47 protein-coding genes are annotated in these 50,948 nt (G+C 61.6%); 29 read left to right on the top strand and 18 right to left on the bottom strand.

Annotation, left to right across the window (positions count from 1 at the left end):
* Nucleotides 1–287: hypothetical protein (locus tag VKV28_10065; GenBank protein ID HLH77138.1), on the bottom strand; the 287-nt coding region annotated here is incomplete at its 3' end.
* A gap of 167 nt (nt 288–454) precedes the next feature.
* On the opposite strand from VKV28_10065, the gene VKV28_10060 reads away from it, so the two are divergent.
* The 3 genes from VKV28_10060 to VKV28_10050 all read left to right on the top strand — a co-directional run bounded on the left by VKV28_10060 (nt 455) and on the right by VKV28_10050 (nt 2,060).
* The gene (locus VKV28_10060) at nt 455–700 is read left to right on the top strand and encodes a type II toxin-antitoxin system Phd/YefM family antitoxin (GenBank protein ID HLH77137.1); all 246 of its coding nucleotides are present in this window, start codon (nt 455–457) and stop codon (nt 698–700) included.
* Entirely contained in the window at nt 691–1,113 is a 423-nt protein-coding gene (locus tag VKV28_10055) for a type II toxin-antitoxin system VapC family toxin (GenBank protein ID HLH77136.1), read from the top strand. Before VKV28_10060 ends, VKV28_10055 begins: the two co-directional genes overlap by 10 nt.
* A 101-nt stretch (nt 1,114–1,214) precedes the next feature.
* Entirely contained in the window at nt 1,215–2,060 is an 846-nt protein-coding gene (locus VKV28_10050; GenBank protein ID HLH77135.1) for an FkbM family methyltransferase, read from the top strand.
* A gap of 12 nt (nt 2,061–2,072) precedes the next feature.
* On the opposite strand, the gene VKV28_10045 is transcribed toward VKV28_10050, so the two are convergent.
* Entirely contained in the window at nt 2,073–2,771 is a 699-nt protein-coding gene (locus tag VKV28_10045) for a class I SAM-dependent methyltransferase (GenBank protein HLH77134.1), read from the bottom strand.
* Nucleotides 2,772–3,613: 842 nt separating this feature from the next.
* Between VKV28_10045 and VKV28_10040 the strand changes: the two genes are divergently transcribed.
* The gene (locus VKV28_10040; GenBank protein HLH77133.1) at nt 3,614–5,239 is read left to right on the top strand and encodes a hypothetical protein; all 1,626 of its coding nucleotides are present in this window, start codon (nt 3,614–3,616) and stop codon (nt 5,237–5,239) included.
* 57 nt (nt 5,240–5,296) lie between these two features.
* Nucleotides 5,297–5,839, top strand: a complete 543-nt coding sequence (locus VKV28_10035) for a 3-hydroxyanthranilate 3,4-dioxygenase (protein ID HLH77132.1) — start codon at nt 5,297–5,299, stop codon at nt 5,837–5,839.
* 29 nt (nt 5,840–5,868) lie between these two features.
* Here VKV28_10035 and VKV28_10030 read toward each other — a convergent pair whose 3' ends face one another.
* A complete protein-coding gene (locus tag VKV28_10030) occupies nt 5,869–6,198 on the bottom strand; it encodes a hypothetical protein (GenBank protein HLH77131.1) in 330 nt (109 codons plus the stop codon).
* Between VKV28_10030 and VKV28_10025 the strand changes: the two genes are divergently transcribed.
* Together VKV28_10025 and VKV28_10020 are read left to right on the top strand one after the other, a co-directional pair.
* Nucleotides 6,170–6,952: a DUF3443 family protein gene (locus tag VKV28_10025; GenBank protein ID HLH77130.1), complete on the top strand. Its 783-nt coding sequence runs from the start codon at nt 6,170–6,172 to the stop codon at nt 6,950–6,952. The two genes, VKV28_10030 and VKV28_10025, sit on opposite strands and share 29 nt — an antisense overlap.
* A gap of 12 nt (nt 6,953–6,964) precedes the next feature.
* Nucleotides 6,965–7,450, top strand: coding sequence for a DUF2844 domain-containing protein (locus tag VKV28_10020; GenBank protein HLH77129.1), 486 nt, complete (start codon nt 6,965–6,967; stop codon nt 7,448–7,450).
* A 145-nt stretch (nt 7,451–7,595) separates the two neighbouring features.
* On the opposite strand, the gene VKV28_10015 is transcribed toward VKV28_10020, so the two are convergent.
* The 4 genes from VKV28_10015 to VKV28_10000 all read right to left on the bottom strand — a co-directional run bounded on the left by VKV28_10015 (nt 7,596) and on the right by VKV28_10000 (nt 13,501).
* Nucleotides 7,596–9,278, bottom strand: coding sequence for an amidohydrolase family protein (locus VKV28_10015; GenBank protein HLH77128.1), 1,683 nt, complete (start codon nt 9,276–9,278; stop codon nt 7,596–7,598).
* A gap of 16 nt (nt 9,279–9,294) precedes the next feature.
* On the bottom strand, nt 9,295–10,773 hold the full coding sequence (locus VKV28_10010; GenBank protein ID HLH77127.1) for an amidohydrolase family protein: 1,479 nt from the start codon (nt 10,771–10,773) through the stop codon (nt 9,295–9,297).
* Nucleotides 10,774–10,906: 133 nt separating this feature from the next.
* Nucleotides 10,907–11,761, bottom strand: a complete 855-nt coding sequence (locus VKV28_10005; protein HLH77126.1) for an alpha/beta hydrolase — start codon at nt 11,759–11,761, stop codon at nt 10,907–10,909.
* A gap of 15 nt (nt 11,762–11,776) precedes the next feature.
* A complete protein-coding gene (locus VKV28_10000) occupies nt 11,777–13,501 on the bottom strand; it encodes an LLM class flavin-dependent oxidoreductase (protein ID HLH77125.1) in 1,725 nt (574 codons plus the stop codon).
* A 261-nt stretch (nt 13,502–13,762) separates the two neighbouring features.
* Here VKV28_10000 and VKV28_09995 point away from each other — a divergent pair, with 261 nt between their 5' ends.
* The 6 genes from VKV28_09995 (at nt 13,763) to VKV28_09970 (ending at nt 17,403) form a co-directional block, all read left to right on the top strand.
* The gene (locus tag VKV28_09995; GenBank protein ID HLH77124.1) at nt 13,763–14,713 is read left to right on the top strand and encodes an amidohydrolase family protein; all 951 of its coding nucleotides are present in this window, start codon (nt 13,763–13,765) and stop codon (nt 14,711–14,713) included.
* An 89-nt stretch (nt 14,714–14,802) separates the two neighbouring features.
* Nucleotides 14,803–15,573 carry a hypothetical protein gene (locus tag VKV28_09990; GenBank protein HLH77123.1) on the top strand — a complete coding sequence of 257 codons (771 nt, stop codon included), beginning with the start codon at nt 14,803–14,805 and terminating at the stop codon, nt 15,571–15,573.
* Between the two features lie 14 nt (nt 15,574–15,587).
* Entirely contained in the window at nt 15,588–15,830 is a 243-nt protein-coding gene (locus tag VKV28_09985) for a hypothetical protein (protein ID HLH77122.1), read from the top strand.
* A 97-nt stretch (nt 15,831–15,927) separates the two neighbouring features.
* On the top strand, nt 15,928–16,530 hold the full coding sequence (locus tag VKV28_09980) for a nuclear transport factor 2 family protein (GenBank protein HLH77121.1): 603 nt from the start codon (nt 15,928–15,930) through the stop codon (nt 16,528–16,530).
* A 43-nt stretch (nt 16,531–16,573) separates the two neighbouring features.
* Nucleotides 16,574–17,182 carry a nuclear transport factor 2 family protein gene (locus VKV28_09975; GenBank protein HLH77120.1) on the top strand — a complete coding sequence of 203 codons (609 nt, stop codon included), beginning with the start codon at nt 16,574–16,576 and terminating at the stop codon, nt 17,180–17,182.
* Nucleotides 17,183–17,196: 14 nt separating this feature from the next.
* Nucleotides 17,197–17,403: a hypothetical protein gene (locus tag VKV28_09970; GenBank protein ID HLH77119.1), complete on the top strand. Its 207-nt coding sequence runs from the start codon at nt 17,197–17,199 to the stop codon at nt 17,401–17,403.
* Between the two features lie 444 nt (nt 17,404–17,847).
* Here VKV28_09970 and VKV28_09965 read toward each other — a convergent pair whose 3' ends face one another.
* Genes VKV28_09965 through nthB form a run of 3 tightly spaced genes read right to left on the bottom strand, consistent with a single transcriptional unit; the run spans nt 17,848 to nt 19,468 of the window.
* Entirely contained in the window at nt 17,848–18,141 is a 294-nt protein-coding gene (locus VKV28_09965) for a nitrile hydratase accessory protein (protein ID HLH77118.1), read from the bottom strand.
* Nucleotides 18,141–18,770 carry a nitrile hydratase subunit alpha gene (gene nthA / locus VKV28_09960; GenBank protein HLH77117.1) on the bottom strand — a complete coding sequence of 210 codons (630 nt, stop codon included), beginning with the start codon at nt 18,768–18,770 and terminating at the stop codon, nt 18,141–18,143. Before nthA ends, VKV28_09965 begins: the two co-directional genes overlap by 1 nt.
* On the bottom strand, nt 18,767–19,468 hold the full coding sequence (gene nthB / locus VKV28_09955) for a nitrile hydratase subunit beta (protein HLH77116.1): 702 nt from the start codon (nt 19,466–19,468) through the stop codon (nt 18,767–18,769). Before nthB ends, nthA begins: the two co-directional genes overlap by 4 nt.
* A 304-nt stretch (nt 19,469–19,772) precedes the next feature.
* Between nthB and VKV28_09950 the strand changes: the two genes are divergently transcribed.
* From VKV28_09950 to ppk1, 4 genes are all read left to right on the top strand, one after another.
* Nucleotides 19,773–21,089, top strand: a complete 1,317-nt coding sequence (locus VKV28_09950) for a Rieske 2Fe-2S domain-containing protein (GenBank protein ID HLH77115.1) — start codon at nt 19,773–19,775, stop codon at nt 21,087–21,089.
* Nucleotides 21,090–21,388: 299 nt separating this feature from the next.
* Entirely contained in the window at nt 21,389–23,122 is a 1,734-nt protein-coding gene (locus VKV28_09945) for a thiamine pyrophosphate-requiring protein (GenBank protein HLH77114.1), read from the top strand.
* 10 nt (nt 23,123–23,132) lie between these two features.
* The gene (locus VKV28_09940; protein ID HLH77113.1) at nt 23,133–24,158 is read left to right on the top strand and encodes an NAD(P)-dependent oxidoreductase; all 1,026 of its coding nucleotides are present in this window, start codon (nt 23,133–23,135) and stop codon (nt 24,156–24,158) included.
* Between the two features lie 120 nt (nt 24,159–24,278).
* Nucleotides 24,279–26,540, top strand: a complete 2,262-nt coding sequence (ppk1, locus tag VKV28_09935) for a polyphosphate kinase 1 (protein ID HLH77112.1) — start codon at nt 24,279–24,281, stop codon at nt 26,538–26,540.
* 629 nt (nt 26,541–27,169) lie between these two features.
* Here the strand turns inward: ppk1 and VKV28_09930 are convergent.
* Nucleotides 27,170–28,348 (bottom strand): efflux RND transporter periplasmic adaptor subunit, encoded by a 1,179-nt coding sequence (locus VKV28_09930; GenBank protein HLH77111.1) that lies wholly within the window; start codon nt 28,346–28,348, stop codon nt 27,170–27,172.
* Between the two features lie 7 nt (nt 28,349–28,355).
* Nucleotides 28,356–31,538: an efflux RND transporter permease subunit gene (locus tag VKV28_09925; protein HLH77110.1), complete on the bottom strand. Its 3,183-nt coding sequence runs from the start codon at nt 31,536–31,538 to the stop codon at nt 28,356–28,358.
* A gap of 627 nt (nt 31,539–32,165) precedes the next feature.
* Here VKV28_09925 and glgB point away from each other — a divergent pair.
* The 4 genes from glgB to VKV28_09905 all read left to right on the top strand — a co-directional run bounded on the left by glgB (nt 32,166) and on the right by VKV28_09905 (nt 36,692).
* Nucleotides 32,166–34,247 carry a 1,4-alpha-glucan branching protein GlgB gene (glgB, locus tag VKV28_09920; GenBank protein ID HLH77109.1) on the top strand — a complete coding sequence of 694 codons (2,082 nt, stop codon included), beginning with the start codon at nt 32,166–32,168 and terminating at the stop codon, nt 34,245–34,247.
* Between the two features lie 224 nt (nt 34,248–34,471).
* The gene (locus VKV28_09915; GenBank protein ID HLH77108.1) at nt 34,472–35,017 is read left to right on the top strand and encodes an ABC transporter substrate-binding protein; all 546 of its coding nucleotides are present in this window, start codon (nt 34,472–34,474) and stop codon (nt 35,015–35,017) included.
* A 14-nt stretch (nt 35,018–35,031) separates the two neighbouring features.
* Nucleotides 35,032–36,165 carry a DegT/DnrJ/EryC1/StrS family aminotransferase gene (locus VKV28_09910; GenBank protein HLH77107.1) on the top strand — a complete coding sequence of 378 codons (1,134 nt, stop codon included), beginning with the start codon at nt 35,032–35,034 and terminating at the stop codon, nt 36,163–36,165.
* A 281-nt stretch (nt 36,166–36,446) separates the two neighbouring features.
* Nucleotides 36,447–36,692, top strand: a complete 246-nt coding sequence (locus VKV28_09905) for a helix-turn-helix domain-containing protein (GenBank protein ID HLH77106.1) — start codon at nt 36,447–36,449, stop codon at nt 36,690–36,692.
* A 579-nt stretch (nt 36,693–37,271) separates the two neighbouring features.
* On the opposite strand, the gene VKV28_09900 is transcribed toward VKV28_09905, so the two are convergent.
* From VKV28_09900 to VKV28_09890, 3 genes are all read right to left on the bottom strand, one after another.
* A complete protein-coding gene (locus tag VKV28_09900) occupies nt 37,272–37,895 on the bottom strand; it encodes a hypothetical protein (GenBank protein HLH77105.1) in 624 nt (207 codons plus the stop codon).
* A 314-nt stretch (nt 37,896–38,209) separates the two neighbouring features.
* Nucleotides 38,210–38,752: a hypothetical protein gene (locus tag VKV28_09895; GenBank protein ID HLH77104.1), complete on the bottom strand. Its 543-nt coding sequence runs from the start codon at nt 38,750–38,752 to the stop codon at nt 38,210–38,212.
* A gap of 2 nt (nt 38,753–38,754) precedes the next feature.
* Nucleotides 38,755–39,270, bottom strand: a complete 516-nt coding sequence (locus tag VKV28_09890; protein ID HLH77103.1) for a hypothetical protein — start codon at nt 39,268–39,270, stop codon at nt 38,755–38,757.
* Nucleotides 39,271–39,482: 212 nt separating this feature from the next.
* Between VKV28_09890 and VKV28_09885 the strand changes: the two genes are divergently transcribed.
* Complete coding sequence (locus tag VKV28_09885; GenBank protein ID HLH77102.1) at nt 39,483–39,812, top strand: carboxymuconolactone decarboxylase family protein; 330 nt, start codon at nt 39,483–39,485, stop codon at nt 39,810–39,812.
* A gap of 32 nt (nt 39,813–39,844) precedes the next feature.
* Entirely contained in the window at nt 39,845–41,002 is a 1,158-nt protein-coding gene (gene ispG / locus VKV28_09880) for a (E)-4-hydroxy-3-methylbut-2-enyl-diphosphate synthase (protein ID HLH77101.1), read from the top strand.
* A gap of 71 nt (nt 41,003–41,073) precedes the next feature.
* Here the strand turns inward: ispG and VKV28_09875 are convergent, their stop codons facing one another.
* Complete coding sequence (locus tag VKV28_09875) at nt 41,074–41,619, bottom strand: hypothetical protein (GenBank protein ID HLH77100.1); 546 nt, start codon at nt 41,617–41,619, stop codon at nt 41,074–41,076.
* A 224-nt stretch (nt 41,620–41,843) separates the two neighbouring features.
* Here VKV28_09875 and VKV28_09870 point away from each other — a divergent pair, with 224 nt between their 5' ends.
* The 6 genes from VKV28_09870 to VKV28_09845 all read left to right on the top strand — a co-directional run bounded on the left by VKV28_09870 (nt 41,844) and on the right by VKV28_09845 (nt 48,580).
* Nucleotides 41,844–43,124, top strand: a complete 1,281-nt coding sequence (locus VKV28_09870; GenBank protein ID HLH77099.1) for a hypothetical protein — start codon at nt 41,844–41,846, stop codon at nt 43,122–43,124.
* 132 nt (nt 43,125–43,256) lie between these two features.
* Complete coding sequence (locus tag VKV28_09865; GenBank protein HLH77098.1) at nt 43,257–43,997, top strand: hypothetical protein; 741 nt, start codon at nt 43,257–43,259, stop codon at nt 43,995–43,997.
* Nucleotides 43,998–44,102: 105 nt separating this feature from the next.
* A complete protein-coding gene (locus tag VKV28_09860; protein ID HLH77097.1) occupies nt 44,103–45,464 on the top strand; it encodes an amino acid permease in 1,362 nt (453 codons plus the stop codon).
* A gap of 29 nt (nt 45,465–45,493) precedes the next feature.
* Nucleotides 45,494–46,234, top strand: a complete 741-nt coding sequence (locus VKV28_09855) for a methyltransferase domain-containing protein (protein ID HLH77096.1) — start codon at nt 45,494–45,496, stop codon at nt 46,232–46,234.
* 251 nt (nt 46,235–46,485) lie between these two features.
* Nucleotides 46,486–47,466: a hypothetical protein gene (locus VKV28_09850; protein ID HLH77095.1), complete on the top strand. Its 981-nt coding sequence runs from the start codon at nt 46,486–46,488 to the stop codon at nt 47,464–47,466.
* A 415-nt stretch (nt 47,467–47,881) separates the two neighbouring features.
* The gene (locus tag VKV28_09845; GenBank protein ID HLH77094.1) at nt 47,882–48,580 is read left to right on the top strand and encodes a hypothetical protein; all 699 of its coding nucleotides are present in this window, start codon (nt 47,882–47,884) and stop codon (nt 48,578–48,580) included.
* On the opposite strand, the gene VKV28_09840 is transcribed toward VKV28_09845, so the two are convergent.
* Nucleotides 48,558–49,853: an adenylosuccinate synthase gene (locus VKV28_09840; GenBank protein HLH77093.1), complete on the bottom strand. Its 1,296-nt coding sequence runs from the start codon at nt 49,851–49,853 to the stop codon at nt 48,558–48,560. The genes VKV28_09845 and VKV28_09840 overlap by 23 nt on opposite strands.
* 94 nt (nt 49,854–49,947) lie before the next feature.
* The coding region (locus VKV28_09835; GenBank protein HLH77092.1) for an NAD(P)-dependent oxidoreductase at nt 49,948–50,948 on the bottom strand (1,001 nt) is incomplete at its 5' end.

Genomic DNA, 50,948 nt, shown 5'->3' with positions numbered 1-50,948 from the left:
ATCATGGAGCGGCCCCCGCGATTGGAAAATTCGTAGTAAAGCCGGCGCCGGCCGCGCGCCAAATCGACCGGCTTGACGATATCCAAAGTGGCGGAGAATTCCACCAATCCCGCGCGATTTCGCGGCGCTAGGTCGAGATCGCAGATATAGGGCAAATTTGGTTCGGCGGGATCGATCGCGAAATAGACCTTGCCCAGCAACCGCTCGTAGGGGCCGGTGTCGCCAAAGGAGGCGCCGCCGGCAAATGGCGTACGCTGCTCGATCTCGAGTCGGATCTGATTACCCATGACGCCGTCCCTCTCTTGGCTGAAGTGCCGGGAAAATGTCGCCGCCATTGTCGCGCAGCCGGCCCGCTTTGCCAAGGATCGCGCACAGCCTGTGTCTATGCATTGGCGCTTGCGTGACGCATTAAGATTCTTGCGTCAAGATAACTAGTCTGACTAGACTTATGCTCATGAACTGGCAGGTACAGCAAGCAAAGGCGCGGTTCAGCGAACTGGTCGATCGGGCGCTCAAGGAAGGACCGCAAACGATTACTCGGCGGGGCAAAGCCGTGGCGGTCATCGTGCCGGCCGAGGAATACCGCCGTTTGCGCGGCGGGAAAAGTCTCAAAGCTTTGCTCGCGGCGGCGCCGCTTGCGGGCGTGGAGATCGTTCGGTCGCGCGACACGGGACGGGCCGTCGAGATCGAATGTATCTGATCGACACCAACGTCATTTCGGAGGTTGGGAAAGGCCAGCGATGCAACCCCCGGGTTGCCGCCTGGTACCAGCAGGTTGGCGATGAGGAATTGTTTTTGAGCGTGCTGGTTGTGGGCGAGATACGTCAGGGCATCGAGCGCCTGAGGCTACGCAGCGCTCGCCGGGCTGACAGACTGGAGCAATGGCTTGAAGAATTGCTGCACTCGTTTGCTGATCGCATACTGCCGGTGGACGAGGAAGTGGCGCAGAACTGGGGGCGGTTGAACGCTCGCGACAGTCTTCCGGTGGTTGATGCTTTGCTGGCCGCCACCGCTCAAACCCACGGGCTCGTTGTCGCGACTCGAAACCTCAAAGACATCGAACGAAGCGGCGTGCGGTGCATCAACCCCTTCGCAGCCGTCCCTTCCGCGTAAAGCAGACCGCAATCGGCCTGCCCGAGACCGCGAACCGCGCGGCCGTCGCGATCCAGCTTGCCCCCGGGAGCGCGCCTCGACTATACCGAAGGCTAACGTTTATGGGCTTTTCCGATTCAGGGCTGAGCGCGAGTGCCCAGCGTTTGGGACGCGCATTGGCCGGTGCAATCGGCCGGGACAGCTGGCCGATTCGAGTCCTGCGCCCCGCTTACGAAAGCGCGCTTAGTTTGGTCAGCGGCGGGCGGGGGATTGCCTGGGAAATCAACTCAGTCGGCTTTCGTATCGATCCGCGCCAGCGCCGCCGTCTCGCCCACGAGTACGACGCTCCCGTCGCGGATTTTCTGCGCCAAAGGGTAAAGCCGGGAGCCGTTTGCTTTGATGTCGGCGCCAATGTGGGAGTGTACGTTCTGCAGTTCGCCCATTGGACGGGACCATCGGGCAAGGTAGTCGCCTTCGAGCCCAATCCGGCCGCCGTCGAGGTCCTGTCCGCACACGTTCGCCTTAACGGATTTGAAGATCGAGTTGATTTCGAACCGATCGCGATCGGCGCGACTTCGGGCGTGGTCACGCTCTACCGGATTGGCGTGGATGGCATGAGCCGTCTTGGCGAGCCCAACCAGCGTCTGAAAGCCACTGAGCCAATCAAGGTTCCACAGATTACGATCGATGACTATTGCCGGCACAATGCGCTTGAACCAGACTGGATTTTGATTGATATCGAGGGCTTCGAGTTCGCTGCGTTGGGCGGAGCGGTTGAAACTTTAAATCGCACTCGCGGCCGCCTGGGACTGGTAGTCGAGATGCATCCATCCGTGTGGGCATCGGCCAAAACCACGCGCGCTCAGGCCGAGGAGTTCCTCGAACTAATGAGCTTGGACGCGGTCCCACTGGGCGGACAGAGCGATGCACTGGGCGAGCACGGCCTGGTTCATCTCAGGTGGCGTTAAACCCGAAGCCTTTCAGCAGGGCATGTTTGCCGGGCGTCGGATCGCACACACAGCGACCGATTTTGACAGCCGTCGCAGCAATCCGCATCGGATAAGCGCCTCAATTAGCCCGCCGAACTTTCCCCGCCAGCCAAAACCCACCGGATAAGAGCGCACGACCTCGAAGTGGCCCGTTAGTAGCAAGCGCAGACTCTTCGGCGAATATTCGCGCAGGTGTCCTTCCATCAGTCGAATGCTGAAGTCCCTGGTTCGGATCATTTCGACCAGGCGCGAAGCGTTCAATAGGTTCGGTACCGTGACCAGGAGCATGCCGCCCGGGCGGAGCACGCGGGCGATTTCGCGCACGGCAGCCTCGGGCTCCAAGAGGTGCTCCAAGGTTTCGGAACAGATCACGGTATCGAAGCAGCCGTCGCGGTAAGGCAGCGCGGTGGCGTCTCCCTGGGTCAGAGCGATACGCGGATGACGGGGCGCATGGGCTAGAAAGGTCGCCGCGAAGTCCATGGCGAACACCGATTTGCCACTATCGGCCAGCGCTACGTCGTAGGTTAGATTCGCCCCGCATCCGACATCCAGGATGCGTCCGAGACGCGCCGCGCGGTCGTGGGCCATTTTCAATACCGCATCGACGATCACCGGCTCGGAACAGCAAATCGTGGGCTCTTGACCCTGGCGCTCGTAATGCTCGCGCCAGTTACGCCTAGTGGCTGGCATAGCCGAATTAACTCTCTAAGATGGGGCTGAATTTTGCCCCATTTCCCCATGATCCTCCAAACCCTCCACTGTCAGAGGGCTGACCAAGCTAGATCCCAGCACAGGCGATAACAACAGTCGCCCTCGGTCCGCCTGCCGGTGCATTTATACACAGAGATGGGGATCGCAAGATTCCCCGCTGCGCCGAGCGACCCAACTTTGAGCGGCCGGTAGCTATGATATCTTATCGTGGCCGCAACCGACTATGATGCCGCCTTCTCTAACGCGAAATTCCCGCTGTAGCGCGCCGGTTAACCGCCTGAATCTGGCTGCAGCCGCAAGCACCTACCCGATGCGATCAACGTGGGGCCGGGTTGGCACGGTCGAGCCGGATCCGCATATTGTTCATAAGCTTGACGTGCGCCCCTGGTCGTGCGAGGACGATCGCTTTGTCGAGGTATCCGCGATCGACGTGATTGAGCATGTAGCGACCATGTTGACACCACGTTTGCCGCGACGGCGCCATGGTACACATTGCAGTAACATTTTTCCTGCGCGAACGCTTTTACCGATCCGACGCACCGACACGTTCTCGACTGGTCGACATTCGATTATTTCACTTCAGGTCACGAAATTGACTTGTATTCGCCCGCTCGCTTCAAGTTGTCTAAACGGCAGATCGTGTTCCCGCCAACTTTATTCAACAAGGTGGTCCGGCGACTCGCCAACCGCCGGTTGGAGGCCTACGGGGCTAGCTGGACGTGGATCTTTCCCGCCTGGTTTATCTCCTTCGAGCTCCAGGTGCTCAAATAACCCCTGCAACCGGCGCGCCTTGGCCGGCAGGTGACGACTTGGGAATTGCCTTGTCCAAACTCTGGAAAATCGAGCACCTGGGCCAGGACCGCAGGTTAATCTTCGCTGTGTTCCTGGCCGAGACGGCGGTGCTGGCGCTGATGCGGCTGCCGACCTCGCTCAACTTTTTTGGTTTCGCGCCTTTCGACACGGGAAGAAACCTGACCGCCGAATATCTTTATCGCCACGGCTATCGAGCAGGAATCGACTTCTCTTACTACTATGGACTGCTGGGGCTTCTCGCAGGCCATTTCTGGTTCGGTCTCGCCGGTTTAACGCCCTGGTCATATGAAGTCGCGAACTGGCTGATCAGTCTGTTCATTGTATGGGGATTGGTCCGCGTCGCGATTGCGCTACGCGCAGGTTTGCTGGGAGTGCTCCTGTTCGCGCTTACCATGCCCATCCTGGTGTTCACTCAGTATCTGAGTTTCTCCCATGCCTTGGAGGCGGCATTCATCGTTCACGCCCTAGCCGCCCAGGCTGCGGGGAACCGCCCGCAGGCTTTGATTTGGGCGACTTTGGCGGTGTTGGCCAAACCCGCGCTGGGGCTGTTTTATGGAGCGTTTTTGCTCGGCTTGGTGGTGCTGGTGCTCTATCAGCGCAATAAGCTGACCTGGCATGGGATTATTGAATGGATCGGCCCGTCCGTGGCCGTAGCGGTGGTGGCTTCGCTGATATTGGCGATCTATTTCGGCTTAGGATCCTTGCGGGCCACAATTCTGCCATTTACCGGCGCTCGGGCCTACGCGGTACAGGGTTTTGGCTTTTTTGGCAGTGGTGAGAGCTTTTGGTGGCCGCATTGGTTTTCCTTGGCCTACTATTTCGAAAGCATCGCGGGCTTTTATATATTCGCAACTATACTTCTTTTCGGCGCGGCGCTGTTCGTGTGTCTATTACGAATCGCTTCCAATCGCGAAATTCTCCTGACCTGCGCCTTGCTCCAGCTGATTTTCATAGTCGTGCTATGGGGTAATCAGTTTTCGTGGATCTATTATAGCTACCTGCCGATTATCGGTTTGGCTTCGGCCATCCGGCTTGGGCGGGTCTGGAGATGCGCGATTTTGGCCTGTGCGTTATTGATGCCTGGTGCGAAATTCGCGCGTGTACTGATTATCCATCTGGAGCCTATACGTGCGACCCACAATGGCGGCCGGCGGGCGGCTGTAAATCGAGATCTAGACGCGGTTTCACAGTCCTCGCTCTCGCTTTCGGGCTGGTTCGATTCACGTCGCGGGGCGGCAACCGCCGGGCTATGGGCAACCGCGCCGCAGCGGGACGAATGGCTAAAAGCGCTGGCTTTTGTGCGGGGGAAGCCCGCGGCGGTCCTGGAGCCCGATGGCTGCACGCCGCTGCTCTATCCGGCTCTGTTCATGCCGCCTGTGGCGCTGCATCTGATCGCTGGGCTCAGCGTACCTGGCGAAATCTCGCGCACGTTGGATCAGGTAGGCAGAGCCGACGTGCTTGTTTTTCCCGCCGGATTGGGCCCACTGCGTGATGTGCCGGAAGTCGGCGCGCTGGTCGACGCGGACTTCCAGCCGGTATTCCGTGGCACTTATGTTGTCGTGTACGCTCGCAAGCAAGCTCTGCCCCCGGCAGGAGAAGCCAAGTCCAGAGGCGCCGCTGCGGCACGCTCGTGATTTATAGGCGCGCGACAGGCGTTGTTGAGGCGTGCGGGCGGGAGCCGAGGTGATGTGATGGGTGCATGCACTCCGCCGTTTAATTTAAATCGCTGGATTGAAGAGCATCGCGACTTGCTGCGGCCGCCGGTGGGAAACGCTCAGTTGTTCGCCGAGACCGACTTTGTGGTCACGATCGTCGGAGGTCCCAATCAACGCACGGACTATCACGACGATCCGCTAGAGGAATTCTTCTATCAACTGCAGGGTGACATGGTGCTGCGGATTATCGAAGACGGCAGCCCGCGCGACTTGCCGATTCGAGCTGGTGAAATCTTTCTGCTGCCACCCCACGTGCGCCATTCGCCGCGGCGTCCCGTGCCGGGCAGCGCCGGACTGGTAATCGAGCGGCGTCGCCCCGCGGGTTTACTCGACGGGTTCGAATGGTACTGCCCTTCCTGCCACGCGCTGCTCCACCGCGTCGAGGTTCAGCTTCAGAACATCGTCGCTGATCTGCCGCCGCTGTTCGAAGGCTTCTATCAGAACCTCGCTCGGCGCACCTGCGCCCGCTGTGGCACCGTGCATCCGGGCCACGAGCGGGCTGAAACGAAAGCCGCGTGAGCGACCCGCCGCGCGACCAGTGCTTCAATCTAATTGGGTTCGAAGCCGACCGCGCCGCATTGCGCATCGTACATGTAGTTATAGACCGCGATCGGATCGCGGCCAGTGTTGATGAAAGTGGCGCCGGGCACGATCCATTGCGCGTACGACGGTGTTGGGCCCACGGGCGAGACGTTGCCCGGGCCTGGGTTGGGAACTTGCATCGTGTAGGACAGCTGCGAGGTTCCTCCCGCGTTGCCCACGATGACCGTCATCTGGGTGTTGGCCGGCACGTAGCTCTGGCCCGCGACGGGGGTAGCGGCGGCCGAGGGAATCGGATTGGAGGTGACGATGCCAATCCAGGTGATGGACGATACCAAAAGCTTCGTCCCGGCGCCTTCCAGCTGCGCCAACCTGACCAATACTCCCACCAGCTTTGGCGCCAACGGGCTGATCGGAATCGATGTCTCGCTGTTCGACGGCGGGCTCTACTACTCCTGCCAGAGCAGCGGCACCTGCGCCTCGATCACGCCGGGGCCGGGCCAACATGTGCCCTCGCCGATTTTCCAACTATCCAGCGACAGCAACGGATCGGTCGTGAACCTGCCCGCCTTGGCGACCCAGTCGCCGGTGACCGCCGACGCCGCAGTGGCGGCCTACGGCACCCTGACGCTGGGCATCGGCACTGAAAGCAACAATCAACCACCGCCGGGGTTGGCGGTGTGCGATACCGGACCGGGCGGCGACCTGAAGACGGTTTACAACGGCACTACGTTTACCAACAGCTACCTGGATACGGGTACCGACTATCTCTCCTTCTCCACCTATGCCGCCACCGGACTGCCCCAATGCGCGGCCCAAACCGGTTATTATTGCCCAGCTCAGACCACCACATTGTCGGCGGTGATTACCGGCAAGACCACGGGCAGCAGCTCGATCAACTTTCCGCTGGGCAATGCCGACGCCTTTTTGGCCAGCCAGTCACCTCAGCCCTATGCTTTGGACGCGATCGGCGATCCCGGTGGTGCTAACACGTTTGCCTGGAGTGGTCCCTACTTCTTCGGCCGTTCGGTGTATATCGCGCTCGATGGCTCGACCACCGTGCTCGGCCCCGGCCCCTACTTTGCGTTTTAGAGGGGCGATTTTATGCGAAGGAAAGTAACCGTGATATTCAAGGCGGATCGGATCTCATCGATAGTCGCGAGTGCTGCGTTTGCGGCTTTGCTCGGATGTGGGGCCAGCGTGGCGCGTGCCGGCCTGGGCGATACCATTTCGCCCGGCGCCACGGGGCTGACTGTCCGCGAGGCTCGGCCGGCCTATACCATGGTCGAGCAAACTGACCCCACTTCGGGTGCCACCGTAGATCAGTATGTTGCCACCGGCAGTGGCCAAGTCTTCGCGATCGCTTGGAGCGGTCCCCATCGGCCGAGCCTCAACGCGCTGTTCAGCTCCTACTTTGGGGCCTACACCGACGCGCTGGCCAAGTCTCGGATGCACAGCCTGCACGTGGTTCATATCGACACTGGCAGCGTGGTGGTGGACATGAGCGGTCACCCCGGAGACTTTCGCGGTTACGCGTGGGCGCCGCCACTGGTGCCATCCGGGGTCGACATCTCGACTCTGATTCGATAGAGGGGGCCAGCGAATGTATCGACTGGCTCTGGCGTGGCTTACGCTTTTCCTGAGTTACTAGGCGAGTAGCAGTCATGCCGGTCGTAGGCGAGCCCTTGCTAGGGCCCGCCCGCTATGAAGCCAAGCTTGCCGAGCCGCCGGCGTGTCACGCCGGCGAGAGCAAACGGCCGGGAAGAACTCCTTGGGGGTCGCCGTTTTCCAGTAGAACCTGGCCGCCGACGACCGTCATGGCTATTCCCTCGGCGCGCTCGATCAGGCGCGGTTTGCCGCCCGGCAGATCGTAGACCCGCTCGATCGGCTTTGGCCCGATGCGGTCAGGATCGAACAACACCAGGTCGGCGTCGTTGCCCGCCGCAATCCGCCCCTTGTCGTTCAGGCGCAGGAAATCGGCCGGCTCGCTGGTCAGCCGGCGCACCCCTTCCTCCAGGCTGAATAGCTTTTGCTTGCGCACCCATTCGCTCAGCAGATAGGACGCCTCGCCGGCCTGGCAGATCTGGTTGACGTGGGCGCCGGCGTCGGAGAGCCCCAGCAGGACGTTGGGGAACGACAGCAGTTCGCGCACGCGGTTTGGATCGATGTTGGCCACCGAACGCAGAAAGCCCGTCTCGAGCTCCTCGTCGATCGCCAGATCGAGGAAGCAATCGATCGGGTCGCGGCCTTCTTCACGGCCGATTTGCGCGATCGATTTGCCGAAAAAGCGCTGATTGCGCTCGCTCACGCTGACGACAACGGTCGTCTCCCAGTTTGTTCCTCCCGGGCGGGCGCGGTCTTCGGCGCGGAACTCGGCGCGGAACTCGGGTGAGCGATAAAGCACGATCTGGTCGGCGGCGCTGCGATTGAGCGCCTTGCGCCAGCACGCATAACGGCCGAAGGAGAATGGTTCGCGCAGCGAGAGGTAGGTTTGCAGTGGGCGCGTCATGGTCTGCGGGCGAATATCCAGTCCCTGAAGACGGTAGGGTTCGAAGCGCGCCAGCATCGCTTCCTGCAGGCCGGGCTTGAGTCCGGGCACGTCGAGCACCGACAGCCACGTTACTGGCTTGCGGCTCTTCTGCGCCAACATCACCAGCATCGCGAAGCCCTCCTCGGAGGGCAGGGCCGAATTTTGACGGCTGCGCGGGGCGCTGACCTCGATCACGCCGCGAGGAAATTCGGCCATCGTGCGCGCCAGCGCGCCCAACTCTTCCATTCCGGCCAGGCGGCTGGCGACGGGGCGCCCCTGGTAGCCATTGTGCAGTTCGAACATCGTGAGCGAGAAGCCGTACGCGCCCGCCTGCATCGCCTCGCGCAGCAAGGCGGCCATCGCCGCCGTTTCTTCGTCCGAGGCCGCGCGCTGACTGGCTGCTTCACCCATCACGTAAAAGCGCAGCGCCGACAGCGGCACCATGAAGGCAACGTTAAGTCCCACGCCGCGGCGCGTGCAGGCCTGGATATATTGGGGAAAGCTGCCCCATTCCCAACTCAGCCCGTCGAGCAACACGTCGTAGGGCATTGCCTCGACGTTGACCAGATCCCACACCATCGTGCCGCGCTCTTCGGGGCGACAGGGCGCGACACCGACGCCGCAGTTGCCCATCAGCACGCTGGTGACGCCGTGCCAGCACGAAGAGGTAAGCATCGGGTCCCAGCCGATCTGGGCGTCGTAATGGGTATGAATATCGATAAAGCCGGGCGCGAGCACCATCCCGTGGGCATTGATTCGGCGATGGCCGGCACCGACCTCGCCGACGGCTGCAATTTTTCCCTGCTCGATTGCCACCGAGCCCGAGAAGAGTGGGGCCCCGGTGCCATCGCAGATCGCGGCGTTGTCGATTACCAGATCGTAAGCCATGAGCTTTAACCCCCTGTCAGCGTAGGGATTGATGCGGATTGTCGGTGCGGCGCGCCGCCAGCACTTGCGCGACCTGCTGTTCCACCACCGTGCCCTTGAAGAAGTCGGGGTTGGTGGCGGTCCAGAAATTGATCGGATTGATAAATACGAAATCGCGCAGGTCCGCTTCGCTGGCCAGCCCCTGTTCGACCATCTCGTAGGCTTCTTCCAGTACTTCGGCGTGATGGGGCACATCCCAATGCGAAATATCGGAGCCGTACAGCGCGTTCAGCCGCGCGTTAAGCGGCGTGCCGCGGCCGTTGAAGGCCAGCGCGTTCATCGGGTCGTCCCCTTCGCATCCGAAGTAGAACGGAGCGATGAAGCGGGCGCGGAAATCCTCCAGCGTGCGCACGCCGCAGCGCTCGAATTCGTCGAAGATGAAAGGGTACTCACCGCTGGGGCGATGGAGATAGCCGCTGATGAGTTCGTCCATGTTGGCGTCCACCCCTTTGCGCGCGTAGCGCTCGAACAGGGCGCTTAGGGCCTGACGATCGATATTGTTGAGCCCGTAATTGTGCTCCAGCATTTCGCCGCGCCGCTTCTCCCAATGGGCCACTAGATCGCAGAATAGATTGCGAGCCCAGGCCACGCCGCCTTCGCAAAAGCCGAAGGTGAGCGTAGGAAAGCGGACCGGAACGCCGCCAAAAAACAGGGCCTTGCAGACCGCTTCGCCGGACGCCGCGAAACCGCCCAGGTGGTTGTAGACGTAACTCGAGATCGAGTTGCGGCTACCCCATCCCCAGCCAATCGAGTGGAAGGTTGGAGAGATCTTGAGATCGACGCATTTGGCCCACACCGGGTCGTAGTCGTAGGCACTGTCTATGCCGAAAGTGTCCAGCCAGTAGGCATACTCGCCGGCCCCGGGATAGCGGCGCTCGATCGCCTCGACCGGCCGCTTGACGTAGCTAGCCATCATGACTGCCCGCATTCCCAGTTCGCCGCAGGCGTATTCCATCTCGGCAATTGCCTCTGCCGGCGTGTTCATCGGAATCACCGCGGCGGGCAGCAGCCGGTCGGTCAAGCCTTCGCACATGTCGTGGCGCAAGTGGTTGATCGCGCGGCACGACGCGATGCGTAACTCGTCGTCGCCGATCGAATTCATCGCCAAGCCAATGGTCGGGTAGATCACCGAGACGTCCAGCCCGATCTCCTCCATCCGTTCGTAGAGCAGGCGGGGCAGGGCGCAAGCGGCCGTGTCGCGCATGTCCTGAGTGGGTAGGGTGTACCAGGTATTGCGGGTCAGGCGGCGCTCGCGGGCTTGCTGCGCGCTGCCGGCGGGCGCCAAACGGGTTTCGCCCATCAGGGCCTTATAACGATCCACCATTCGCGCGCCGGCCAGAGCGTCAAGGTAGGCGAAGAAACTGGAAAAGCCCTCCTTGATGTGGCCGTCGGAGTCGATCACCGGATGGGGCAGGGTGGCGTGAATCTGTGCCGAGCGTGAAGCGTGGTTTGCCATGATGGCACCCCCGTGAACGGCGCAATGTCGAGGCCCTTTGCGCCGTTGCTCCCTTATCGCGCTATCGATACCTGCCGCGCAAGCCGCGGCCCGTCCAGCTTACGCTTACGCTTGCCAGGCGAAGCGCGCTGCGTTAGGCAAAACGCACGCCAGCGACCTCCTCGCGGCTATCCAGCAGAAAGTTGCGCAGCAGGCGGACGAAGGCCTGGCCTCTTTCCTTTTGCGGAATATGGCCGGCGCCTTCGATAATCGCCAAGCGCGCGTGCGGAATCCTTTGGGCCATGATTTCGCCGTGGCGCAACGGCACCACGCCGTCCTGTTCGCCCCACACCACCAGCGTGGGGGCCGCGATCTTGGCCAGGCGCGGCACAAGCTCGGGGTCCGCGGGACGGCCGCCGGTCAGCGCCATCAGGCTTTTGATTCCGCGCTGGAGTTGGCGAAAAGTCATACCGCTGCGCAGATTGATCGGCACGCCGCCAAAATCGCCCGCCACCACCATTGCGCCCGAGGTGGAAAAGGCGGTGTGAAACAGCGCCTCCTCATCGAGCGTTTCCAGCCGCGCGGTGGGCGCTTCCGCCACGTCCAGGCCGAGTGCATCGACCAGGACCAAGCGATTGACCAGCCCCGGTTCCTCGCTGGCCAGATAGGCGGCGATTAAGCCGCCCACGCTATGACCGACGAGGTCGATGCGCTCGGCCCCCAGCTCGCTGACCAATTGGCGCAAAATGGTCGCATAGTCGGTGATGCGCCGCACCCCGGGGGGAAACTCACCCGACTTCCATCCCGGCAATATGGGCGCATAGACGGTATTGGTCAGGCCCAGCGCGATATGATCGGTGTCCCATCCGTTCCACGCCGCCAATCCGTGTAGATAGAGCAGGGGTGGCCCTTTGCCGCCGCTGAGGTACTCCAGCCGCACCTCGCCCAGTCGAATCGATTTCTTGAGGAATTGGCAGGCATAGCCGACGCCCAAGTGTTGCTCGCTCATGAACCGCCCCTCGCCTTAGGCGCTGACCGTTAGCACCTGTTTAAAGCACTCGACTTCGAAGAAGGAATCTTCCGCCTCCAGATCCGGCTCGGGAGTGTCGGCGGGCACGGTTATGGTCAGCGCGATCGACCAGCCGTCACCAGCCACGACCCGGCGCTGCGCGGCGAGGGCGGCCTCGGGGGCATGCTGGTCGGGGATACGACTGAAGGCGGCGTAATCGCCCTCGAAGACAGTCTCTTCGCGCACTCCGTCGGTTGCGGTCAGCTTGACTTTGGCCTGTGGTGCGATGGGCTGACCGTTGACTCCGACCAGTCGCAACCGGATCGCACATCCGCGATGCTCGTCGCAGGGGCCGGGAAAGATGATCTCGGTCGGGCTGCCGTCGATATGGCGCTGTGGGACGCGCATCAGCCAGCCGGCGGTGATTTGGCGCGGGGCGAGATCGCGAATCTCGTCCACCACTTCGATTGCGTCCTTGGAAAGCAGGTAATTGAAATCACGATACAGCCGCTCGCGGCGCCGTTCCTCGGCGTGGCGAACTTCGTAGGGCGTGGCGTGAAGCAGCGGTTTAGGTTCGGGTGCCTGATTGATCTTTCGCAGGCGCGGCAGCACGTGTTGCGCGAACAACCGCTTGGAGCGCAGCACCTGTTCATGGCTCAAGTTGCCTAGACGGAAAGACACAATCAAATTGCCGTAACCCGCTTGGCTGGCGTCCTCTTCCAGCCATTTGGCGACGAAATCCGGATCGCCGGCCACGCACCATCCATGCCGGCGCATCCGCTCGAAGGTGGCGCGCATCGCCGTGGCGTCGGAGGTCGGTCCTATGTTAGCACGGTCGTCGGAAACCTTGGCCTCGATGTCACGGCGAAAATCGTAGGAATGGTCGCTGGCATGGCCGGGCACGGGCGCCGGATTGCGGATCGGCCGGCCCAGCACGCGGAACAGGTAAGCCAGGGCCTTTTCGCCCTCGGCCATCGCGGTTTCGTTGTCCTCGGCCAGATGGACGAAACGGGCCCCGGCGAACTGCTCCACTCCTGCCTCCCAGCCGAATTCATCACGCGCGACTTGGCGGTAGGCGTCGAAGACTTCCTTGAAGCCGGCGGTGGGCTGGAAGACCTGGCAGGAGATGATGTGATTGCGGGCGGCAAAACGGATGCTCTCCATCGAACCCGCCGGCATCCAGAACGGCCCCAGCGGTTTTTGCACCGGCTTGGGCCAGATCGATACACCGGTCAGGTTCCAATGCTTGCCGTCGTGATCGAAGATCTCTTCGTTGAGGCATCGCTGGATGATTCCGTAAGCCTCCTCGAAGCGCTCGCGCCCGGTAAAGGTATCGGCATTGTAGGAGATGTACTCCTGCGGCAGGCCGCGCACGACCCCGGGCATGAAGCGGCCGTTGGACATGCAATCCAGGCTGGCAAAAGCCTCGGCCACTGCCACCGGATGGCGCAGGGCCAGGACGTTGCCCAACACTCCGACCTTGATCCGTTTGGTGCGCTGAATAAGCGCTGCTGCTGTGACGTTGCAATCAGGTTGGATGTTGAAGCCGGTAAAGTGATGCTCGTTGGCAAAGACGCCGTCGAAGCCCAACTCCTCGCACAGTGCCCATTCCTCTAGATGCTCGGCATAGGTCTGGGCCGCGACCTTGGGATCGCAAAAACGGTTAGTGAATCTTACCTCGGGACCGAAATTCATCGGCACCCCTGGATAGGTAAGCTCCTCCAGATTGTAGATTCGCATCGCGCCACCCTCCGCTTGCCACCATAGCAAAGGTGCGGCGGAAATGGTTATGACGGCGAAGGCCGTGCTATGCGCTGGGCTCCGCGGAAAGTTCCACAACCGCACGATCGTACGCGTGTTCGCCGGTCTTGTCGGGAGCGACCGACGCGGATTGGACCGACGTTTCCTCCCACAAGGAAAGGACTCGAGCAAGCCTTTAATCGACAACCGCGGCAGTGATGTGCTAGTGGCGCAGATATAGCCATACGAAGGAGACTCGCGATGATCGTCGAATGGCACAACCACGTGCACACTCCTGAGGAAGCTGCCGATCCCATCTGGCAGGGCCGCTGCCCGATGACGATCGAAAACGTGCTGGAGCAATGCCGCAAATGCGGGGTCGATCTGTGCGTGGTGAGCAACGCGATGCATCATCTGCGCGGCAAGAGCCGCACCGAGGCGGTGGCGCTGCTGCGGCGCTGGGATGACTACGCGGCAGGCTTGCAGGAGAGCTATCGCGGGCGCGTGGTCAGCTTCGCCACCACCATCCCGGGCGGCGGTCCCGAGATCCATCGCGAACTCGTTCGCGCGCTGGACCAGCTCAAGCTCAAGGGTGTGTTTATCAACTCCAGTTGGGAGCATAACTATCCCGACGAGGACGAGGCGATGCCGTTTTGGGAGATCGTGGCTGAGCGCGACGTGCCCGTGATGATCCATCCTCCGCATGTCGGCTACGGCGAGGAGAAGATGCGCGAGTACCGCCTAGCCTCCAGTATTGGCCGTCCGGCGGACAACTGCTTGGCGCTGGCGCGGATTATCGTGCGCGGTATCCTGGAGCGTTTTCCTAGCCTCAAAATCGTGGGTTCGCATATCGGCGGAGGCATCTGCGACATGATCGGGCGAATGGATTACGCCTATGAGCTGCAGGACGAAGCCTTTTTCCTCGGCTCCTATTCGCCGATGCTGATCAAGGCGCCGCCCAGCCATTATCTCAAGAAAATGTATTTGGACTCAGTCTGTTATGCGCTGCCCGCGGCCAAATGCGCGTTGGAAACGATGGGCGCTGAGCACGTGATTTACGGCTCCGACGCGCCGCCGCTGACCAGCCTCAAGCCGCGTGCGATCCAACTGGTGCGGGATCTGCCGGTAGACGAGACCGATCGCGAGAAAATCTTCGCCGGCAACGCGCTGCGCCTGCTCAAGCTCTCGCCCGCCCAAATCGGCGGCAACTGAACGTTCCGTGTCGGACCAGCGGGTGCAGCGTGCTAGAATTGCACTCGATGGATTGCGGAGCGCGCTTACCCCAACGTTAGCCGGTGACGATGCTGCTTGATCCTCATTGGGCCCGGGTCGGGCCGGTATTCACGGCTGCCTTTTTGGCCTCGCTGGTGGAATTCGTCGAGGCGCTTACGATCGTGCTGGCCGTGGGCAGTGTGCGCGGATGGCGCTACGCTCTTAGCGGCGCTGGTGCGGGAGCGGTGCTCCTGGCCGCGGCCGTTCTGGCCTTCGGGCCGGCGCTGATGCGAATTCCGCTCGGCCTGATTCAACTGGTTGTCGGTACCCTGCTCCTGCTCTTCGGCATGCGCTGGCTGCGCAAAGCGGTGCTGCGCGCGGCAGACTTGATTTCCTTGCGTGACGAAGTTGCGATTTTCAAGCGGGAAAGCCAGCTTCTCGGTACCCAGCCCACTCCAAGCATGTCGTGGGATTACCCCGCCACCTTGACCGCGCTCAAGGCGGTGGTGCTGGAGGGGTTGGAAGTGGCTTTTATCGTCGTAGCGGTGGGCGGGGGCGGTGGCATGTTCGCCCCGGCTTGTGCTGGTGCTGGGCTGGCGGCGCTGATCGTAATCGGGTTGGGGCTGGCGGTCCATCGGCCGCTCAGCCGACTTCCAGAAAACAGCCTCAAGCTTATAGTGGGCGCTTTGCTGACCACCTTCGGCGTATTTTGGATAGGCGAAGGGATCGGAATTAGGTGGCCCGGGGGCGACTGGAGCTTGTTGATCCTGTTGGCGCTGGTGTTAGTCACCGCCAGCACCGCTATCACCTTGGCACGCCAGACGGCTCGCCGGCTTGAATCGGCCGCGGCACGCTTATGATGGCACGCCTGGGTATGGCTGTGCACGGAGTCTTAGGATTGTTCGTCGAAGATGGCAGTTTGGCGCTCAGCCTGCTGGCTTGGATTGTGGTTATCGCCGCGGCGATCCATCTCGGCCTGCCTCCGCGCCTCACCGGGGCCGCTTTTGTACTAGGCTGTCTGTTAATTTTGCTTGAGAATGTGCGCCGGGGTGCTGATCGGCAAGCGCGTGCCAAGCTGCAGCGGCCGCGTCCCAAGGCCGATGCCAGCCTGGGCTAATTGGCCAAGCGTACGATTTTTTGCGATAGTGAAAAATCCATATTGCCTGGCGTAAGTCCGAATGCCAGGGACAAAACGGCAGAGCGGAGTTGGAATCGTGAATGACGAGATGGTGCAGCGGTTAGCGATTCGCCAGGTGGTCGAGAATTGGGCGGTGTGGCGCGATGCCGGTGATTGGGAGCGCTTTCGCACCTGTTGGCATGACGACGGCTACATGATGGCGACCTGGTTTCAGGGGCCGGTGGACGATTTCATCCGCGTTAGTATCGAGGGCTGGAACCGCGGCGTCAGTATCCTGCATTTTCTGGGCGGGATCACCGTGGATATCGCGGGCGAGCGCGCGATCGCCCAGAGTAAGATGACCATTTCGCAGCGCGCTTCAGTGCACGACGTGCCCTGCGACGTGGTTTGCACCGGGCGCTTTTATGATTTCTTCGAGCGCCGCCAGGGGCGCTGGGCCATCGTGCTGCGCCAGCCGATCTATGAAAAGGACCGGATGGATCCGGTCGATCCGGCGCACGGCTTGCGGCTGGATCCGGCAATCCTGGAGCGCTTTCCTCAAGGCTATCGTCATCTGGCTTACGCCCAGAGCGCGATTGGCTACAAGGTTAAAACCGACATGCCCGGACTCAAAGGGCCCGAAGTCGAGGCACTGTACGCGCGCGGTCAGCGCTGGTTGGCTGGCGGGCCGCATTCGTGAGCCGTGCCGGCGCACCCTCGGGCCACGAATGGGAGGCAGCGCGATGAACCAAGCGGATACGCCGGCGGCGATTGCTATCAGGCAGGTGGTCGAGAATTGGGTGATGTGGCGCGACTACGGCGATTGGGAGCGCTTTCGCACCTGTTGGCATGATGACGGCTACATGGTCGCGATCTGGTTCCAGGGGCCGGTGGAGGACTTTATCCGTGCCAGCAAAATCGCCTGGGAGCGCGGACCCGCGACGTCGTTGCACTTCCTGGGCGGTTGCTCGATCGACGTCGCCGGCAATCGCGCGATCGCCCAAACCAAGACCACGATTTCGCGCCGCGGCCTGGTCGAGGGGATCTTGTGTGACAGCGTTTGCACCGGGCGCTTTTATGATTTCTTCGAATGCCGCCAAGGACGTTGGGCAATCGTGCTGCGCCAGCCCATCTACGAAAAGGATCGCATCGACCCAGTGGATCCTTCCGCCACCTTGTCGCTGGATCCCGCGATTCTAGAGCAGTTTCCTCCCGGCTATCGCTACCTCGCCTACGGACGAGCCAAGGCCGGCGAGCAGATTCCGCGCAGTCTGCCCGGGCTCAAGGGGCCCGAAGTCGAGGCACTGTACGCGCGCGGCCGCCGTTGGCTGGCAGGCGGCGCGCTGGATTGACGCCGGGTTGTCCGATGGATCGCCTAGGTCATCCAAGCGGTAATTGGAGCCAGGCGCTGCTTGTACTGATCTGCGGCGTGCTGATCGCGGTGCTGAGCGGCTGTTTGATGTTGGCAATTCCCAGCGCTGGTTACGAGGCCTACAAGTACGAGCACGGCAAGAGCAGCAAGACTCCTCAAGCCAGTTCCACCGCCGTGCCCCCGCCGGGCATGACCGAGTGAGCGGACGGCAAACGTGTATCTGGGTACCTTCCCGTCTTGTCCCGTCGTGACAGCTAGCGTGCCGTCGCCCTTGAAAATCCGGTGATATACCCGGTCATACTCATCCGTATGAAAACTTCTGCCTCGATTCCGGGACGGCTGTTCGATGGCGGCTGAACGTCTGGCGAAGCGGCTGGGATTGCGCGCAGGCGTCTTTACTCCCAGGCCCTTGAATACTACGTCGAGCAGGCCGAAAAGCGTGGGACTACCGAACCACTGAACGACGTGTACGCGAAAGGGCAGGTCCGGTTTGGAGACGGCGCTGGCGGTGCTGCAGGCTGCCTCGCTCCATCCTGAGCGGTGGTGATCCGCCGGGGCGAGATCTGTTGGGCGACGTTGCCGAATGGGATGTGATAGTCGCGCGCTTGGGAGGCTTGGGCTGGCCGAGCTGTCGCTCCTGCGGTTTCAGGCGTGTACGGCTGGGGCGAGAGCAGCCAGCGCCTGTTCGATATCGTTGGAATTCAGCGCGCCCCGCTGCGCGAGCGTTTGCTCCAGTGCCGCCATCCAGTTGACGTAGTAGCTGGAACTGGAGTCAGGACCGTTGATCCGAGCGATTAGCTGCTGGCGGAATTCTTCGTAGCTGAAGAGCCCGCGCTTGACCAGGACCAGGGTAAGGCCAAACACACGCGCCTCCCAGGGCTCGTTGAACACCGGTTCCTGCTCCCGGGCCAGGAGTTCTAGAGCGTCTGTGGCAGCCATCAGGGATGCTGCTCGGTGGTCGTCAAGGGTTTGCGCGGCGTGGAAACCTTGCTGACACCGACCATCGCATCGCGCGTGATCAGTGCGGCCAATTGCTCTTCACTCATGCGTTCGGTTCCGGCCGGTCGTTCAGGCAGAACCAGGTAGCGGACTTCGGCGCTGCTGTCCCAGACTCTAATCTCCACTTCATCGGGCAGCTCGAGACCGAATTCATGTAGTACCGCCCGCGGTTCGCTCACCGCCCGCGAGCGATAGGCAAAGCTTTTGTACCAGACCGGCGGCAGTCCCAGTACCGCCCAGGGATAGCAGGAGCATAGAGTGCAAACGATCATGTTATGCACCCGCGGAGTGTTTTCCACCACGATTAGCGGCGTGAGGCCCATGTCGGCGCCCAGCTCGGCAACGGCGCTGCGGCCGTCCTTGAGCAGACGGCGTTTGTAAGCCGGATCGACCCAGGCACGGGCCACCACGCGGGCCCCGATCTGGGGGCCGATTCGATGCTGATAGGTATCGACGATTTCATCCAGTGCCGCGGGGTCGATCAGTCCCTTGGCGACCAACGCAGCTTCCAGGGCCTTGGCGCGCTGCGCAATGTCTGGCTCGGGTTGATTATGGTGGTCCTCGCTCATTGCCGGCTCCTCGCTTTGGCTGGCCGTGCCTTCGCTCTCGTGCGGCGCGGTTTGGCCGCGGCGCGCGCGAGCGACTGCGGCTTAAGATAATCTTCCCACAGGTCGATATGGACGAAACTGCGGGCGGTCGCCGCTTCGCCCCATAGCTCACGCGCATCGAAGCGCACCGCATAAACATGCTGGGGGCGCTCGCCGGTGCCGGCAACTCGGCTGTCGGGCAGGTGATGGACCCCTTCGTCAAGCACGATCACGCCCCGCTTGCCGCGCGCATAGCGTGGCACTCGGGTATGGCCGGTGGGATGAAAATTCCTGACCACGACGCGATCGCCGGGATGAAAACGAGCTCGGCGGGGGCGCGTCTGGGCAGGCACCGCGAGCTGGGGCGGCGGGTTCATCGGCAGCAGGGCGACGGGCGCGATACCGTCGAAATCGGCGGCGCTGAGCACCCCCTTTTCGATTAGCAACCCGGTTATCGCGAGGGTCCAGCGGGCGTAGTAGCTGGCGCCCAGATAGCGTGCTGGCGGAAGCCGTTCGACCGCGTGGCGCATTTCATCGAGCTTGTAGAATCCTGCGCGCTGGCAGGCCCGGCTCAGCGCCATCACGCGGCCTTCCCACGGCTCATGGAAGACCGGTTCGTTACTCTCGCGGGGCACGGGACCGAAGTCCTGCATCCCGCCCATGTCATGTACGCCGTTCACAAGCTGCCTCGGTTCAAAAACTGACGTGTTCTCAGCGAAAATAAACGCTTGTTCGCCACTGTGTCAACGTACCGAGAAGCCGCGTCCGCCGTTACCTTGAAATCGGGTCAGGTTGAGCTACATTGGCTTTCGGTATGGTGTGAAACTGGCGTACTTGCGATGCAACCAGTATTCTAAGCGTGCCTTGTTGTATCGACGGCCAGCGCGGTTAGGTCGGGAAGCCGTAATCGAAACTCGAAATATCTGCCGGAATCACGAAATAATAGCCGAACAACTCTCAGGACGGAGGATTCAAAGGGCTGACATGGCGGTTTCCGAGAAACAAAGGGCTCGCGCGTTCGACGGTTATTATCGCAAGCAAACGGCTGAGCCTGATTTGCGCTTTTGCCAGGTGGGGCGCGGAACACTAGGAGGCGAATATCTGCGCCGCTTCTGGCATCCGGTCGCCTATCTGAGCGAACTTACCGACGTGCCTTTGCGCGTGCGAGCGCTGGGTGAGGATCTGGTCGCGTTTCGCGATCACGAGGGCCGCATCGGCGTCCTCCATCTGCACTGCTGCCATCGCAACACTTCGCTGGAGTTCGCGATGGTCGAGCGGCGCGGGCTGCGTTGCTGCTATCACGGTCGCCTGTATGATATCGACGGCACTGTGTTGGAGATGCCCGGTGAGCCGGCCTTTGAACGCATGCGCGACCGCGTCAGCCAAGGCGCCTACCCCACCCACGTCTTTGCTGGGATCGTCTTCATCTACATGGGGCCGCCCGAGCGGATCCCGGTCTTCCAGGTGTTCGATCGGATGAAGGTGCCGGGAATCGAGCTGGTACCCAGCATCCGCTGGCCGCTGGAATGCAATTACATTCAGGTAGTGGAAAACGCGATGGACGCCCATCACACCGCGGTCCTCCATGTAATTCCGCAGATCCGCGAGATGCGCCATTTCGGATCCAACTTCGGCGCCGCGCCAGCGATCACCTGGGCCGATTCGGCCGCGGGCATGATCTACTTGGCCGCGCGCCACGTCAATGACAACGTCTGGGTGCGCTCGGCCGAACTGGTCGCGCCCAACGCCGGTTTCATCAACTCGATCTTCGAGGAAGGAATCGAGCGCAAGTATGCCAGCGATCCCTTCATGTCGTTCTGGTTCCTGCCAGTCGATGACACCCACACCATGCGCTTTGCGGTCAGTCACGTAACCCAGCACGAAATCATGCCCTTCGAGAAGCGGCGCGAGCTGGAGAACTTCGGCCAGCTTCCCGGCCGGCCCTATCGCGAGCGGCAGTGGATCCCGGGCGACTACGAGGCGGAAACCAGTCAGGGCGAGATCAACCTGCACGCGCTGGAGAACCTCGGCTCGATCGATCAGGGCGTCGCGAAATTTCGCCGCTATCTGCGCCATAACATGGAGCTGGTTGCGCGCGGCGAGGATCCTCACGGCTTCTACCTGTCGGAAAGTGACGTGCCAACCACCTCGTGCAACGATTGTGTCGTTCCAGCCGCGGAGATCGGTGGCGATCCTAATGATCGCGAGGCGCTGCTCCGCTTCGCGCAGACGCTCCCCGAGCGCTATCGGAGGGAGCCGCCGATGGCGTGGCTGGCGCGGCGCGCGGCGGGTACCATCTAAGCGTCACCGCGCCGGCGTAATTCAAATTCTTCTTAAAGCCCGCGCCTGCGGAGCGGCGACGAAAATTCGAATCGCAAGTGGGGTCTTCCGCGGCCGCTGCGCAAATGCCGGGTGGCCCTTTTTTCACTCCAACAAGGGCGGCGAGCGGAGCACTAGGGCAAGCAGGTTGTTTCCAAACCCAAGGTCCAAGTTGCGCCCCTGGGGCAGGCGCGCTACAAGTCAGGCAAAATCCGGCGCCCCAGCTCAATAGCCGCTAGCGGACCGGCCACGACGGTCGGTTTTTCAGCAAGGAGTATGCGATGGCGGAGCAGCACAAGGTTGCGATCGAGACTACGGCCCAAGCCTACCTGGAGTTGCTGGCGGGTTTGGGGATCAAATATTTCTTCGCCAACGCGGGCACCGATTTCGCCTCGATGATCGACGGCTTTGCTCGCCGCGCGCATGAGCAACAGAGCACGCCTGAGCCGGTGCTGGTGCCCCATGAATGCTGCGCGGTCTCGATGGCGCACGGCTATTACCTGGCCACCGGTCAGCCCTCGGTGGTGATGGTGCATACCTTGCCCGGCACCGCCAATGCCTTGGGTGCGCTAATCAACGCGGCGCGAGCCAACATTCCACTGGTGCTGACCGCCGGCCGCACTCCGATTACCGAACAGGGCCATCCCGGCAGCCGCGACGGTACTATCCATTGGGGGCAGGAGTCTTTCGATCAGGCCGCGATGGTAAGGGAATTCGTCAAGTACGATTATGAGCTGCGCACGCTGGATCAGATGGAAACAGTGGTGCGCCGCGCCTTCATGCTGGCCAACGCCGAGCCCAAGGGGCCGGTATATCTGAGCCTGCCGCGCGAGGTGCTGGCCGAGCCCCATCGTGAATTTACCTTCTCCACGGGCCGGCCGCTGGCGCCGCTGGCCGATCCCTATCCCGATCCGGCGGAAATCGAGCGCTTGGCCGCTCTTATCGCTCAGGCTAGCCATCCGCTGATCCTGACCCGTTCGTTGGGGCGCAGTCATGCGGCGGTCGGTGCGCTGGCGGAGTTGGCGGAGAAGTTCGCCATTGGCGTAATTGAATACCCCTCGCCGGCTTTTATGAACCTGCCCGCTAGCCATCCGATGCATCTGGGGTTCGGTCCACGCCCATTCCTAGGACAGGCGGATTTGATCCTGGTGATAGACTCCGACGTGCCCTGGATCTGGAGCGGGGCGCTGGGGGCCAGTCCTCAAGCGGGCGCCAAGGTCGCCCATCTCGGGCAGGACCCGCTGGCCCATCGCTACCCAATTTGGGGTTATCCGGTGGAGTGCGCGATTCAGGCCGATTCCGCCAAAGCGCTGCCCTTGCTGATCGAGGCGCTGGAGCCATATCGCAAGCGCCATCAGAGCGCGATCGAAGAGCGCGCTCAGGCGATTGCCGCCGAGCATCGGCGCCAGCGCGCCGCTTGGCTGGCGGAGGCCGAACAGGCCGGCAAGGCGGAGTTGCTGACACCCGAGTGGATCTCGCACTGCCTGTCCGAATACCGCTCGCCCGATACCGTGTTCATTAATGAGTACCGCCTCAGCCAGCGCCATCTGCTGGCCGACCTGCCCGGGAGCGTTTACGCAGGATCGTCGGCAGGCTATCTGGGCTGGGGCCTAGGAGCTTCGCTGGGAATCAAGCTGGGCGCGCCCGAAAAGACGGTAATTTTGATGGAGGGGGACGGCAGCTACCTGTTCGCCACCCCTTCGGCTTGCCATCTGGTCGCGGCGGCGCGCAAGCTGCCCACCCTGACTATCGTCAACGACAACGGCGGCTGGGGCGCGGTCTATCATGCCGCGCGGGGTGTACATCCCGAAGGATGGGCGGTACGCGACAAGAATTTTCCACTGGTGCGGTTCGGCGCCCAGCCGCGCTACGACAAGATGATCGAAGCCTTCGGCGGCTATGGCGAATTCGTCAGCAGCCCGCGCGAATTTCCCGCGGTGCTGGCGCGCGCAATCAAGGTGGTGCGCGAAGAAGGGCGCGCCGCCCTGATTCACGCTCGCTGCGTGCAACTCTAAGAGGGACGGGATGGAAACTCGCTCGCGCAAAATCGTCGTCATGCGGCCTGCGCCCGACCGCGCCGCGGTAGTGGCGGCCCAGGCCGCCGGCTTTGAGGTCATCGAAGCGCCCCAGTTCGATCACGATCAGCCGCCGCCGCGCCTCGAAGAGCTGATTAATTTTATCGGTGATGCCGGCGCGGTGTTGGCGATGCCGCAATGTCCCATTGGGGCGCGCGTGCTGGAGAGCTGCCGCAATCTGCAAACCGCGATGTCCTTGGTGATCGGCGTCGATCATATCGACCGCGACACCGCCACCCGTCTGGGCATCCTGGTCTGCAACAGCCCCGCACCCGAGAATATTCTGGGCGTGGCCGAGGCCACCGTCGGGCTGATGGTCGCCCTGGTCAAGAACCTCAAGCTCAATGAGAGCTACCTGCGCGCTGGCAATTGGTACAACGTCGCCCATCGCGGCGTCATCATGGCCGGGCGTACGGTGGGTTTCATCGCGTTGGGACGCATCGCGCGCGAGACCGCCAAGCGGCTGGCCGGCTGGGGGATGCGACTGGTGGCTTACGATCCCTATGTCGATGAGGCGACGATGGCGGGTTTGGGGATTGAGAAGATGGAGCTGCAGCCGCTGCTGCGCGTCTCCGACTTCGTCAGCATTCATGCCCTGCTAACCCCAGAGACTCGCGGTCTGATCGGTCTCGAGCAGTTGCGGATGATGAAGCGAGAGGCCTATGTGGTGAATACTTCGCGCGGTGGAATCATCGACGAGGCCGCGCTGGCCCGGGCGCTTGACGAAGGGATTATCGCAGGGGCGGCACTGGACACCTTTCGCAACGAGCCGTTGGAGAAGGACAGCCCGTTGCGCGCGGTCGATCCCAACAAATTGATCATGACCCCACATATTATTGGCCATCCGCAAGGAGTTGAGGGACCGAGCTTTCGCCTGGCGATGGACACCGCGCGCAAGGTGTTAAGCGGCGAGTTGCCGCAGTTCGTGATGAATCCCGAGGCAGTGGAGCGCTGGCGCGCCCGTTTCTGGGCTTAGCGCGGGCGTGACCGCCCTGCTGCGAGACCCACTCGCCAGGGCGGCTGGCGTAATACGGCTTCGGCCTGTTTTTGCTTATGCTCGGCCGCGTTGCTAACCTGGAGCCCAATGGCTCAAGGTATGCCGAACACTCAAGCGACCAGCCTCGAGGGTGCCGGCTCTGGCCTCAACGGTCGCAATGGCGCGGGTGACGAGAATGATGGCGCCCGCGCGCCGCGTTGGGGTGAGGCGGTAACTATCGGCGCCACGCCGCTGCCGAGCGCCGAAGGTGGTCGCTTCGATCTCGATTCCCCGGCCCTTTATCTTAATCGCGAACTGACCTGGCTCAATTTCAACCGGCGGGTGCTGGCCGAGGCCGACGACGAGCGTAACCCGCTGCTGGAGCGTCTTAAGTTCCTTGCCATCACCGCGTCCAATCTCGACGAATTCTTCATGAAGCGGATCGGCGGGCTCAAGCAGCAGGTAATCGCCGGGATGACTGAGCGCACGGTCGATGGGCGCACGCCCGGCGAGCAGATCGCCGAATGCTACGGCGAAATTCGCCGCATCGAAACCGCTCAGCGCGAGACCCTGAGCGTGCTGCTGGCGGCGCTGCGCGAGCACAAGTGCGTGCTGGAGGCCTATTCGGCGCTTAGCGCCGCTGAGCAGGCGGCGCTGCGCGAATATTACCTTGCCAACATCTTTCCGCTGGTGACGCCACTGGCGATGGACTCGGCCCATCCCTTTCCTTTCGTCTCCAACCTCTCGCTCAACCTGCTGATCTCGGTACGGGGCGAGAGCGAAGCCGAGCCGGGGTTGGCGCGAGTCAAGGTGCCAATTGGCGCCGGCATCCCGCGCTTTTTACGAGTGGGCGCGGCCAATCGCTTCGTGCGCCTGGAAGAGGTGATGATCCATAACCTCGACTTGCTCTTTCCGCGCATGCGGGTGGAGACTTGTGCGCTGTTTCGGGTCACACGCAATGCCAACACCGAGCGCGACGAGGAAGAGGCCGACGACCTGCTGGAAATGATCGAGTCCGAGTTGCGCGACCGCCGCTTTGCCCCGATCGTGCGGCTGGAAGTCTCCACCGGCATGGACCCGCTGCAGCGCGGAATGCTGGCGGCTGAGTTGGGATTGGACGAACACAACGACGTGTTCGAAGTCGATGGGATGCTGGCTCTGCGCGATCTGATGGAGCTGACGGCAGTAGAGGATCCGGCCCTGCACGATCCGCCTCACCATCCGATCGACAACGCCTGGTTGAGCGGGCCGCGCAACATCTTTCATCAGATTCGCGAATTCAAGGGCGGCCTGCTGTTGTTCCATCCCTACGAGTCGTTTTCCACTTCGGTAGAACGTTTCCTGCGCGAGGCCAGTACCGATCCCAAGGTGCGAGCGGTCAAGATGACGCTTTATCGGACCTCGGTTAATTCCGCGATTCTTGACCACCTGTGCGAGGCTGCGCGCAATGGTAAGCAGGTCGCGGTGGTGGTCGAGCTCAAGGCGCGTTTCAACGAAGAGGCCAACATCCATTTTGCCCGCGAGTTGGAAGAATACGGCATCCACGTCACTTACGGGGTGGTGGGGCTCAAGACCCACGCCAAGGTAATTTTGGTGGTCCGCCAGGATTACAACGGGCTGCGCCGCTACGCCCATATCGGCACCGGCAACTACCATCCGATAAACGCCCGTCTGTATGCCGACATGGGGCTGATGACTATCGAGGAGGCGATCGGCCAGGATCTGACGGAGTTGTTCAATTACCTGACCAGCGGTTATGAGCTGCGCCGTGCCTATCATCGAATCGTGCCCGCGCCCGCCCAACTCAAGGCCCGGCTGCTGGCCGATATTGAGGGCGAAATCGAGCGCGGCAGCGGCGGGCTCATCCAGATGAAGATGAACGCGCTGGAAGACGAAGACATCACGCAGGCGCTGTATCGGGCCTCGCAAGCTGGGGTAACGGTCGATCTGATCGTGCGCGATACCTGCCGGCTGCGGCCGGGGATCGCGGGCTTGTCCGAGAACATCCGGGTGGTCAGCGTGCTGGGCCGCTTTCTGGAGCACGGCCGCATCTATTACTTTCGCAACGGCGGCGCTGAGCGCTATTACATCGGATCGGCCGATTGCATGACGCGCAACCTGGAAAGCCGGGTCGAGGTGATGGTCCCGATCGACGACCCGCTGCTGATGCGTGATCTGCGGGCCACTTTGGACATTCATCTCAAACCGCTGCGCGGTTCGTGGGAAATGCGTCCTGACGGCAGTTATCTGCCGCGCGCGCCGCTAAGTGAACGGGTGAGCTGTCAGCAGCTGATGGCGGAATTCGTAGCTCGCCGCGAGCGGGTGATTCAGCGAAATCGCAAACGTCCCCGCATGGCCCGCCGCGCCGCCGCCCCTGACTGAGGTTCGGCGGTCGGCGTCGCGAGGGCACTCCCGTAATTGCCAATTTCGGCATTTGTTATAACGATGAGAACAAACCCATCATGCTGCACAAGGAAGCAATGGGGCCGGTTAATTACGTAGCTTCCGAAATGGAGCCGGGAAGGCGCTATTTGGGCGGCCATTCGGAAAAGACGGACGTGTACGCGCTCGGGAAGATTCCATACTGGACGCTCTCCCTGGCGGCTCATATTTGGCCGTGAGGATCATCGGGCCTCTCCGCTCACGGGGCTGCTTGGTGAGCAGCGCTGGAACCACGCGCACATTCTGCTTGATAAGGTGCTCGCCGAGGAACCGTCCGGCCGACTCAGGCTCTATGACTTTCACCGCGAATTACAAAAGGTAGGGGATCGCGCTATGGGGGATTACGCGCGCTCAAGCCATCGACCGGCATCAAGTGCAAGTTCTGCGGTGTCGGAATCAATGGGCGCATCGGCGAACAGGTGACGGATAGGGTTGTTTCACTGCGAAATAATAGCCGATGTGGCGCCCCGAATCAGATGGTCTTCGGTAACGTTACGTTTTGCGACAACTGCGGTCACTTAGAGTTCGCCAACTCTCAGCTGGTTTCGGGCGGCTGAGCCGGGCGTGCCTCAGTTGACGGCGGTTTGATGGGCGGCGGGAACGGCGGTGCTGCGGCTGGCAGAGACCAGCATCGGGCGCACCTGCTCGCCGTCTTCCACCGCCTGCCCCATGTTGATCGCCACCAGGTCGTTGTCCTGCAAGCCGCTTAGAATTTCCACGCTCTCGCCGTTGTCGTAACCCAGGGTGACCGGAGTCAGATGCAGGGTGTGGCCGCGGACGACCGGCAGAAAACTTTTGCCCTGCATGAACACCAGCGCGCTGTCTGGAGCCAGCGGCGCCCGCGCGGTGGCATGGATGGAGAACTGAATGTTGGTATACATCCCCGGGTAAAGTTCGCTGTCGCGGTTGGGCAGGTCGACTTCCACCAACATCGTGCGCGAGACGTCGGAGAGCATCTTGGAATGGCGGGTGACGGTACCCATAAAGCGCCGCCCCGGCAGTTCAGTGACGGTAACCACCGCGGGATCGCCGTTGCGGATGAACAGGGCCTGGCTTTGCGGCACCTGAGCGTAGATGCGCAAAGGTTGCAGGGTTGCCATCTCGAAGATCGGCGTGGCGGGCGTGTTATTGGTGGCCATCGGCACCAGCGCGCCGGGGTCGAAGTTGCGCGCGGTGATAAGCCCGCTGAAGGGCGCTTTGATGATCTCGTAGGCTTGCATGTCCCGGGCCGCCGCCCAGGTGGCCCGGGCCCGCAGCATCGCCGAACGCGACTCATCGGCGGTCTGCTGTGGCACCACCCCCAGTCGGACCAAGTTCTGGTTGCGATCGTCGGTCTGCTTCTGCAGCCAGTAATTGGCTTGCGCGTCGGCCACCGCCTTGTCGGTTTCGGGCGAATCGATGATAGCCAGCACCTGGCCGGCTCGAACCCGGTCGCCCTTGTCCACCTTGAGGGTCTTAAGGTAGCCGGGCAGCTTGGCGTAAACCGGAGTTTCGTTGAAGCCGGCCGAGCTGCCGGGAACCACCACGGTACGCTGGGAGGGGGTGAAACGGACTGGCACTACCATCACCAGCGGGCCCTTTTGCAGGCTTAAACCAATCTCTTCGCTCTGGCGGTGCAGTTGCGAATTACGCGCCAGCACCAGCCCGGCGGCGATCACCGAGATGGCCAGCACCGCCGCGCCGCCCAGGAACAAAGACAGCCCTCGTGGCCGCTTTGGGGTATATAGCTTGGGATCTTGCTCGGCCATTGGGCTCCTACACCCGCGGCATCAGGGCCGACCGCACGCGGTCGTCGCGTTCCTGCTTAGTTACCATCGCGCGAGAGAAAATCGAATAGACTGCCGGGACCACGAACAGGGTGGTCAGGGTGGCGCCGAGCAGACCGCCGATCACGGCGCGCCCCAACGGCGCGTTTTGTTCCGAACCTTCGCCCCATGCCAGCGCCATGGGCAGCATCCCCAGGATCATGGCCAGCGCGGTCATCAGGATGGGACGCAGGCGAATGCGGCCGGCCTCGATGGCGGCGGCGGTCGCGCTGTAGCCTTCCTCGCGCAGGTCGTTGGCGAAGGTGATGAGCAGGTTGCCGTTGGCCACCCCTACGCCTACCGCCATGATCGTGCCCATCAGGGATTCTACATTGATCGTGGTATGCGTCAGCACCAGCATCCAAAGCACCCCAGCCAAGGCTCCCGGTACTGCCATCAGAATGATCAGCGGCTCTAGCCAGGACTGAAAATTGGCCGCCATCAGCAGGTACACCAGCACCACCGCCAGAATCAACCCCAGCTCCATGGTGCCGAAGGATTCGGCCATCGCCTCACTCTGACCGCGGATGGTGATGTGGCTGCCTACCGGTAGGCGGCCCAGCGAGGCTATCGCTTTGCGCACGTCGGCCGTGGTCCCGCCCAAGTCGCGGCCGGCCACGCCGGCGTTGACGTTGATCACCCGGTCAATAGTGTAGTGGTCGATGACGGCGGGGTCCACCGAGCGGCTGAAGGTGGCGACGTTGCTGAGCAACTGCGGCTGACCGCTGCTGCTGCCCAGGGGCATGTTGCCCAGGGCGTCAACTGAATCGATCAGATGCTGAGGCGCCTGCGAGATCACGAAGTAGCTAGCCTGACTTATCGGATCGAGCCAGAAGTTGGGTTGCAGCAACGTATCGCCGCTCAGCGTAGTGAGCAGGCTGGAAGCGACCTGCTGCATCGTGATTCCCATCTCCAGCGCGCGGGCCCGATCGACGTGGACGTCGATGGCGGGATAGTCTAGCGGCTCGGCGATGCGCAAGTCGGTAATTCCGGGAATGCGCGCCATTTTGGCTTCCAGCTTGCGCGCCAAAGCGTAGTTGCTTGCCATGTTCATCCCGCCCAATTGCACGTTGATCGGCGCGGGCAGGCCGAAGTTGAGCACCTGGTTGATGATATCAGCAGCCTGGAACCAGCCCCGTACCTCGGGAAAACGCTCGGCCAGCATGCGCCGGATACGGGTTTCGCAAACCGCGGTGGGTAATTGATGGCCGCGGCGCAATTGGATGTTGATCTCGGCGTCTTGGGGCCCGACATTGTCGGTCTGGAAAAACGCCAGTTCGATCGCGAAAGGCAGTCCGATATTGTCGGTTACGTCAGTGATATCGCGCGCCGGAATAACCGTGGGGATGGCGTGTTCCACCGCGTCCACGATCCGCTCGGTCTGTTCGATCCGGGTGCCGGTGGGCACGCGCACGTGCAACTTCATCATCCCGGCGTCTACCTGGGGAAAGAAATCTTCGCCCACCACGCCGAACAGCACCATCGAGGCTCCGATCGCCACCAGCGAGTAGCACAGCCACACCCGGCGCGCGGCAATAAAGCCCGCCAGCCAGGCCCGATAGCGCTCGCGCATCCGATCGAAGCCGCGATTGAAGGCAGCGTGAAAGCGGCTCCAAGGGCCGGTGACATGCTCGGTCGCCTCCTCGGGCAGCAGCGAAGCCGCCATCGTGGTGACCAACGTGCGCGACAGCAGGTAGGAAGTTAGCATCGCGTAGGTCACCGCAAGGGCCAGGGGGGTGAATAGAAAGCGGGCCACGCCCTGGAGCAAGACCACCGGAAAGAACACGATGATAATGGCCAGCGTGCCGACCAGGGTCGGGGTGGCGATCTGGCTGGCGCCGTCGAGGATTGCTACCAGCAACGGCTTGCCCATCATGTGGTTACGGTGGATGTTCTCGACCTCCACCGTGGCATCGTCCACCAGCATTCCCACCGCCAACGCCAGCCCGCCCAAGGTCATGGTGTTGATGGTTTGTCCGGAAAGCTTAAGTCCCACGATCGCGGTAAGAATCGAGAGCGGGATCGAAATCACCACGATCACCATGCTGCGCGCCGAGCCCAGGAAAACCAGCACCATCAAAGCCACCAGCGCGGCTGCGATCAGCGCTTCCTGGACCACGTCCCACAAAGCGGCACGCACGAACACCGATTGGTCGAAGGTGAGCTTGATCCGAAAGCCCTTAGGTGCGGTGGCCTGGATTTCGGGCAACATCCGCTTGACCCCGTTGATCACGCCCAGCGTGGAGGCGGCGGCATGCTTGATTACCAGCAAAAAGGTCGCGCGCTTGCCATTGACCCGCACCACGTTGGTTTGCGGCTGATGGCTGTCGGTGACCGAGGCTACGTCGCCCAGAAACACTGGGGTCGGACCCTTGAGCCCGGGAACCAGCTTGATTGGCAGGCGGTTGAAATTCTTGACCTCGGCTGGGCTCATGTTGAGGTTGACGTCGAACTCCTTGTCGCCCATCCGTACCGTGCCCGAGGGGATGATGACGTTGCTTTGGGCCAGCGCCTCGCCGATATCTGCCGCGCCCAGACCATTGGCGAACATCGCCTGCGGATCGAGGTTGACCATGATCGAGCGTGGCACTCCACCCAAGGGCGGCGGAATCGAGGTGCCGGGAACCGTGAAGAGCTTGGTTCTGATGTAGTACAGGCTGTAATCGAACAGTTTGTTTTCGGGTACGGTATCGCTGGAGACGTTGAGGTGGGCGATTGGCACGTTTGCCGCGTTGTAATCGAGAATATTGGGCGGTTCCATGCCCCGTGGCATGAAGACCATGCTGGAGGTAGAGGTCGAGACCATCTGCGCGATCGCGCTGGGAATGGACACCCCGGGCTGAAAATAAACCTTGATCAATCCGGTCCCGGTCACCGCGAACGATTCGATATGGTCGATACCGTTGACGGTGGTCGAGAAGCCGCGCTCCTCCTGGGTGATGACCCGCCGTTCCATGTCCACCGCCGACAGCCCGGTGTAATTGTAGAGCGCAATCACAACCGGAATATCGATGGTCGGAAAGATATCGATATTCATCATGCTGAAGGACAGTGCGCCCAGCACCAGCATGATTAACGCCATTACGGCAATCGAAATCGGGCGCCGCAGGGCGATCTCTACCAGCCACATCATAAGGTGTTACCTCGGCGGCTCCTGACCGCGCGCGCGCGATCGTTGTAACTCGCGGCCACGGACACAGCTCGCGCGGAACAACCGAGCGATTGTAAACGCCCCGCATCGCTCATAAAAGACCTGCTGCGGTGTGTCGGGCTGGAGGGGCAAATCCCGCTTGGCGTCCAGCGCTGGTTCTCGAACGAATAACAGAGAATTGGCATGATAGTGCTTGTATTCAACGTAATTTGCTAGTTTTACGGCTATCACGCCAGCGAAACCAGCTGTTTATTGCATCGTGGACGCTAGCCGGCGTTCGATGGTGCGGAACGCGCCGCTTAAGGTCTGGGTCGGTTGTCGCTCGCTCTAAGAGAGGGGGGCGTCTACAATTAGCGCAATGAGGGTCACGGACTGTCATGATTTAAGCCGACGGCGGGAATTTTCCCAGCCTCGGCACCTTGGTCGCCGCCACGAGGGAAAGGGTCGGCTCTGAGTTCCTCCAATCAACTGCCCACGCCAACGCGGCCCGAGCCGGCCAGACAGCCGGCGCCAGGCTTCAGCGAAGGCGAACTGGCGGCGCTTGTCGAGCTACGTCACGGCGATCCGCACGCGCTATTGGGACCGCATCCCGTGCCCGGGGGAACCGTGGTGCGGGCATACTGGCCGGGCGCTCTATCGATCGATCTGATTTCCGATCACGACGCGGAGGCGCACCCGATGGAGCGCTGGCGCGACAGCGCTCTTTTTCAGCTCTTCCTGCAACGCCCAAAAGAAAGGTTTTCCTACCATTTGGTGGTAAAGACGCCCACCGGCAGTGAAACCACGCGCGATTGCTATGCTTTTCCGCCCTGGCTAGGGGAGTTGGATAAGTACTTGCTGGGGGCGCAGAAAGAGGAATTGCCTTACCGCAAGCTGGGGGCCCATCCGTGCGTTCTGGAGGGGGTCGCGGGGGTCGGTTTCGCGCTGTGGGCGCCCAACGCGCGGGCAGTCAGCGTGGTGGGAGATTTTAATCGCTGGGACGGCCGGCGCTGTTTGATGCGCAGGTTGGGGAGCACCGGCATCTGGGAGTTATTCGTGCCGGAACTGCCACCCCTAGCCCGCTATAAATACGAAATCCATACCCTGGCCGCGCTGCCGCGCGTCAAGGCCGATCCTTATGCCCAGGCGATGGAGCTGCCGCCGGCGACCGCTTCGGTGGTCTATCAGCCGAGCTATCAATTCACCGATCGTGACTGGATGAATGCGCGCCAGGGGCGCGATTGGCTGCATCAGCCGGTGTCGATTTACGAGGTGCATTTGGGGTCATGGCGACGGGTGGTGGAGCAAGATAACCGGCCGCTGAGCTATCGTGAACTGGCGCCTGCGTTGGCCGATTACGCGCTCGATCTGGGCTTTACCCATCTCGAACTGTTGCCGGTGATGGAACACCCGTTTAGCGGCTCGTGGGGTTATCAGGTCAGCGGCTACTTCGCGCCCACCGCCCGCTATGGTTCGCCCGACGATTTTCGCTACCTGGTGGACTATCTCCACCGGCGCGGGCTTGGCGTCATCCTGGACTGGGTGCCGGCCCATTTCCCCAAGGATGATTTCAGTCTGGGCCGTTTCGACGGAACCGCCCTGTACGAGCATCTGGACCCCCGCGAGGGCGAGCATCCCGACTGGGGTACCTACGTTTTCAATTACGGTCGCGATGAAGTTCGCACCTTCCTGATTGCCAGCGCGCTGTTCTGGCTGCACGAATGCCATGCTGACGGTCTGCGGGTGGACGCAGTGGCCTCGATGCTCTATCGGGATTATGGCAAGGGGCCCGGCCAATGGATTCCCAATCGCTACGGCGGGCGGGAGAACCTGGAGGCGTTGGAGTTCCTGCGCCAACTCAACGAACGCGCCTATGGGCTCAATCCAGGAATCGCCATGATCGCCGAAGAATCCACCGCTTGGCCGGGCGTCAGCCGCCCCACGTACCTGGGCGGTTTGGGCTTCGGGCTTAAGTGGGACATGGGCTGGATGAACGATACCCTGGACTATTTCAGCCGCGACCCGATCTATCGCCGCTATTACCATCGCCACCTGACCTTCGGTCTGCTGTATGCCTGGAGCGAGAATTTTGTCTTGCCGCTGTCGCACGACGAGGTCGTGCACGGCAAGCGCTCGTTACTGAGCAAGATGCCTGGGGACCGTTGGCAGCAGTTCGCCAATCTGCGCGCGCTGCTGGGCTACATGTGGGCGCGCCCAGGCAAGAAGCTGCTGTTCATGGGGGGAGAGATCGGACAATGGCGGGAATGGGATCATGACCGCAGCCTGGATTGGCATCTCCTGGCCGAGCCCGAGCATCGCGGCGTGCAACAATTGATGCGCGACCTCAATCGGATTTATCGCGCCCATCCGGCGCTGTGGGAGGCCGATACCGAGCCGGCTGGCTTTCGCTGGATCGATGCCGACAATGCCGACGCTAACTCTATTGCCTTTGCGCGCTTCGCACCCGCCAGCAATCAGGTACTGATCTGCTTGGCTAATTTCTCGCCAGTGGTGCGCAATCGCTATCGGCTGGGGCTGCCCAAGCCGGGTTTTTACCGCGAAATTCTCAACACCGACAGTCGTTGGTACGGGGGCAACGATGTTGGCAATCAGGGCGGCGTGCAGGCCGAGCAGATCCCCTCGCATGGCTTTCCCTATTCCGCCGAGTTCACTCTGCCACCGCTGGCCGTGGTCTGGCTATGTCCGCCCTAGCGGCTTACTCTTTCGGCTCTGAGCCCCGTGGCCGGCGGAGCATGTGTACAGGCGCTGTTCGTCTCAGCAAGCTCAAGCTTAACTGCACCGGAGGTGTCCGTATGGCTTATGTGGAACCAATACGCACGGTGGCGGGTGGCCCGGGCCGTTGGCCTCGGGTGATGATAATCACGACGGCTCTAGCGCTGCTTGGCGCTACGGGCGGCAGCACAGGGAGCGGGCCGATGCCGGAGGTAAAGGCGGTACTGACGCAAGCCATCGCGGTGCTCCAGGATACTCAGCTTCCGCTGGCACAACGGCGGCAACGACTGCGCGAATTAGCCGAAGCTCACTTCGACTTCGCTACGATGGCTCGTTCCTCCCTGGGCTACCATTGGAAGAACCTTTCGCCGCCTCAACAGGAGCAGTTTGTTGCGTTGTTTTCTTCCTTTATAGAGGATGCCTACCTCGACAAGATCCAGGGTTATGTCAATCTAAAGTTCGAGGTTGCGCGCCAGCGGATGAACGGGCCAGGATATGCCGAAGTCGATACCAAGGTAATCCAAACCCAGGGCAGCCCTATCAATCTGAATTTTCAATTAGAGAAGAAAAACGGCGATTGGAAGGTCTACGACGTGCAAATCGACAACATCAGCATGGTCGATAATTATCGCACGCAGTTCAATCATGTAATCAACGAACGCGGGTTCAACGTGCTCGTCAGCGACCTGCAGCGCAAGCAGCGTGAATTGGCCTCGCTACTGGGAAATACGCAAGCGGCCAACCGCTAAAGCCCGAGATGAACATGCCTGTGCAGCCGGCGGCGCCGACCACGGTGCCACTACTGGACCTAAAGACGCAATTTCGCTCGCTGCGCCCCGAGATTATGGCCGCCATCACGGCGGTGATGGAAAGCCAGCAGTTCGTCCTCGGTCCTCAAGGCGCGGCTCTGGAGCGGGAGATTGCCGCGATGGTTGGAGTGCGGGCGGCGCTGGGTTGCGCCTCGGGCTCCGATGCGTTGATGTTGGCGCTAATGGCAATCGGAATCGGGCCGGGCGACGAAGTGATTTGTCCGACCTTCACATTTGTGGCGACCGCCGGCGCGGTGGCTCGTCTGGGCGCGCGACCCAGATTTGTCGATATCGACCCGCTGACCTTCACCCTGGATTGCGCGGCAGTAGCCCAAGCCATCACCGCCCGCACCCGCGCAATCATTCCGGTGCATTTGTACGGCCTGACTGCCGACATGCAAGTGTTGGATGAAATCGCGCGGCGCGCGGGCGCGCGCTTGATCGAAGACGCCGCGCAGGCTTTGGGCGCGCGCTATCACGGGCGGGCGGCGGGAGCGCTGGGCGCGTTGGCGTGTTTGAGCTTTTATCCCACCAAGAATCTCGGTGGTGCGGGAGACGGTGGCATGGTGCTCACCGACGATAGCGTCTTGGCCGAGCGGCTTGCGATGATGCGCGACCACGGTAGTCGGCGTCGCTACGAGCATGAAATCGCCGGGGTCAACAGCCGATTGGATGAAATCCAAGCCGCGATTGTGCGCGTCAAGCTGCCCCGGCTGGCCGCTTGGAACCAAGCCCGAAGTGAGGTGGCCGCGCGCTACCGTGAGCTGTTGGCCGGCCTTGCGCAGGTGCAACTTCCCGTTGTGCCCTCTGGCTGCGAGCACGTGTATCACCAGTTCGCGATTCGATGCGCGCGCCGCGATGAACTGCGCCAATTTCTGCGCCAGCGCGGAGTCGCCAGCGAAGTCTATTATCCTATCCCGCTGCACTTGCAGCCCGCCTTCGCTCATCTCGGTTATCGCGCGGGAGAGCTTCCGCAGGCCGAAGCTGCGGCCCGTGAGGTGCTATGCTTGCCGATCTATCCCGAGCTTACCCCTCATCAGCAAGAGCTGGTGGCAGATGCGATCCGGCGCTTTTATGCCGGCGACTAAGCATCCATAGCGCTGCAAAGCCGCAAAGGTTTAACGTTTTCGCATAATAGGAACGGATTAAACGAAATTGTACGCAGCTTCGCTGATTTGTATCAATTACGACCTCTTCTCGGCCCTATTGACCTTTGTTCTCTCAACATTTTCTATTAACTCTTGACATCGGACCCAACCCAATTTACGCTTCTGCATTCGACCACTTCATTTAGTAGGTTGCTTAAAATCTTTGCTTGAAGAGCGAGTACGTCGGCCAGAAGGGCCAACACCATACGGGAGACGGTGCCATGGGGAATAAAGTGGCGGCGATGATCAAGGGCGTGGGTGAAGTGATGACGGTCAAGGATCTAAGCGGCTATCTGCAATGCAACCAATCGACCATTTATCGCTTGCTCAAGCGCAACGAGATCCCAGCCTTCAAGGTGGGCAGCGATTGGCGCTTCATGACGGAAGAAATCCGAAACTGGTGCAAACGCAAGATGACCCGCCCACTGAGGCGAGGCGGACTGCTGGAACGCGCCGAAGCAAACTGAAGCCGGGACTATATCCAACCTGAAAATCTGCCAACAGTTTCCAGACGGCCGCTGAGAAAAACTTCCTCCCTTCTCATCCACGGCAAGATTCGCCCGCCCGCTAGGCCTGTTCGCTCCTGTAGGTTGTGGGCGCTTCGTTAGTCGTGGCGTCGCGCCGGTAGTGACAATTTCTGGAGCACGCCTGTGCTCCTAAGTCAGAATTCTATTGCGTCCGAGCCTTTCCGGTTTCAGCGTCCGCCCTTACCAATGCACCCGCGGCCAGACCTTGCCAGCGCAGGCCTGAGAATTGATCTGATCGGTGGTGGCAATCTAAGGCAACTATGCGCCGGGTTATCGACCCTGGCACGCCAGGCCTCAAGGGAGAGCGCACAGGCTTCAACACTGGAACATCGGTTAAGCCTGCTGCTAAAGCGGTTTTTCAACGCGCGTGGGCACAGTCTACGCGCAGACTGTGCCCACGCCCGCGCCTGATGTACAGCCGCAGGGTTAGCGAGAGCGATGATTCGGATTGTGCGAAGTTCGCTCAGGTGGTCGAGGTGCGCCTTCTGTGGTTTCGCCGCCCGTGCGGGGAAAAGATCGCTATGCCTCGTGATCGCGATAGCGGCGCAGTAATTGGGTGCGCGACAACCAAATCTCCACCGGTGGTGCGCTGAGAGTCCTGCCTCGTTCCAGGCGGCGAATACCGTCGGGATGGTAGAGCGCAATCAAGCCGTTCATAAATAATCGATTGGCGCGTCGGCGCCAGGTGAGAGGCACTTGACGGCGATAAAAGCCTAGCCGCGCCGCGCCCGCGCCTAGCAGGGTGAAACCATATAGAGCCTCGAAACAGATCCCCTCGCGCATGGTCCAACGAGCCAGGGCGGCGAGGTCGCCTCGAAGCGCGGTCGCCACGAGCTCGCCAACTAACAGGGCTCGCAGGAAACGGAGGTTTTCGCAGTGCAATTCCCCGATGATGGCACCGGGCTTGATGGCGGTATCGTCGGGTAGGGTAAGGGCGGGTCCCCGATAGTGGATCAAACGTACCCGCAACAGTCCGGCCGGCGCCTCAGGAATTGCCTGCGAGGGCCAAACCTGCTTAGCGATCTGCTCCCACAGCCACCAGCCGGTGAGTAAACCGCTAGCCTTACCGGGGCGCGAGCTGGAAGCCACCAAATGCCAGAAACGGCGTGGCGTGAGGTAGGCCGCCGACTTTGCCCGGGACATGCCCGGCGTGCCATTGCCTTCAGCTCGACTGGCCGCCAGACTCGCCGGCCAGTACCAAAAGCGACGCATAGAGAGCCTCGCGCGAACGAGGATACTGACTCCAAAGCAACGTGGACCGGCGGCGGCCAGCGGCTCACGATCAAATTTCGCTTGTCTTCAGCGTCACCTCATTCGCTCGGCGGCGGATTCGCTCGGTCGCAGAGCGAGGCGACGGATGTTTTTAGTTTGCGGCAGCCGGGACTAAAGCTGAAGGATTAAAACCACCGCTTGCATCCCGGCTTGCGATGAGTGAAATCCGCACCCCCAAAGGCGCCTTATAGCAGCGCGCCGCGAAAAGGATCGTCACGCTGTGGTGGGTACTGAATCAGGTTGAGCGCCCAGCGCCGGCCTAGCCGCAGGGCCTCTTCAGCTCGCTGGCACAGCCGTTCACGATACAGCGTGTTCCATACGTAAACGTCCACCGAGGGCTCTTCGCCCAGGTGCAGGTCGATCATCCAGTCCTCGACCTGGGGTCCGCAGATCAGCAAGCGCAACAGCCGCCCATGGTCTATTACGATCCCGCTGGCCTGGCCCGGCAGACGGAATTCGTCTTTGATTCGCTTGATCAAATGCTTGGAATAATGCTCTTCGGTCATCGCCAGATACGACCACTGGCCGGGACTAGGATTGAGGGCGCGGGCGATGTTGAGGTTATTGTCGGTCAGGTGTTCTTTGGCCCGATCCTGGTCGTAATCGCGTGCCACGCTGTAGAAGCTCATCGCGACTGGGAGCTGGGCCGTTAGCTGAGCGCGCTCCTGGCGCGGTTTCTTAACTCCGCTTTCGACCCACCAGCGATCCTGGACGTTGGGCCGCGCCATCGCTAGCCTCGCCGGCAGCGTGCCGAAGCGCGTTTACGCGCGCTGCGCGCTTGTACCGCCGCCGCTCTGCGCTGTCCGCCGGTGGCCCTGCGCTCGCCCCGACGCCGCCCGGCTTGGCGCTTTACCCGCGCGGCGCGTAGACGCCGCGAGCTGCGCGGGCGCAGGCCGTGCACCATCCGCCGGGTAAAGGCGTCGGCTTTGCGTTCGGCGTCGGTCCAGAACAGATAGTGGCCCATCTCGTGATAGACGATTTGAATCCACATCCGTTCGCTGTTGTACACCCGACCTCGCTTCCAGTTGCTAGGATGGATGAAGTGAATCAGGCCGTTTTCGTAGGTCTTACCCGCTGTCTTACCCCAATCCAGATATTCGTACCATTCGATCTTAGGGCGTTTGACTGCGTAAAAGCGGCAGAAGGTTGAAATCGCGCGGTTGAACGCGCTGATTTTTTGGGTTTGAAAAAATTCGGTCAGATGGCGGTCGATGGTCCGGCGACACGCCAGAGGAGGTAGAATCATCCGCACTGGCTTTCCTCCGCAGGTTCCATCATAAAAAGCCCTCCCTCAACCAGTCAATCGGGCAAAAAGAGCTCAATATTGCTGCATTTTACGCCGACTTTCGGTCAGTCGGCGGCTTGAGTTCGAAGCTGGGGGCGGTGCTGTCCCGATAGCGGAGCGCGCGTCGTTTGCTATAGTTCGGTAAGCCATTTCGCATCCAAGGAGCGTCGCTCATGGCCGAGTTTTATACCCACGAGGGAATCAAAGCGTTGCGCAAACTGCGCCAACTCAAGCCAGAATTGTTCAAAAGCTTCGTGGATTTCGATGATGCGGTCTTCAAAGACGGCGCCATCTCCTCCAAGATGAAGCATCTGATGGCGATCACCGCTGCCCATGTCACCCAATGCCCTTGGTGCATCGACGTGCATACCCGTAAGGCAGTAAGCGAAGGCGCCAGCGAGGAGGAGGTCGCCGAGGCGGTATTCGTGGCGATGGCGATGCGGGCGGGAGCCTCGTGGGCCCACGGCTGCATTGCGATGCATTCGCTGGAGAGTAAAGATTAGTTCAACCCTTGCTACGCTTGTCCAAGAGGATCATGGAAGCAGTTCAGCCCGCGCGCAAAACTCGCACCATCGCGATCGGCGACCTCAAGGTCGGTGGTCAGGCACCCATTGTAGTGCAATCGATGTGCGCCACTCATACCCGCGATGTCGATGCTACCGTGGCGCAGGCCCATCAATTGGCCCGCGCCGGGGCCGGCATCGTCCGCATCGCCTTGGACAATGAAAAGGAGGTCGCCGCGCTCAAGGAGATTCGGGCGCAAACCAAGGGCATCGTGCTCTCGGTCGACCTCCAGGAAAACTATCGGATCGCCGATAAAGTTGCGCCCTGGGTGGACAAGATTCGCTACAACCCCGGCCATCTCCACCACATCGAGAAGCGCAAGACGATTGCGGAAAAAGTCAAATGGCTGGTGGAGGTCGCGCGCGCCCACAATCTCGCCATTCGGATCGGTGTTAATTGCGGTTCCGTGGCGCCGGCCTTTTTAGAAAGATATCCCGGTGACCAGCTCCAGGCCCTAACCGAATCCACCGCCTATCACTGCGATCTAATGGACGAGCTGGGCTTCGAGCGCTTCGTGGTCTCCATGAAGGACTCCGACCCAGCCAAGGTAGTGCTGGCCAACCGCCGCTTTGCCCAACGCCGTCCCGACGTGCCCCTGCATCTGGGGGTTACCGAAGCTGGCCTGCCGCCCGAGGGGATCATCAAGACTCGGATCGCTTTCGAGAAACTGCTGGCCGAAGGGATCGGCGACACCATTCGGGTCTCGCTGACCTTGCCCTACGAACGCAAGCACGAGGAAGTCGAGGTGGGCCACCAGATCGTTCGCGACGTGGCTGCCGGCCGCTTCCTGTCGGTGCCTGACGTCTGGCCAGGGCTCAACATCATTTCGTGCCCCTCCTGTTCACGGGTGGAGAACGAAAAGTTCGTGGAGTTGGCCATCCAGGTCAAGGAGCTGACCAGCTACGCTGCTGCGCATCGGGTCACGATCGCGGTGATGGGCTGCCGGGTCAACGGCCCGGGCGAGACCGACGATGCCGATCTGGGGCTGTGGTGCGGACCGACCACGGTCAATCTCAAGCGCAAGGATCGCAAGCTGGGCAATTTCGGCTACGACGAGGTGCTGGGGCGCCTGCGCCAGGAGCTGGACCAAATCATCGCAGCGGGCCCCCACTCATCCCAAGCTGACTGAAGCACTGCGCGCGAAAAAACCGGCCGGGCGCGCGGCCCGGCCGGTGAAACGCTTCCTAATGGTATTGCTAACTAGTCCAAGGTATGGACGCTGACCCTACTGGTATTGGAGGGATCCATCTCCAAGGTCTGCGCCACGGTTTGGGAGATTCCTCCTAGATCCAACGCCTTGTGATCGGCGCAAACCAGCAGGGCGGTGGGATGGTGCTCGATGGGAAAGGAGCGCAAGCCGCTGTTGTCCAGCGCCGTGGCGGCATTCTGGCTGCAATACTCGCATTCGAATCGGCCCGAGCCGACTACCGCCAGTTGGCGATCCATCCGGGCTACGTAAACACTGTTAGGATCGGCCGAATCGGTCTTGGCCGCGACTTGATCCAGAGCACTTACCCGCCCGTCGCGGATCTGAGCCAGGGCCTTGGGAACCGCCACCTCGCAAGCCACTTGGCCGCGGTTCCTGACGCTCGCACCGACCCACACCGCGGCACCGATCAGGAGCACGGCCGCGGCAACGCCGATCAGCGCTGAGCGAGCGGCACCCTTGGGGCCTACAGTGACGGCCGAGGCGGGCTCAAGCATATTTACGCGGGGCACATCAACCAGCGGCTTGTCCTTGTCCATCGGCGACTCCTGCACAGGAATCAATTGGGGTCATAATCAAGTTGATTATCATCGCCGCAAGCCAAGCCGTCAAGGAGCACGCTGGGCGAGTCGCCGCGGGCGGCTTGACATCCGGCGGGCCCGGCCTAATAAACGGTCCAGCACGACGGCTAAGAACCGCCGTTCGGTGAGCGCGGTGTCAAGCCTCCCTGCTGGCAGCGACATAGGAGAAAGAGGTGGCAGACATGAACCACAGGGTTATTGGCACGCTGTCCGTTTTCGCCGCCTTCATGACGGTTGCGATGGGGAGCGCTGGGAGGCAAGCCTGGCCAATGGCTTGGTGGGATCCGGGCCCCGCCGCGGCGGCCTCTGGGGGCGCGCCCGTGCTCTCGGCCAAGACCCCGGCGATTCCGCAGATCAAGGGCGGTCAGTTGTCGCAGAAATTCCTGGGCATTCTCAACACTATCCCCGGCGGCCCGATTGAACCCTGCACCTATTTGGAGGATCCCTATCCTTCCTACAACGGGGTTGCGATTGACGCCAAGAACAACCTGGCGATCATGAGCGATCCCAATTTCAAGAGCGCGCTGGTTTACGACCTCAACGTGGCGGCCCCACCCCGCGCGACCGGGATCACGCCGCGCAAGGCCTGGGTCAAAGGGCCGGCGACCTGGCTGTCCTTTGCCACCGGCATCGCTATGGATCCGGTGCGCCATCGATTTTATGTCACGGAGAATGATTTCGGCGACGATGTTGCCAATTTCCCATACGGCGCCAACGGTAATTATCCGGCCCGCGTGCTGGCGATTCCGCACGGCGCCTATGGAATCGGGCTGAGCCAGCGCTATCAGCAAATCGCGGTTGCGATCGAACACAATGCGCAAATCGCCTTCTTCAAGCTCGACGCGCAAAACGCCGATCCCCCGCTGCGTGAGATCCGCGGGATGCATACCAAGCTGGCCGATCCCCATGGCCTGGTGTGGGACGAGGCGCACGACGAAATCGTGGTGGCCAATTACGGCAATTGGTCGCGCGGCGAATGGGACCCCGATTACAACGGCGGTGGCCGCTACTATCCGCCCTCGGTCACGGTCTATCGCGACGACGGCAAGGGCGACGTCAGTCCGATTCGAGTAATCCAGGGCAATAAGACCCGCTTCAACTGGCCCACCGGGGTCGCGATTGACGACAGCCACAACGAGCTGTTCGTGACCAACGAGGCCGGCGACCAGGTGCTGGTCTTCTCCCGTACCGCTACCGGCAACGTGGCCCCGCTGCGCGTAATCGCCGGGCCGCATACTCTGCTTCTGCACCCCATGGGCGTGGCCTACGACCCGGTGCACGATGAGATTTGGGTGGCCAATTATGGCCACACCGCCGAGGTCTTCGCCCGTACCGCCGCCGGTGATGCGCGCCCGCGGCGAGTGATTCGCAACGCGCCGGCGGGCACGCTGCGTGCGGGCTTCGGCGGTCCCACCGCGTTGGCCTACGATTCCAAGCGCGATCAGATCCTGGTGCCCAATTGAATCAGTGATCCGCGTATCGCGGCATTTGCCCGTGAGGCAAGTGGCAACGTCGAGCCGGCCCGCGCGATCGAGGGGCAAAACACCAAGCTAACTCGGGTCGCCCACGGTATCACCTACGACCCGGTTCACGATTTGATTATCGCCAGCGAACCGCTGGCCAGCTCGCTGGTGATCTTCAAGGGCGGGGCCAACGGCAACGTCGCCCCCTTGCGTGTGATCCAGGGGCCCCACACCCAACTCCATCAACCTTGGGGCGTGGCGGTGGATCCCAAGCACAACGAAATCTGGGAAGCCGATTACGGTAACGCCCACGTCGCTGCCTATCCTTTGTTCGGCAACGGCGACGTGGCCCCACTACGGGTAATTTCTAGCAGCAAGGCCGGGATGCGGTTGGATTCCGGGGTGGCGGTGGACCCCGACCGCAATCTGGTGGTGGTGGCGGCGCGCGACGCGCACTATCGCGGCGCGATCTATATCTTCAACCGCACCGACAACGGCGATCTGCCGCCCCAACGAGTTATCGCCGGTCCCACCACCGGCATCCTCGGCCTGTGGCATGTCCAAACCTACGGCGGTAAGATTTATGCCGCCGTGTTGGAGATGAACTACCGTCCCCCTTACGATCCCGCGGGTGACGCGCCGATGCCTGGCTGCAAGGGGCCAATTTCGGAGTTTTCTCCCTCGCCGCTGGGCTTCGTCGGAGTGTGGAACATCACCGATAATGGCGACGTCGCGCCGCGCGCGATTATTCGAGGTACCCAGACTCGGCTTTCCAACGCGCTGGGCTTGGCGCTGGATCCGCGCGACGGCGAAATTTTCGCCAGCGGCGCCGGCAACGCAGTGATGGCATACCTGGTGCCGGCATTCTTTTGAGCCCGGCTGGTGGTCGCCCAAGAATTATCGGTTTGGTGTCGCAGGATTGCGCTGCCGGCGATGGCCGGTCCTGTCGCAAATCGTTACAGGAGTATGTGAATTCGGTTGAGTACCAAAAAGAGCAAGGAGGTCCCCACACGTTCCCCGCAGCCCGCGCCGGGGCTGCGCCGAGCAATCGGATTGGATACGGCGGCGGCACTGGTGGTCGCCAATACCATCGGCAGCGGGATCTTTACCACCTCGGGCTTCGTGGCACGCGACATTGGCTCCCCGGCCTGGCTGTTGGGGTTGTGGATCGCCGGTGGCCTGATCGAACTAATTGGCGCCTTGTCCTACAGTGAGTTGAGTGCCGCGATGCCCGAGGCGGGCGGCGAGTACGTCTATTTGCGTGAGGCCTATGGACCTCTGGCCGGCTATCTCAGCGGCTGGACCTCGTTTTTTATCGGTTTCAGCGGCGCGATCGCCGCCGCAACCCTGGCCTTCGTGGGCTACCTGCACCATTTCGTGAGTTTCGTGGGACCGTCGGAGAGTCCCGGCGGCAAGGGGCTGGCGATCGTCATTCTGGTCCTGCTGACCACGGTCCATGTCATCGGCCTGCGCTTGGGCGGGGGCATTCAGAAGGTTCTAACCGGCGGTACGATCGCCGGGATGGCGGTGTTGATTGTGGCGGGTCTGACCAGCGGCCACGGCAATACGGCTAACTTCCATTCGGCGATTCCGGCCCAAGGCAATGCCGCCGTCTCACTCATTTTCATCATTTTCGCTTACAGTGGATGGAACGCGGCGGCCTATGTGGCGGGCGAGGTCACAGAGCCGCAACGCACACTTCCACGCGCCCTGCTGGCCGGAATGGGCGTGGTGATCGTGTTGTATCTGGGGATGAACCTGCTTTATCTCTACGCCCTGCCGATGAGCGCGATGAGCGGAGTGCTGGCAGTGGCTCAAAAGGCCTCGGTCGGCTTGTTCGGCGGGATCGCGGCTCATTGGATTACCGCGCTGCTGGCGCTGGCGATTCTGAGTTCGGCCAGCGCGATGGTGGTGGCTGGGCCGCGGGTGTACTATGCGATGGCGCGCGATGGGGTATTTCCCGCCCTCGTTGGCCTGGTCAGTCCGCGCTTTGGCACCCCGGCCCGGGCCATGATCCTGCAGAGTGCGTGGTCGGTGGTCCTGATCCTGTTCTTCGGCACCTTTGAGAAAATCGTCATCTACACCGAATTTGCGGTCGTGATTTTCTCCGGTCTGGCGGTGGCCTCGGTAATCGCCCTGCGTTTGCGCAAGCCCAATCTGGCGCGGCCTTTTCGAATTCCCGGCTATCCCTGGCTGCCCGCCTTTTACGTCTGCGCGATGGCCTGGATCGCGATTTACACTCTGTTCTCGCGTCCCGAGGAGGCAATCGTTAGCCTACTGGTGGTCGGCTTCGGACTGCCCTGGTACTACCTCTCGCGGGGCCGCGCCCAGCGCGCATAGGTTTTCTATCACCGAAGGAGGGTTGTTTGATGGCGAATCGGAGCTTGGGTTGGAGGATTGCGCCGCGCCTACTTGCGCTGGCTGTGGTGGTGGCCGTGACGCTGGGGGCCGGCTGGTCGTGGGCTCAGCAGACCACGATGCCGCGGGCCACCGGTCAGGTCCCGCTGCAGGCCCGCATCAAGATGCTGGAAAATCCGCAACGCGACCAGACGCAAAAACCGGTCGCGGTGCTCAAGGCGCTGAACCTGAAGCCGGGCATGACGGTGGCCGATATCGGGGCGGGCTCGGGCTATTTCACGCGCCGTTTCGCGCGGGCGGTGGGGCCGACGGGCAAGGTTTACGCGGTCGATATCAGCAGTGACATCCTGGGTTACGTCAAGGCGCGCGCCAAAAAGGAGGGGATGAACAACATCCAGACCGTGCTCGACAAGCCCGATGATCCGATGTTGCCGGCGAGCTCCGTGGATCTGGCCTTTCTATCCGACGTTTCCCATCATATCGACCATCGCACCGCCTTCTACACGAAGATTTACCAGGCACTCAAGCCCGATGGGCGGATGGCGATTATCGACTTTCCTCCGCAGGCTCACAATAAGGGTTGGTGTCCTCACCAGACCAACGAGCTGGTTCCAGCCTGGGAGAATATTCGCGAAGCCCAGGATGCCGGCTTCAAATTGGATCGCACCTACGACTTCCTCCCCCATAGCTATTTCCTGGTCTTCGACAAGGGGGATCAATGGCCCGCGGGCGCGCAGGCGGTGGGCAAGTAGTTTTTCGCCAAACCCGCGGGCGAGGATCGGCGATTGCGCCTCGCCCGCGCTCCGGCGCGAGATTGCGCTCGGCGGGTTGGCGAGCGCGCTTTTCGCACTCGCCTCGCCGCCCAAAGGAGAACGGATGCGAGCTGTGAACGGAACATTTCAAGGTTCAGCCGAGTGAGTGTTTCGGATGCATCGCGGTGGGAGGCTTGACATTTCAGAGCCTGAGCTTCTAAGGCGAGCCGTGGCGTGAGCTTCTCACAGCGTTGAACGATCAGCCTCAGGACTGTGGCGACTATTGGCTGTTGAAAGAACCGGCCTTTGCTTTTGACGATGAGGTCAAGCGCCAGCTTGAGGGATCCGTGGTCGAGAAGCTCAGCAGTAGCAAGGTCTTCCTTACGGTCAAACGCTCCGCGCCGCAGTCTTACCATCCGCTCCGGGACGGGCGGAAAGAGCGGCTGAAGGTTACATATTTCCAGGCGGGCCTTACGGTCTGGCTCGGAATTCCAGAGTTTAATGACGCGACGCTCCTGATCGGCAGGCGCGACGGGAATCGCACACATCTGTTGCCAGTCGCGCTGAGGCCAGGATTTCAAGGAAGTGTCAGCCAGCTATGGTCAAATTCAGCCGGCTTGGAGCAGGACATCCGGCAACGACTCGACGGCGTGGTATCTCGCACGGTCGAGTCGCGGCAATGGTCGCTCGCCGAACGGATCGGCCTTGCGGCTAAGTTCGCAGGGAGACTGAAGCAGAACATCGATTCGCACGAAGGGGATTATAAAAATGGCCGCAAACCACCGCGGTATTGGCGCGTAAACTCGGGCGTGGCTGCGTTTCTTGAGGCTTGCCGGTCGCGCCTTCATCACGTTCGCATGCATCAGTACGTTCGGGCAATCGAATCGTTCCTGCCGCCCGACGCATGGGGCGAAACGAAATTCGCAAATACGATCGGGATTCTCTGCGAGTCCGGGGCGATTGAAAGCCTCAAAGAAATTTACCGATTGCGCAACAAGGCGGAGCACCATGAGTATTTCGAGAATGCGGAGCTGTCTGGTTCAGTTCCTGAGGAAACCGCGTGGTTGCGCGTGTGGCAGGCTGAAGTCCTTTGTCTGGAGCTTTACAGACTCTTTTTCACGCAGAGCGGCAATTTCCTATGCGCGTATTCGGACTCCAGTTCGATTAAAAATTTCTGGGCAAACGGCGCCTCGCGGGCTGAATGGGGTGCGCCGCTTCACTTACCGAGCTAATTACAGGGGAGTCTCTGGCCCGGGATGGCAGGGACTAGCAAAGGTACAGCGGGTACTGGAGGGCGGCGCTGCAGGACAACGGAACGCCCAGCTGTTCGAGTTGATACTCGATGCGACTTCCGTCCAAAGATTCGCCGCCTGCGCCACCTCCGGCTGCAATCGCTAGACCTGCGGCGCATGGCTTAACCGTATCAGCCCCGACGTAAGGCTGCGCTTGGTTTCAGTGGCGCGCCAAGGTTCGCCAAGCCCTCCGAGTTAGCTATGTGCAACACCGGGCCCGGATGTGAGCCCGACGCGGCGCAATTTCACCGGGCGAGGCTGTTGCCAAGCGTTTTCTCTGCAACCCGTCGACCCAGTGCGAGCTACAATGACACTTACTCTCGTGGCCCGAGTGAGGTCATCAGGTTAAGCCATCATGGTAGCCAATCATAATCAGGATGCGGCGGACGAGCGTTCCAAATTGCTGGAAACCGCGGGCGAGCTTTACGCTAAGCTGGTTACCGCTGAAAGCGCGCAGCGGGTGCAGATTGAAGCCTGGCATCGCCGCGCCGTCCTGATGCGCTGGCTCAACGTGGTACTTTCCCTGCTTACCACAGCCGCCATCGTGATAGCCCTGGTGCCGCATTGGCCCTGGTCGGCGCTGGCCGCGGTGGTGCTGACCTTTGTCACCTCCGGCACGTTGTTGGCCCAAATCGGCTTTGATCCTTCGCGACAAGAACTGGAATACCGGTTAGCGGCAGGTCGCCTGGCGGCCGAACGCAGCCGTTTTCTGATGGTGATTGGCAAAATCAGCACTCCCACCACTGCGATCGAAGAGGCCCAACGTGAGGTGGAAACTTTGGCTCGGGAAATTGCCCTGATCCAGGGCTTGATGCGGGAGCCAAGCGGTCGCGCCCATAAGCGCGCCAAGGCCGCCGTCAAGCGCGGGGATGAGAGCGCGCTGTCGCGCGAGGAAATCGATCGATTACTGCCTGAGGCGCTGCGTGTGCACCCCAGCGAAGCTTTCCGTCGCCCAGAGCCGCCGTTTACGATGCCTGAGCAGGGCGCCCATCAGCATGCGGCCCAAACCCAAACCATTGGTCCAACTGAAGCTAAACCGCAAACGGATTGTTGATTACGATGGTAGCCTCGCGGGCCGCGCCCGTGCCTATCATCGCGATCGGTACCCCGGTTAGTTCGGCAATCCGATCGAGATAACGGCGGGCGTTGGTGGGCAAATCGGCCAGGCTGCGAACCTGATCGAGGGATTCATGCCAGCCGGGCAATTCTTCGTACAGCGGCCGCACCCGATCCAGCAGCACTCGCCCCGGCGGCATCTGCTCGTAGCGCTGGCCTCGATGCTCGTAAGCGATCGCCACCTTGAGCGGGTCGATGCCGCTGAGCACGTCCAGCTTGGTCAGCGCCATCCCCCACGCTCCGTTGAGCCGGGCGCTATGGCGAGCCAGCACCGCGTCGAACCATCCGATTCGGCGCGGGCGACCGGTAGCCGCGCCGAATTCCTCACCCTCTTCGCGCAGGCGCTGGCCCAGCTTGGTTTTGATCTCGGTGGGGAAAGGACCGCCGCCGACGCGCGTGGTGTAGGCCTTGCTGATTCCCAGCACCGCCCGCAAACGGTCGGGAGGTACGCCGGTGCCGGCGAACAGGGCGCTGGCCAGACAGCTTGAGGAGGTGACGAAAGGATAGGTGCCATGGTCAATGTCCAGCATCGTCCCGTGCGCACCCTCGAACAGCACCTTGCGTCCGGCCCGGATCGCTTCGTCCAGATAGAGCGCGGTATCGCACAGATGGGGTAGCAGCCGCTTGCGCGCCATTCGTAGCTGCTCCAGCAGGTGGCGGCCATTGACCGGCGGCGCCTTTAGCACCGCCTTGAGATAGGCGTTTTTGTCCGCTAGGTTGCGCTTAAGCTTTTCTTCCAGCTTCTTAAAATCGAGCAAATCAATCAGCCGCAAACCGATACGGGCGGCCTTGTCCTCGTAGGCCGGGCCGATACCGAAGCCGGTGGTGCCGATTGCGGCCTTGGCCAAACGGGCCTCGCGCGCCCGATCGATCGCGCCGTGATAGGGCATCACCATGTGGGCGTCGTAGCTAAGCTTCAAGCGCTGGGGGTCGGTGAGCAGGGAGTGAGCGCGCAAGTTGTCCAGCTCACCTATCAGCGCCAGCGGATCGACCACCGTGCCGTTACCAATCACGCATACCGTATTGGGATGGAGCACGCCGGCGGGGATTTGGCGCACGATCAGCTTGCGGCCATTCACCACTAGGGTGTGGGCGGCATTGTTGCCGCCGTGAAAGCGCACTACGATTTCGGCGTCGGCGGCCAGCAGGTCCACGACCTTGCCTTTGCCCTCATCGCCCCACTGGATCCCAACCACAGCCACGGTATTCATTGGTTCAGTACGATCTTCCGCCCGTTGGCGCGCGCACGCCCGCGTGTCGCCGCCAGCTTCCAGGGCGGACGGGCGCAGGTCGGCGGCGCGGGTTTTAAAGCTTGATGAGCGAGGCCGAGATAATGGCCGGCAGGGTCTTGATCTCCTCCAACACCGCCTGGGGAGCTGGGCCGTCGATATGGACCAAGCTCAGCGCCCGGCCGCCAACTTGGTCGCGATCCAACTCTAGGCCTGCGATATTGATATTGGCCCGCCCCAGCAAAGTGCCGATCGCGCCCACTACCCCAGGCACGTCGCGGTTATGCAGCATCAGAAAATAACCCTCAGGTACCGCCTCGAGATGAAAGCCGTCGATCTTGACCAGCCGAATGGCGCGATTGCCCACTACCGCGCCGCCCACCTGATGGCTGGTGCTATCGGTGGCCACAGTCAGGGTCAGGGTGTTGATGTAATCGGTGGTATCGTGGGAGCGGGTTTCGCTAACCCGCAAGCCGCGCTCGCGAGCGATGAAGGGCGCGTTGACGAAATTGAGCGGCTCGTCCAGGAAATTGGACAGCAGCCCCTTGAGCACCGCGGCGGCGATGGGCTCGCCGTGCAGATTGGCTGCCTCACCGCCCAGCTCCACCGTGACCTGGGTGGGTGGCGCGGTCATTAACTGTGCCGCTAGCTTGCCCAATTGCTCGCCCAGGCGCAGATGGGGTTCAAGCAGCTCATATTCCTTGGCCGAGAGGGCGGGGATGTTGACCGACTGGCGCACCGTGCCGTGAAGCAGGAAATCGGCGATCTGTTCTGCGATATCCAGGGCCACCTGCAATTGGGCTTCATCGGTAGAAGCGCCCAGATGGGGCGTGGTCACTACCTGGGGCAGGGCGAGCAAGGGATGGTCCGCGGGCGGCGGCTCCTGGACGAAGACGTCGAAGGCTGCGCCGGCGACCTTGCCGGCCTTGACCGCAGCGGCCAGCGCCAGCTCATCGACAATGCCGCCGCGTGCGCAATTGATAATCCGCACCCCTGGCTTCATCTTGGCCAGCGCCGCTTCGTTGATGATGCCGCGGGTTTCCGCGGTCAACGGGGTGTGTACGGTAATAAAATCGG

The sequence above is a fragment of the Candidatus Binataceae bacterium genome (assembly GCA_035294265.1).
In the GTDB taxonomy this organism is placed as follows: Bacteria; Desulfobacterota; Binatia; order Binatales; family Binataceae; genus DATGLK01.
Note: the sequence above shows the minus strand (reverse complement) of the source record. Positions and strands in the feature narration are given on the sequence as shown.

What these genes read in the sequence shown, in the direction of transcription:
- VKV28_09895 (HLH77104.1), bottom strand. Translation starts at nt 38,752, where the DNA reads ATGGCGCGGCCCAACGTCCAGGATCGCTGGTGGGTCGAAAGCGGAGTT.
- VKV28_10060 (HLH77137.1), top strand. Translation starts at nt 455, where the DNA reads ATGAACTGGCAGGTACAGCAAGCAAAGGCGCGGTTCAGCGAACTGGTC.
- VKV28_09870 (HLH77099.1), top strand. Translation starts at nt 41,844, where the DNA reads ATGAACCACAGGGTTATTGGCACGCTGTCCGTTTTCGCCGCCTTCATG.
- VKV28_09885 (HLH77102.1), top strand. Translation starts at nt 39,483, where the DNA reads ATGGCCGAGTTTTATACCCACGAGGGAATCAAAGCGTTGCGCAAACTG.
- VKV28_09985 (HLH77122.1), top strand. Translation starts at nt 15,588, where the DNA reads ATGGCTGTGCACGGAGTCTTAGGATTGTTCGTCGAAGATGGCAGTTTG.
- VKV28_09910 (HLH77107.1), top strand. Translation starts at nt 35,032, where the DNA reads ATGCCTGTGCAGCCGGCGGCGCCGACCACGGTGCCACTACTGGACCTA.
- VKV28_10005 (HLH77126.1), bottom strand. Translation starts at nt 11,761, where the DNA reads ATGAGCGAGCAACACTTGGGCGTCGGCTATGCCTGCCAATTCCTCAAG.
- VKV28_09950 (HLH77115.1), top strand. Translation starts at nt 19,773, where the DNA reads ATGGCGGTTTCCGAGAAACAAAGGGCTCGCGCGTTCGACGGTTATTAT.
- ppk1 (HLH77112.1), top strand. Translation starts at nt 24,279, where the DNA reads ATGCCGAACACTCAAGCGACCAGCCTCGAGGGTGCCGGCTCTGGCCTC.
- VKV28_09845 (HLH77094.1), top strand. Translation starts at nt 47,882, where the DNA reads ATGGTAGCCAATCATAATCAGGATGCGGCGGACGAGCGTTCCAAATTG.
- VKV28_10055 (HLH77136.1), top strand. Translation starts at nt 691, where the DNA reads ATGTATCTGATCGACACCAACGTCATTTCGGAGGTTGGGAAAGGCCAG.
- VKV28_09905 (HLH77106.1), top strand. Translation starts at nt 36,447, where the DNA reads ATGGGGAATAAAGTGGCGGCGATGATCAAGGGCGTGGGTGAAGTGATG.
- VKV28_09965 (HLH77118.1), bottom strand. Translation starts at nt 18,141, where the DNA reads ATGGCTGCCACAGACGCTCTAGAACTCCTGGCCCGGGAGCAGGAACCG.
- VKV28_10050 (HLH77135.1), top strand. Translation starts at nt 1,215, where the DNA reads ATGGGCTTTTCCGATTCAGGGCTGAGCGCGAGTGCCCAGCGTTTGGGA.
- VKV28_09915 (HLH77108.1), top strand. Translation starts at nt 34,472, where the DNA reads ATGCCGGAGGTAAAGGCGGTACTGACGCAAGCCATCGCGGTGCTCCAG.
- VKV28_10035 (HLH77132.1), top strand. Translation starts at nt 5,297, where the DNA reads ATGGGTGCATGCACTCCGCCGTTTAATTTAAATCGCTGGATTGAAGAG.
- VKV28_10010 (HLH77127.1), bottom strand. Translation starts at nt 10,773, where the DNA reads ATGGCAAACCACGCTTCACGCTCGGCACAGATTCACGCCACCCTGCCC.
- VKV28_09900 (HLH77105.1), bottom strand. Translation starts at nt 37,895, where the DNA reads ATGTCCCGGGCAAAGTCGGCGGCCTACCTCACGCCACGCCGTTTCTGG.
- ispG (HLH77101.1), top strand. Translation starts at nt 39,845, where the DNA reads ATGGAAGCAGTTCAGCCCGCGCGCAAAACTCGCACCATCGCGATCGGC.
- VKV28_10000 (HLH77125.1), bottom strand. Translation starts at nt 13,501, where the DNA reads ATGCGAATCTACAATCTGGAGGAGCTTACCTATCCAGGGGTGCCGATG.
- VKV28_09890 (HLH77103.1), bottom strand. Translation starts at nt 39,270, where the DNA reads ATGATTCTACCTCCTCTGGCGTGTCGCCGGACCATCGACCGCCATCTG.
- nthA (HLH77117.1), bottom strand. Translation starts at nt 18,770, where the DNA reads ATGAGCGAGGACCACCATAATCAACCCGAGCCAGACATTGCGCAGCGC.
- VKV28_09855 (HLH77096.1), top strand. Translation starts at nt 45,494, where the DNA reads ATGGCGAATCGGAGCTTGGGTTGGAGGATTGCGCCGCGCCTACTTGCG.
- VKV28_10020 (HLH77129.1), top strand. Translation starts at nt 6,965, where the DNA reads ATGCGAAGGAAAGTAACCGTGATATTCAAGGCGGATCGGATCTCATCG.
- VKV28_09940 (HLH77113.1), top strand. Translation starts at nt 23,133, where the DNA reads ATGGAAACTCGCTCGCGCAAAATCGTCGTCATGCGGCCTGCGCCCGAC.
- VKV28_09840 (HLH77093.1), bottom strand. Translation starts at nt 49,853, where the DNA reads ATGAATACCGTGGCTGTGGTTGGGATCCAGTGGGGCGATGAGGGCAAA.
- VKV28_09930 (HLH77111.1), bottom strand. Translation starts at nt 28,348, where the DNA reads ATGGCCGAGCAAGATCCCAAGCTATATACCCCAAAGCGGCCACGAGGG.
- VKV28_09945 (HLH77114.1), top strand. Translation starts at nt 21,389, where the DNA reads ATGGCGGAGCAGCACAAGGTTGCGATCGAGACTACGGCCCAAGCCTAC.
- VKV28_10045 (HLH77134.1), bottom strand. Translation starts at nt 2,771, where the DNA reads ATGCCAGCCACTAGGCGTAACTGGCGCGAGCATTACGAGCGCCAGGGT.
- VKV28_10025 (HLH77130.1), top strand. Translation starts at nt 6,170, where the DNA reads ATGCCAATCCAGGTGATGGACGATACCAAAAGCTTCGTCCCGGCGCCT.
- VKV28_09875 (HLH77100.1), bottom strand. Translation starts at nt 41,619, where the DNA reads ATGGACAAGGACAAGCCGCTGGTTGATGTGCCCCGCGTAAATATGCTT.
- VKV28_09995 (HLH77124.1), top strand. Translation starts at nt 13,763, where the DNA reads ATGATCGTCGAATGGCACAACCACGTGCACACTCCTGAGGAAGCTGCC.
- VKV28_09975 (HLH77120.1), top strand. Translation starts at nt 16,574, where the DNA reads ATGAACCAAGCGGATACGCCGGCGGCGATTGCTATCAGGCAGGTGGTC.
- VKV28_09970 (HLH77119.1), top strand. Translation starts at nt 17,197, where the DNA reads ATGGATCGCCTAGGTCATCCAAGCGGTAATTGGAGCCAGGCGCTGCTT.
- VKV28_09990 (HLH77123.1), top strand. Translation starts at nt 14,803, where the DNA reads ATGCTGCTTGATCCTCATTGGGCCCGGGTCGGGCCGGTATTCACGGCT.
- VKV28_10015 (HLH77128.1), bottom strand. Translation starts at nt 9,278, where the DNA reads ATGGCTTACGATCTGGTAATCGACAACGCCGCGATCTGCGATGGCACC.
- VKV28_09925 (HLH77110.1), bottom strand. Translation starts at nt 31,538, where the DNA reads ATGATGTGGCTGGTAGAGATCGCCCTGCGGCGCCCGATTTCGATTGCC.